We start from the raw sequence: 47,003 nt of genomic DNA, 5'->3' as shown, positions 1-47,003 counted from the left end.
GTACAAAAAACTAAGCCCCATATTAAAAGTGAAACGGGACTGCTACTTTTTGTTCCCACTATCAAATTGACAGTTTATTTAAGAATACCTTGCCGCATATTTATTAACTCCTTGTATAAAACTGAATCTAATTATATTCCTTAACCCTTTATTTGTCAAGCCCTTTTTAGCATTATTGACAAGAGTATCTTCCTGCATTTCTTTGATCTGGTTCTGCATATTGGTGAGTTCTTCCGTCATGGAATCAATCTTTTTCTCCAGTCCATCCACATAGCTGCATATCTCAAATACATCGTTTGCCTGCTCTTTCATGGCATTTTTCTTTAATAAGTCGAGAAGTTCTCTTATGACCTCCTCATTGGTAAGTGTTTTTCCTGCTTCCATATCCATTCTGTTTCCTCCATTCTGTAAATGGGGCAGCCTTGGCCGCCCCTGTACTCTGATTACTGATTATCGAAAGGGCGTCGCCTCTTTGTCCTTCTCTTTATCGGGATTGCCATGATGTTTCTCTGCACTCTCTCTTGCATTTTCGTTGCTCTTATCCTTTGCTTTCTCATATTCAGAGATAATCTCATTATAGAGTTTTTCCCTGAAATCCTTTGTGACCGGATAGCAGACATCCTGGTAGATTGGCTTGCCCTGCTCGTCCACCTGCTTTGTCTTATAAGAAGGCATTGATACAAAGATTTTCTCTTTGCCCTGCACGATATTGATGTTATTTACGATGAAACTGTTTTCAAAATAAATGCGTGCAAGTCCCTTGATGTTACTACCTTCCCTCTCATAAGGTGTTACAGTTACGGAAAACTCCGGCATTTCCTGTGTACGCTCCTGCTTCTGTGTCTCCTCTTTCTCCGGTTCCTTAATTCTTGCATAGGCATCAAGGATATTGGTATAGAGTTCCTCTCGAAACTCTGCTGTGATAGGATTGCACACATCCTTATAGATCACACCGTTGCTTTCATCACGCTCATTGGAGCGGTATCTTGGCATTGATACAAAAAGCTCTCCCTTATCCTTATTCTCAAGGATTGCAATATTGGTAATCTTAAATGAATCACCAAATACTACTGTTGCAAATCCTTTGATGTTGCTGCCCTCTTTTGCTCTTACTTCGTTTACTTTAATTGAATACTTCATATGCTATTCCTCGCTTTCTTTTTGTTCTTTGTTTTGCTCCGGTATGATAAGCTCACACCAAAGCTGTTCTATCTGTTCACAAGACAATCTGCCATTAAGCCAGTTGCCAAGTGTAACGACCATTCCATCCTGCTCGTAATAGAGCCACTCCTGTGTTTCAATGTTCCCCTCATACACGATAGTCACATCAAAATCAGGCATAAATAATCCTTCCTCTGCATCCCATACACAGGCTATTCCCTGTCTGAGTGTCAGATTCAGGCTTTCGACATACACAGACCAGCCGCTTACGACTATCTGAAAGTCATCATCAATCTCAGCAATATCATCCTCGATGTCAATTAGCTCTTCCATTTCTGCTACTGCCTCTTCTATCTCACCTAATCGGTATCTCTTATTCATCCATCACCGCCTCCTTATAAATGCACCTGACCACAAAACGCATGGTTCCTTTCTGGGAACAGGTAAAAAGAGTTAATTCTTTTTCTGTACCCTGTGTCTTGATGCTGTTATCATACGGATTTACTACCTCTGTCTCTATTACCTCATAGATATGCTTCAGCCCATTTTTGTCGGTTATCATTACTTCATCACCTATGGATATCTGACTTAGTGGTGTAAAAAATGTGCCATATCTGCTGCCATTATGACCGCACAATACACAGTTGCCACTTTCTCCGATTCCTGCAGTCTCTTCTATATGACCAATCCCTGCATTAAGCACTTTACTTGTGGTTCCTTCCATTACCGGATACCTGATATCTAAGCCCGGTATCTCAATGATGCCGATAACACCGCCTTCTTTAAGAATGGCTTCATCCTCTTTACTAATGGAGGTTTGCTCTTCCTCCACATCTGTTTCTTCATCGTAATCATCCTCCAATGTCTGCTCAAATTCACTTATGAGCTGTTCTGTCTGTTTTTCTCCGGTTGTCCGCCAGAAAAAAGGGACTGCCATAATGGCAATCCCTGCTGCAATCAGTAGTCCTGCGACCACTTTTCTTATGCTCATATTATTCACTCTCCTATCGTGTTCTGCCCTCTCTGTCGGCTGGATAAGCACCTTTATCCTCTGCTACAATTGCTGCAGATTCCATTCTGTCATCAGCTTCTCTTTCTTCCTCCGGTCCGCTCAGGTCTGCATCCACAGCCTTTGCGTTCTCAAGGTCAAGCTGGGCATTCAGTTTACACTGCCTAGCCAGCTTTTCTTCCAGTTCCTTGCTGTACGCAAATGGCTTGTCATACTCTGCCTTTGATGCTTCAAGGTCATTCTGGTACTGCTCAATCTTCTTTTCAAAGAAATCAATGTTCTCATGGAGTCCATTGAACAGGTTTTCCAGCTTCACCATGCTGCCGACAGGACTTGTGGAAAGCTCTGCTTTATACTCTGTCTTTCCACGAAGCACCATATAATTGATGCCAAGGAAGTTCTTTTCCACAAGCAGCTCAAATCCGTGGAATTTACCGATTACAGTTGTCTCTCCGGTCTTACATTTACTGATTGCTTCAAGCATCATCGTTCCGCCATCCACACGCTCTGTGTAAGTTACTTTGCCTATGGTAATGGCAAATTCCGGATTATCAATCAGCTCTTTATCCCTTGCCTTTACATCCTCTCTTACATTGGCAAGCTTTTCTGTTGCTGTCTTAATCAGCTTCGGATACTTAATCATAAAGTTATCCTGCAAGCCATATCTCTGATTGTCATAGGATGCCTTTAAGAGCTTTAATCTCTGGACATCATTGTCAATCTCCATCTTTTCCTTGATTAAAGGATTGCCTGTGGCAACCGCTTTAATCTCTGCATAGGAAAGTGTTGCCTCGTCGATATCCTCACAGCTTCGGCTTACAGCCTTGCTTGTCATGACCTGACTGATGAATCGCTGCTTATTTTCAACAAGCGACCAGTTGTATGCATCAAATGTCCCTTTGGTGACATATCTGTAGATTGCCACCTCTTCATTTTCATTACCCTGTCGTATGCCTCGTCCTTCCCTCTGTTCAATAGAAGAAGGCTTCCAAGGGCAATCCACATGATGCATTGCAACAAGGTGTGTCTGCACATTGACACCTGTTCCACACTTGTCCGTTGAACCGATAAGAACCTTCTTTTTACCTGTCCTCATCTCCTTAAAAAGTGCGTCCCTTTGTGCATCCGTCTTGGCATCATGAATAAAAGCTATCTCATCTGCCGGAATACCATACTGGATCAGTGTTTCTTTCAGATAATCGTAGATGGTAAAGTCCTTATCTGGTCCCGGTGTGCCGATGTCCGAAAAAATAAGCTGGCAGCCTATATGACCATCAGCATTTCCTTTCTCATATTCTTTCCATACATTCTCCGCTACCTTATTGAGTTTTCCATCCGGATTGTTCGGCGCATCCTTATCAATCAGTCTGGCATCCGTTCCAAGAAGTCTTGCCTCATGGGTAATCTTTAGAAAGTTATCCACGCTTGGATCAACTCCACCGCCTCTGATACGCTCTGCCCTCACAACAAAGTCTTCCATGACCTGCTTCACATACCAGTCAGGCTCCGACTCCACTATAATAGGCTTGCCGCCACGGAGAGCTGGCACATCAAGGTCAAGCATGTCTGCGGTCTGCACATCTGCTACCTCACGGAAGATATTCATAAGCTCCGGCAGATTCGTAAACTTATTAAATCTGCTCTTAAAACGAAATCCGCTTCCCTCTACAGTAAGCTCAAGTGCTGTTGTCACTTCACCAAAGTTTGCTGCCCAAGAATCAAAGTGATAAATCCCCATCTCTTCAAGTGCCGCTTTCTGTAAGTAAAGCTGCATGACATACATCTCACACATGGTATTGGATATTGGTGTACCTGTTGCAAACACAATACCCCTGCCATCATTTATCTCAGACAAATACTGGCATTTAAGCTGCATATCCGTTGACTTCTTAGCTCCGCTACTGCTGATACCTGACACATTATTCATCTTGGAAAAAATCGCAAGGTTCTTAAAATTATGTGCTTCGTCTACCATAATAGAATCTACACCCAGTTCCTCAAAGGTAATAAGGTCATCCTTCCTGCTCTCATCTGACAAGGATTTCAGCTGTTCCTCCAGTTTTTTCTTCTGGCTTTCCATCTGCTTTACAGTCCATCGCTCTCCGTTACGCTCCTTCATCTCATCAATCGCATAGCTGATTTCATCAATCTGCTCGTTAAGCATTCGCTCCTTTCTCTCTGCGGAGATTGGGATTTTCTCAAACTGTGAGTGTGACATGATGATACAGTCATAGTCACCAGTTGCAATCCTTGATACGAACTGCTTTCTGCGGCTTTTTTCAAAATCACGCTCCGTGGCAACTAAGATATTTGCTGACGGATAAAGCCTTAAAAACTCTGATGCCGTCTGACCGATAAGCGGCTTTGGTACAACCATGATTGTCTTATTGGCAAGTCCAAGTCTCTTCTGCTCCATGCAGGCAGCCATCATCTCAAATGACTTTCCGGCACCGACACAGTGTGCCAGCAGAGTATTTCCCCCAAGAAGAATTCTTGCCACCGCATTTTTCTGGTGTGGCTTTAACTCAATCGCCGGATTCATTCCCGGAAACTGTAAGTGACTTCCGTCATACTCACGCAGGCGGATGTTATTAAATGTCTCGTTGTAATACTCCACATATTTCTGTCTTCGCTCCGGCTCTGCAAACAGCCACTCCTTGAACTTCTCCTTGATCATGTTCTGCTTTTCCCTTGCAAGCATTGTCTCATTCTTATTGACTTCGTAATGATACCTGCCATCACCGTCATCAATCCTGTCCCTGACTGTTACTGTCTTTAGATTCAGCGTATCCTCAAAAATAGAATAAGCATCCATGCGGCTTGTACCATAGGTCTTAGTAGCCGCCACTGAATGCTTATCCATGCTTTTATTCTCGATGAACCATTCCATGCTCATCTTATTTAAGTGTACCTGAATGCCTGTATTGTAAAACTGGCTTCTGACTGCCCTTGCCCGTCTTGGTGTATTGAGAAGCTCATAGATAAACTGCTCATAATCAAGCGGCTCAATCCATGTCGTGCCAATCTTTACATCAATATCCGAGGCTTCAATCCACTCCGGCTGTACCTTTTCAAGTGCTGCCACATTGCCTGCAAATTTTTCTGCCTGCGGATTGCCTGTATCCGCTGCCATAGCCTTTGCTACACGAAGCTTGTCTCTCACATTGCCGGAAAGATACTCGTCTGCCGTCTCCCAGCCGATGTCGGGATTGTTCTCGTTGTAGCGGTCGGGATTTAGGAAAATCAATCCATCCAGCTCTTCCACAAGAACTGCCCTTCTAAGCTCTGCCAAAGCATCATCACTAAATGTTATCTCATCAGCTGTCTGCCCGGACTTTTCTGCAAGTTCTTCCTTTACATTAGTAATATCCGGCTCATAGATAGAGAGCATATAGGCAAGATTTACATATCCAAATTCATTGACGGATACATTCAATGCTTCCACAGCAGTCTCAACCCTGTCTATGACAGTCTTTGCCTTAATCGTCTGCTTATAAAACATATCCGCTTTTTTCACCTCCCCGTCTTCATTTACTTCTTCAAGACTGCAAAGAAGTGGGTAATCGCTGTCATCTCTGAAAGCTATTCTGTTTGCTTTTGAAGTAATGGCTCCATACTGCTTTACGAAGGCATCATATTTTACATTAAGAAGTCTCTGCTTATCAGAAAGCTCCTCCTCGCTGCAGCCATCCATCTGGATATCAATCAGATCTCTTGTTATCTGTCTGATTTCATCAAGGCTTCTGATTCGCTCCTCGGCAGTCTGTGATACTTCTTTTCTTACCATCTCGGAATTTTCCCTGTAATAGAGTTTTCCTTCAAAAAATGTGTAAGTGTAGTTTCTCACATCCGGATCAGCCGGGATAACTTCCTCCGTCTGCTCCGCCTCATCTGCCACTCTCTCAAAATCTGTCATCTGGGCTTTGATATTACCGATAGCTTTGTTTAATGCTTCATAAATATTGAAGTTCTCATCATCATTCACGCAGACTGTGTATCTGCTGTCCTGTCCGTAAATCCTTGTGTCATATTCCATAGATCCAAGCATCATTTCCGGATGCTCTGCAAAATAAGAGTTGACTGCAATGCCATTCTCAGTTACACCAAGGTGTACCCAGTCCGGCTCAATATCAATCTTTCTCTCCCTTTTCTGCAAAAACAGGATATCTGCTGTCACTTCGGTTCCTGCATTATCTTTAAATGCAGTATTCGGAAGTCTTATCGCTCCCACAAGCTCTGCTCTTTCAGCCAGATACTTTCGGATAGTAGGATTTGCCTTATCAAGTGTTCCCTTTGTGGTAATCACCGCAACCATGCCTCCCGGTCTTACCTGATCAAGTGCTTTTGCCAGAAAATAATCGTGGATACGGAAGTTATACTTGTTGTACTTCGGATCAAAAACCTTATAATCACCAAATGGCACATTTCCGACAACTACATCAAAGAAGTTATCCGGATATGTGGTATTCTCAAATCCTGTGATACTGATATTGGCATTCTGATAAAGCTGCTTTGCAATTCTTCCCGAAATGCTGTCAAGCTCCACCCCATACAGCTTACTTCTCTGCATAGGTGCCGGCATACTCCCAAAGAAGTTACCGATACCCATAGATGGTTCTAATACATTGCCGCCTCTGAAACCAAACTGGACAAGTGCCGAGTTCATGCACATGGCAATCTCCGGTGAAGTATAAAAGGCATTGTTTACTGTTGCCCTAGCTGCAGCATACTCTTCATCCGATAACATCTCTTTGAGTTCTTTGTACTCTTTGCTCCAGCCTGCGTTTTCCTCGTCAAATGCCTGTGACAGTCCGCCCCATCCGACAAACTTCGACAAGGTTTTCTGTTCCTCCGGTGTTGCAAGCCTGTTTTCTGATTCAATCTGCTTTAAAGTACGAATTGCATCCATATTCCACTGATATCTGGTCTTGGCACCGCCTTTTTCCATTTCCCAGAGATTGTAATGGAAGTTGTGCTTCGTCTGCCCGGCAACATTCTTCTCATTTTCAAGACTTTCTACTTGCTGTACTGGTTCCTGCTTTGGTGTAAAATCTACAGTTTCCTGTGATTCTGTATCAGCCTGAATATCATCCACAGATACTGATACCACATCATCTGAAACTACATGTCCATTCTCATCAATCTTGGTTTCCCATCCATTCGCTATTGCTCTTTCCCTGGTTTCAAGACGATTAGCTTTTACACTATCCTCGATGTCAAAGAATCTCTTATAGACCGGATTCATCTTATCCCTGTCAGCCTTCTGCTTTATCTCTTGATAATACTTTTTCTGGTCTTCTCCGCAGTAAAATGGCTGTTTTACCATATAGGATAAAATCTCATATAACTCACGCCAGTCGAGAGCACCTTCCTTACGCACACCATTCCTGTTCTTATAGCTGATCTTCACATATCCACTTCTGATTGAGTACTCCACAAGACCATACTTATTGTTGGAATATGCCTTTCTTTCTGCATTATCTGTCCCTAATGCAATATCCCTGATAAGGTCAAGTTTATTGGGCATAAATGCAAAATCAGACTGCACCACATCCATAAGGAATGCCCTAAACGGAGTGTAGCAGCTGCAATCTGTTACAAGAATCTCCGCCGCATCACGCAGGTCTTCATCAAGCTCTGCAATACGCTTGGCATAATCAATCGGTGTAATATACTGAAGCTCTGATGGATCTTTTTCAGTTGTTTCAGCTTCTATCTCTGCACCATATTCTGCCTGTGTTACCATGCGGTCTTCATCGGCAGTTTCCTGTGGTGTCATGCCTTTTGCACTTACATAATCTCTGTTAGAAGCATAGCTCTCCGGCTCATCCGGTATTGCATAATCATCAATCTCTGATTCTGCCTCCTCCGGTTCCACTTCCCGGTATTCGGCATCAATGACCTCATCATCCTCACGGAGTCCGTCCATCGCAAGCTCATCAATACGAGGTGTCTCAGGCTGGTATTCCCCTGTAAGAATAAGGACACCAAGCTCTTTTTCGATATCTTTCCACGAAACATATCCTTCAACCTCTCCATCCTCATCTCGCCACTGAAAACGCAGTCCATTCCCATGAAATGTGTCATATCCGTGCAGTCCCAGTCCGTCAACCGGCCAGCCTGCACCTCCCTGACCATATTCTGCTTTGATACGCTTTGCCCTGGTTCCTGCATCAATCTCAGTTTCAAAAATCTTGCATACCCTGCCCTTGCCACCGATAAAACCTGTACCTCTCATAAGCACCTGTTTGATATACTCACTTGGTACTGTTGCAGACTTTTTGGGATTCAGGTAATTGTATTTACCTGCTAATGCAGCTTTTCTGTCCTGCTCGAACTGACGCATAAACTGATTATTGTTTTCGTCCTCAGTATGAATAGTGCCAATGCTTGCCTGCCCATTCTGGTCGAAAAAAAAGGAAGCCTGTGTATATTCGGCTTCCTTACTAACACCCAATGAATTGATTTCATCAAGTTCCCTATTCAGTTCTGTATCATCTGATTCTAGTGGAATCGCATCACTATCTGATTCAGTACCACTTCCTCTGCCTGCATCTTCGCCTGCTCTCTTATCTTCCACATCTCCATTGTCGATGACGGATTCTGTGGCTTGTGCTTCGCCAGATACTGCATCTCCAGCTGGTCGTACAGCTGGTTCGCTTCCTCCTCTACCGCTGACATCTTCTCGTACATCTTCCCGAATCTCATCAGCGTCTTGTATCTTGCCGGCTCGTTCTCCTTTAGATAGTTCATCGCCATCCTTCCGTATTTGCCCAGCTTCGTGAGATCCTCCGTCTCGTCCGGCATCTCTATCTGCGGATAAAGCAGTCCGTCCACTTCCTTGTAAGTCATTTCTTCTAACATATCCAATTCTCCTTTCGCTCTCGATTGCCTTTAAGTTACGACTAAATTCTCTAAGAACACTACAGGAGACATCGCATACAATGGAACCAAGACGGTAAATGATCTCTTCGTCTTTGATATTTACGATCTGACTAAAATCCTGTTCTTGCACAGATAAGTCAAATCCGCATCTCGTCCCTACAGCATACATGACACTTGCATATACAAGCTGCTCCATGTCCATTTCCTGCTGTAAGCCATTGCGTTTCTTACTTTCTTCCTTTATCACACTACCTGATAGCTGCATAAGTTCGGTCATTCGGTCTCCGAACTCTTCTTTTATTATAAGCCAAACATCTGTTCCTGTAAACTGTTTTAATATATTTTTTAGAGACTCCCTGTCGCTGTTATCGTACTGCTCAATCTGACCTTCTGACACAAGAAAATCCACATAATCCTTAAGATTTTCTCCCTCAAGGTCCCATGTCAGCTTAACATTCTTCCCTCCGGTATCACTGATATCAAAGATATATCTCATACGGGGATTCAGTGCCCTTGACGGGAAAATGGCACAGCCTTTCGCACCACGCTTTACATATCTTCCCACCTTTTTCCAGGTATCATAATCTGCCATAAGTGTGCTTCTCTCCGGAGATCTCTGAGCTGTTACCATAACGATATTGTCAAATTCATAGCGGTACAACTGACCTGCAACCTTTAAAACATCTTTCCAGTTCTTATCTGTTCTGGTGATGTTACCAATTTCAGAATCGTATATCGCTTTGACCTTCATATCAACGCCCATACCTTTGTCCTCCTCTACTTAAACATCTCTGCAAACAATCCCTTAAAGAGCTTTAACTCATCCTTATCCAGCTCGATTGCAAATTCATTGTCGATTGCCTGTTTTTCGCATTTATCCTTTTCCTTTGCAATCTTACGCACCACACGAAGAAGCACATAGCACTCCTTGGACTTTGCAATGCTCTGTTTAAAGGTCAGCTCATCCTCATCGACTGACTTCTGTGTCTGATAGATAATCTCTTTTAACTTATCATTGATACCATCTACTTCCTCAAGGGAAATAATAACGGATGCCTTAGAAGCACCCGATCTGTCCCACTCCTTATGAAGTTCCTTTACTAAAAACTCCATGTTCTTAATTACTGTTGTTGAATCACTTTTCATCTTGCTCTTCCTCCGTTTTCTTTTAATGAAGAAGGGAGCTGACTTTCGCTGATAGGTGCAAAATCAACTCCCTTCATGTCCTCTGCTCCAAGGACTATCTGCTCTGCATAATACATATCCATTGCCTTATTGATGGCATCGTCAAGCGACTCTGCCTTTACTTTCTGTACTCGTGAAAGCACTTCTTTTATCTCAACATCAAATTCCTGTTCCATATGATATCGCCTCCTGTAAAAATCTCATCACCGGCTCTTTTCTTCCTTTACCTGTCTTTCCTTAAAGCCTTCATCGTACTTTCCATCTTCCAGCCTGTCGTAAAAACAGTCCTCTTCAATCGTTCCAAAATCCTCATACATCTGGTGAAGGAAGTCATTCTGCAGCTTCTTTGGTACATCATCATCCTTTGACATATCCTGATAAAAATAGAACTTCTGCTTTAGCTTTGCCCTGTAATCATAGATATCCTCTATCTTTTCCGGTGTGCCATACTCCCTCTTGTATGCCTTGAAATTTGTAGTTGAAAGTGTGGAACCTAGATAAATGCCATGCTCCCACGATACCCCGATTGTGGTATTGTCCTTTGTAGGCTTCTCATCCTTCGGATAACGCTTATACTCTGTCGCACCAAGGGCGATTGTAAGGGAACCTGACTTCATATCCATCACCACAAGATTCCTTGGTGATAATGCTTCAAGCACCATGTAATCATGGTCATTGAAGTTATGAAATGTCTGTCCCCTTTCAAATGAGCGGTTCTCCATTTCATAATGCAGGTTAAAATCATCCACCCAGCCCTTATCGGTCATTCCAATCTCCTTAAGCTTTGCAACACATTCAGAAGAACTGGCTTCTTTATCAAACCGGAATTCTTTGGAATCGTTATAAAATCCCTGAAGAAAATGTCCGAGCTGAATATCATCCAGACAGAATCTCGCAGATACAGTTACATTTGCTGCCCTGTAATACTCTGTGAAGTTATCTGCTTCACCAAGTGTCCTTCCAAGCTGCAACAAATTTTCTGCAAGCTCTGACATATCATCAATTGCTATAAAACTCTTATAATCATCCAGAGTCATCAGCATATTTGTCTCTGTTCCCCTGTCGTTTTCTGTTACCAGTATCATATCTTTTAAATCCATTCTTACCTCCAGTCTCAGAGAGGGACTATGCCCTCTCTGCAAATTTCCTGTTATGGTCTTCCTATCACAACAATCTTTCCTGTGCTTGCCACATCCCTGTAGACCACACCAAGACTTTCATTAAGTGCCTCTACCACCTTGCCATTTCCGACATATACTGCCACATGGCTGATGTTCTTATATCTTCCATTGCTTGTAAAACTGTAAAAGATAAGGTCTCCCGGCTGTAACTCATCAAAGGAGACAGTCTTTCCGGCTTCATCAAGTCCCTGTGCCTCCGCTGCCGCTGTGGTTGCACCGCCATAACTAATATCCACGCCTGCATCTTTCCATGAATAATAGGCTAAGGAACTGCAGTCATAATAGTTACCGCTGTCTCTTAAATCCTGACTATAAGGAAAACCAACTCTGTGTAGTGCATAGGAGCAGACTGTTTTCTGCCTGCTGTCTGTAATTTCGTTTAGGATGGCATTGATTTCATCCTCAGTCATGGAGCTTACTCCCGGACTGCCGCCTCCACCTCCACTTCCGCTTCCGGCATATCCAAGCTGTCCCATAAACTCAGGACTCATGATCTGCTCAAGCATTTCCACCTGATCAGAATTAAATCCATAGACCGAAATCATATCCCTGTACGATTTTAGTGTGACATTCACATACAGAACCGACTTCGTGACAGTAGTTACATTACCGTCTGCATCTGTTTCTTCCACATCTTTTGTTCCTGTGCTTGTGGTGTATGAACACATATCATTTACAACTGCCTGCAGCCAGCCTTTTGAAGTATCATTCATGACTGTTGCAGTATCTCCGACACCATGCTTGACCATATAGACAGCCATGATGTCATAGTAATTGCTTGGGTTTTCTTCCATACCTTCATAGTCCACATATACAAGCTCTCCAAGGTCATATCCGGTATGCTCATTCACTTTCGTATTCACATCCCGGTTAAATTCCTGCACATAAGCACTCGTTACTGTCTGCACGGTATCTCCTGATTCAAGTGGTGGCAGAAATAAAGCAAATGGAGAATTGTAAAGGATTGCTATCGCCGCAATAACCGGAACCGCAATCATGGCAACTACAAGAACAAGTAATAAAAGCACCAGTCCGACAATCGGTGCCGCTGCCTTTACCCAGGTAATCGCTTTTCGCACAATCAGATCCTTTACCAGCTTTGCCACGCTGTCTGTCTGATTCTCCTGTGCTTTCATCTTATCCAGAAAGAATTTTATCTTCCTGCTCCGGTTGGTCATCTTTTCATCCTTGACCTCTATGGACACACCTGCTGCATATCCAGCTGCTATGCCAATTGCAGTACCAACTCCCGGTGCAACCGCTGTTCCTGCCGCTGTAGCAGCTGTCTTTGAAGCAGTTTTCGCTGCAACCTTGGCAGTAGTCTTGGCTGTTTCTTTTGCCGTCTCTTTAGCTACGGTTTTGGCAGTATCTTTGGCAGCTTTCTTTGCTGTCTTTTTTGCCAGCTTCTTTCCTGCATCTACCTTCTTGATTCGCTTCTTTGCCTCGGCTGCCGCCTTTTTCCTGAAAAGTGCTGCACCCTTGGAAGCAGTTCCGGTAACAGGTCGGCTTGCTTCATATGCAAGATATGCTGCCTGCGATACCTCCTGACCACCTTCCACATGCTCCGTTACTGCCCCGGCTGCAAGTGCACCTGTTCTTCCTGCAATGTGAAGATTCGTGTTCTTGGTCTTGATGGAAGTGTTAGATTCTCTATAGTTTCGCTTAAATCTTGATAATCCTTTATTCTTCGACTCTGACTGATGAATGGTACTCTTGCGATATGACTTCTTTCTATCCGTATTAGTTACCTTTGCACCAGCTGTCTTAGGACCTCTCTCTACTGTATAGATGTTACTCCCCTTAATCTTGGCTCCCTTCGGTTCGTGGGCATGAATCTTGGCTTTCTCCTTGGTGTGAATGACCATCGGTTTGTCATCAACCTTTCTAATTTTCAATTTTCTCACCTCCTACTTTGAAAAATAAAATAAGCCGCTAGGGAGCAAAAATTACTCCTTAACGGCTATGTAAAATCATTCAATATTCAATTATTAAAAGCAACATGAAACTGAAATTTCGGGTACATCTACAAATTATAACTCTTTGATTTCTCCATTTTCAAAATAGTAAATATTCTCTCTTTTATATCCATATTTTGAACCTTGAACACTTATATGTGGCTCAAAAGTAAAATAATGAACCTCGCCAAGGCAAATTTGATTGCCCTTTTCTATATAGATTCTATCATTTTTCTGCCGAACAATTGAATGCCCCAAGTTTCCCATGAAATCAAGATTTATATACCCTTTTTCTTCTATGATACCATTTATATGATAATATAGCTCCTCGAAGGTAGTTTCCGGTGCAACAAATTTGCACATCTCCTCATGCAAATATTCTTCCATCAACAATCCTTTTTTCCATTCATCATTAGTCACATTATCAGTTTCGACAACCTTTCCATTTTCAATAATAATGGTTCTTGCATAATCGCCCCATGTATCCTCATTTTGTGGACTCAAGTCGATTGTAATAATGTCATTTTCTGCAATAACTCTTTCACTTGTAGTATATTCTTTCCCTGAAACGGATAATGTGGTTTCATCCCCAGCAAAAACAAAAGCCCCCACATCCCAATACCAAAAAGAATCAGCTCCCAATTCCATCATTTTTGTTTCACACAAATGTCTTACCTCAAGCAATGTCATGCCGGGCTGTATATTATCTTTAATGAACTCGATTGTCTTTTTCGCTATATTCTGTACCTCGGTATATTGCATAACACCCTCCACAAAATTCAAATTTTCTTTTCCCTAATAATTACAAATATTCCTTGGAAATTGCTTCCACACCATACATTTCCATAAATGCATCCAGGTCCGCTGCATCCCCAATCAACATATTCTCGTCAAAGTGTACGATAAGCATATCTTAAAATCCAGCCACATGTTCTCCGGTACAAATGATACATTTTAGAACTGCTTCCTTATTTATTTTTCATATCGAATCTTATATGCTTTCTTCTTAAAAATAGGGAATATCTAATTTATTATCATCAAGGTCGGACATTCATCCGACCTCTTGATTATACTATAGATTCTATAAAAATTCATCTGTTATCACTGCAGCATTGCTTCTTTTTTCTTCTGTTCCGCAATCTTCTCATGAATGTTGGTATTATACAGCCTGTACAAATCCGTATCCTTGCTGATCTGATTATCAAAGGGAATTACTACCGAACCACACTTAATAAGTCCCATTCCAGAGGCGGTATTAGTTACGAACCGAAGCTGTGCCTCTGATACCCCGATAACCTCCGCCATCTTTGAACTATCTGTATTTGCCTGCTTCAAGAGTGCCACAAACTCAGAGTTTGCAAGCATTGTGGTTGCTGTGTAATTCTGCAACAGATCGACAACATTCTGCGTGATACCGGTACAAAGACCTCCCTGCTTTCTTACCTTCTTCCAGAGCTGCTGCAAGTATTTTGCAGAATACTCGGAATTAAGCAGAACATGGAACTCATCAATATAGAGCCATGTTGCCTTGCCTCTCTTGCCATTCTCAACAATCCTGTTCTGAATGGATTCCATCATAACAAGCATTGTGATAGGACTAAGTTCTGTACCCAAGTCCCTGATGCCATATACTGTAAATCTGTTATCCACATCCACATTTGTCTGGTGATTGAAGATGTTAAGCGAACCATTTACGAAAAGCTCTAGTGACAGTGCAATGTCCTTTGCTTCCTCCTCCGGCTGCGCCATAAGGATATCGTAAAAATCACTCATCACCGGGATATACTTCTCTTTGCTTCTTGCAATGTCGATATACAGCTTTCTCACGCAGCGGTCAATGATTGACTTCTGTCTTGAATTTAAGCTGTCTCCGATACACTGCTCACAAAGACCAAGCATAAACTCGCCTTTTTCTCTTACCATTCCCTTGGAATCATTCGGATCAAGGCTCCATACATCCATCTCCAGCGGATTCACATAGTTATCCGTGTAAGTGGACATATTTACCACTGTTCCACCATAAGTCTCAGCAATATCAAAGTATTCGTTCATTGGATCTATGACGATTATCTCATCATCTCCCGACAAGAATACGCTGCCCATTTCCATCTTACAGAAGAAGGATTTACCGGAACCCGGCACTCCGAAAACGAAGCCATTTCCGTTTATCAGCTTCTTTCTGTTACCGATATTCACATTCTTGCTGATCTGATTGATACCATAATAGTTCCCTGTGCTGTCATTTAATTCCTGCACATTGAATGGCATAAGCACCGCAAGTGACTGGGTAAGAAGGGTACGCATTGTCTCCACCTGTCTTACACCAATCGGAAGCGCTGTGTTGAGTGCCTCCCTCTGCTTTAAGTAGTGTGTATCAATCGTACAGCTGTTACGCTTTCCGATAGTCTCCACTGTCTCACAGACGCTATCAAGCTCTTTTTTGCTCTCTGCCATAAGAATAATAGTAACTCCCACGAAGAAAAGGCACTGGTCATTCTCACGAACATCATCCATGATTTCCTCAATCTCCTTTTTCTCCGTTCTCTTGGCATATGAAATTTCCGTAGAAAAGTCGTTATTCTTATTACGGACTCTCTGCTGCTTAATGATATCCGACTCAATACCAAGGTATTTCTTCTGAAGCACCTTTGTAGTCAAATCCTTAGGAACAGGCACCACATCAATGCTCGTGATGGAATGAACCGGAAGGGAAGTAATCTCATTGATAAATCTGTCTGACAAACTGCTCGGATACTTTTTGATAAAAAGTGCCTTGCAGAATTTACTCTCATCCTCAAAATGGTCCGGGAAATATTTCACCATCCCATTGCACAGATCATTTCTAAAATCTGCTCCGACCTTCTTTGCCTTTTTGATATCAAAATCAAAGCTGCCCTCATCTCCAAGATGATAATAATCATAGAGCACTTTCAGTCTCTCATTGCCATTAAGCGGAACAATCTCTGCCCCAAGCTCAATGAAAGCCTTGTGTATCGTTGCCTCAAGGGTAGCAAACTGTGCCTTTGCCTCCTCGAAGTTCTTTCTCTCAATCGTGATTGTCAGGTATCTCTCCTGCTCAATCCCCTGTCTGCCCTCAATAATCTTCTCCTCAATGATGTCATTGTAGATTCTTCTATAATTATTGAAGCCATCGTTTTTCTCAGCAATCAGAACCTTGTCACGGAGTTCATCCATGTTTTTGTTCTTATTGTTGATCGTAATCTTATAATTACAGTCCAGCGAATTTAGGAACTTGCAATACCTCTCGAAAATACCGATCTGCTCATCCTCCGTTGCTGTCGTGTAATTGATGTCCTGAAAGCGGTAGCATTTGGAATACTTATTTTTGCTCACTTCAAAAATGCCGTTTTCAGCCACCGCCATAATCTCTATGGTTTCCTGAATGGATTTAGGTGTCTTATACAAAGGCTCACTCGCCTTCTTTAATAACTTAAATCCGTCTGTAAATAAACCCATGTCTCTAACCTCGCTTTCTTATAATGAAAGCCCGCCGGGAACTTCACCCTGCGGGCTGTGTTCCCGACCTTGCGGTCAGATACTATTCGTTTCTAATGCATTGCCTTATATGCTGCAATGCCTGCTGCTGCCGCCACAATGACTGCGACAAGTCCAAGCAGCATGTTTCTCGTCTTTTTCTTCATTGCTTCAAACTCCTCCTGCTTCTTTACAGCCGAATCAGCTGTTACAGTCTCCGGTTCAGCCTTTCTGCCTTTCTTCTTTACCTGTTCATTCTGTTCTGCTTCTAACTGCTTTATTGCAGGCTCTCCCTCTGTTGATACATAGGTAAGTGTCCTGTTCCCAAACATAAAATGCAGCTTCTTTCCCATATACTCGTAGAAATTCATCCCGTTAAAGGAATAGAATCCGCCAAGTGCAATCGGTGCCACACAGGGAATTGCCACATAAGCAGAACCCGTAAGACCGATATACTTGTAAAGAAGAAGGACGATACCGCCACCGACTACTACGCTTGCAATGGAAAATATAAGCTGCCTTGCAGTAAGTCCCATCGCAACCGATTCCTGATAGCGGTCAATATCCTTGTTTACTTCGATTACCATTGTCCCTGCCTCCTATCTTGATAAATCCTTTGTCTCCGGCTTTCTTGTCATTCCAATATTCGCCTCATACTTATCCATTCCATCCGGACACAGTTCTCTAAGCTTATCTACATTGAACAGATAAAGCGGATATTCGCAGAAACCACTCCTTTGCGTGAATCCTGTAAACTCTCCAATGTCATTGTCTGTAATAAACTTTTCAATATCCGGCATGTCATTCACATTCAGATATCCGCAGTAATTTGGTGCTGCAACCGACAAATTCACAGTCACATCCCCAAAATGCTCCTCATGTCCATCTTCATTACACATAAGACCAATAAACATTGCCCTGTTATTCATATACTGCTGGATATCAAATGTCACCTGCGTTTCTCCGGTTATGCTTGAATTATAAGTAACCTGTTTCTTTTCATTATCCATTTCTGCCTCCTTCTATAATCCAAATGCCTTGCTTGTAAGTGTCTGTGCTCCCTTCACACTTCCAACAGTCATTGCTATCGTAAATGTCATTTCACACAGATAGATAAGTGTCTGTGCCCAGTCAGCGTAACTTCCTGTAAATGCCGGAAGTCCTGCATTGATAAATGCATTACATACCACAATTGCAAGTGCCATCGTTACTGCCTCGAATACACACGAAAGAAAATATTTGCAGTAGGTAGCCATTGTATGACTGACCATTCTGTTTCCTGCCATTGTGGAGCATGCAATCGCACCAAGCGGCACAATAATCAGTATCTTTAAGAACCTGAAATACACTGTGTAAATGATAAAGAATCCACAGATAATAATGATGATTGCAAGCAAAGCTGTAAGTATCAGCATTACCAGACTCTCACCAAATCCGAGTCCCTTAATGATGTCTGCCTGTGTACTGTCAATGGCAAGCTGCGTCGTTGTCCCGGCAGATATAAGTCCCACCAGATTTCCTATGGAAGTAAAAAACGCTTTCATAATCGTGACATTATTTGCAACAAACCATTCTGCAAGTCCCAGTCGGATAAGCATACGAAATATAGACTCAAACCTCATCTCATCTTTTACATCTATGCTTTCCGAGCAGAAACCGATAACAAAGAACAGCACAACGAGGGAAGAGCCGACCGCTACAAAGACCGGCTCAATACCCTCAATAACTGCCCAAGGACCTCCGCCCTTGAAACTGACCGGTGACTGTCCAAGCATTGCAAAGACCAGGGATATCTGATTGTTCCAAAACCCAAACACCGCCTCAAGAAGTGCAAGGATCTTGTCTCCAAGCTTAAAAATATCCATACTTGTTATTCACCTCTTTCCTTTTACTAAAAGGGGAACTCTTTTTCCCCAATCTTAGAAGCCTAAGAATGTCAGTACTGTTGAAATACCAGCCATCATGACACCTGCTACAATTCCTTTCAGTGCAGAGTTCATAGTAGATGAATCCTGCTGCTGATAGGCTTGTGCGAACTCCATGACATTCTTTGCAAGAATGATGACACCAACAGCACCAATGACTGCAATGATAAGTGTCTTTAAGTTCTCAAGCGGCTGTGTTACTGCGGAAGTACCTGTACCTGCTGCAAAACAAGTAGTGCTCATAAGCATTACTCCCATAAGTGCTCCGGATAATGCCGGAACGAATCTCTTTTTAAAGTGAATGAATCTGCTCTTCATGCCTTTCTCCTCCATCTGATTGTTGTTTGTCGTAATAATCTGTTCTTTTCTCATGTTGTTTGTCTCCTTTTTGATAAAAAAATAAGCTAGCAGGGATAATCCCTAACTGGCTGTTAAAAGTTACTCTATATGATCAGGCAATGCCTGTTGTAATGATTAAATCGGGCTTTTCCCGATGTGTTTAGCTGTAACCACCTCCTTTCAAGGCGCAAAAAAAGCACCTTAACCTTTATTGGCTAAAGTGCTTGTATTAGTTTGATATTAAATTGTTGTGAGTCAGACAAACAGAAATTTAACTATTTGATTTATGTTCTTCATTATACCTATTAAGTATTAGATCTGCTCTTTTGTTTATTTTGTCCAACATGGTTTTCAAGCATTCTTCTACCTCTTCTTTTTCTAGTGGACATGGATAAGATAAAGATTGACCTTTAAAAAACGTAATTCCACTAATTCTGTTTTTTTTGACTTGGTAATACATACTCAAACAATATTTTTCTTGGTTTTTAATAAAAAAGCTATGCCAATCTTTAACGATTTTATTGTCTACTTTTTGTAAACTACCTAAGTGATAATACTCTAGGTCTTTTCCAGCATCAACACATAGTTGTATCTTATCAATCATCAACGGTAAGTAATCTCTTACATCACCTAATAGTCCTTTTACAGAATTAAACCTTTCTGGACAAGGCATAAAATTCGCTACAGTATGACACATATCTGCCAATTTTAAAATATCTGGATATTCTTTACATAAATCATTTACTTGACCTCTTTCCTCTGAGTTTTCTTTGAAGTATTTTTCTGGAAACGAATCATATCCCCAATCAGTATTATGATGTTTATAAATTTTTACATTCCCTGCTTTTGCTATACGATATTTGCCCGGATATTTTAATCTCATTGCATATGAAAAAGTTATCCAAAATGAATTAATTACATCATAACTTACATTTTGGTTCCACCCTAATTCTTCATATAATAACTTTGCACTTTTTCCATTTTCGACATCAACTTGTTCTGATATAAAATACTGGAATAATTTTTCGATTGCATTAATCTCTTTGAGATCTTTTTTTAATACATTTTTATTGATTTTCAAAAAATAATTCTCCTTCAATTCCTGATTTTCATCACAAGCTTTATAAATCTTTTCCAATATCCTCAAGCTCTTTCATAGCATCCTGATTTTTAGAAAGCTCATCCTTTGCTGTTGCATAATATGACTTCTGGAAAAGCAAATCCCATGAAAGATATTTTGCCATACAGTCAAACTGCTTATCAATCAACTCATACTGGATACTGTCAACTGGAGAACCGCCTACAACAATCGTGCCAACTTTTTTATTTTTTAACTGCATTCCCCGGCAATAACACTTATCAATAATAAGTTTCAATTGTGCTGACATTCCCCACCAATAAACCGGTGTTGCAAAAAGGATCATATCTGCGGCAGCAATTTTATCAATTGTAGGATTTGTATCATCCTTATCTACACATCCCTTAGAACATTGACAGGCACCACAGCCCTTGCATGGTGCAATATTAAGTTTGTCAGGTTCAATGATTTCAATTTCGTTTTTTTCAGATGCTCCTTTTACAAAAGCCTCAATCGCTGTAAGAGTGTTTCCTTTTCTTGCACTTCCATTTATAATGATTACTTTCATCTCGCAAAGCCTCCATTCTGCTTATCATATAAGCAAATAAGTTCTAAATAATAATTTTTCTCACATAGGCACATTATACCACGGTTTCTGTGCCTATGCGATAACATTTACTGCTTCTTTCGATATGAACTCATCTTCTCCACAGTAACCTCCGGATAGAAATACGTCAGAATCGTTGACTTTGGAACACCTGCAGCAAGAGCTTTCTTCACTTCCTCTTTCTGCTCTGGTGTATATGACCAGTGCAGCATTCGGTTTGTGATAGTATCCTCCCACTTAGGCTTTTCCCTCTCTGGATTCCTTACAGGCTTAGCACCAGCACTTCCATTAGAAGAGTTGGCACTTTCTGTAGTATCAGACTTCTGCGACTCATCGACATACTCAAGCTCATTTGCCTGTTCCCTGTCAATCTTTGCTTTCTGCTCTGCTTCATCCTGCATGGAGAATCTCCTGCTTAATTCCGCATCACCAAGCATCATAAACTGCTCATAGGTAAGAGAATCAATATACACATTCTCGCCCTTATCCTTCAGTTTTTCATAATACTTAACTGCCTTGTCTGAAAGAATCTCAAATGGCGGACCGATAAGATTATCTGCTCCTCTTATCTGATGAACATAAGGCTCTCCCTTGCCATCTACTGTCTGGTTAAACATCGGATGATTGAATGGTATGAACTTATTATCCATGATAGGATCAAAACCACGGATAAAAATAATGCACTTTTTGTTATCCAGTTTTCTGACTTCGTCCGGTGTAAACAGCTCTCTTCCTAATACATCATAGTTTCTTGAAGAGCTTCCCTGTCTGCCCTTTGTCTCTCCACTTGACTTCTTATCAATCGTACCTTTTCCAAGCAACTCTGACACGTATTTGTGTGTACTCTGCTCATTTCCACCAAGATAGATGAAAGTATCGCAGTTGCCGGGAATTGTCTCCCAGGTATCTTTAAAAAGTGCCTTTAGCTGGGCAAAGTTCTGAATAATGATAATACTTGAAATCTCACGACTTCGCATTGTCGATAACAGCGAACAGAAGTCATCTGGCAATGCGACATTTGCAAATTCATCTAACATAAATGTCACATGGATTGGCAGTCTGCCTCCGCAGTTAAAGTCTGCCTGATAGTACAATTCCTGAAATATCTGCGTGTATAACATACCGATAATGAAGTTATAGGATTTGTCACTATCAGGGATTACACAAAAGAGGGCTGTCTTTGTCTCCCCATCTCCATTCACTCCAATACCGATATCTGACAGATTAAGCTCATCTTTTGAGAGTAATCGTAAAACCTGCTTATTCTCAAGAAATGCAAGTCTTGAGTTGGCACTGATGATAATGGAACGGACTGTATCTCCTGCACCTCTCATACATTTGTTGTACTGCTTGACTGCCGGATGATTGGCTCCAAGTGGAGAACTTTCCTCTAAAAACTTCATACGCACATCCAGCTTTGATGCCTTCCCCTGCTCTGTAACCTCTGCCTCTCCAAGAAGTTTAAGTACTGTCTCAAAGTTTCTCTTTGCCGGCTGTACCTCCAGCCACACATAATAAAAGATAGCCTGTAAGAACAATCCTTCCGCTTTTTCCCAGAACGGATCACTTGGTGTCGCTCCCTTTGGTGTCGTATTGCTGATAAGGTTTGTAATCAGCTTGACCACATCTGTTTCCTCTCTGATATAGGAAAATGGATTGTAACAGTCTGATTTATCCATCTCTAACAGATTAATGACTTTCAGGTTATATCCGTTATTTTTTAACATCTGCCCGCAGCTTCTAAGGATTTCTCCCTTTGGATCGGTACAGATAAAGGAACAGTTATGCGGCATCTGCATCAGATTCGGCTTTACTTCATAAAATGTTTTTCCTGCTCCGGAACCACCACAGATAAGGATATTTCCATTGAGCTTGAGTCTCCTGAAATCCAGCGACATCTTCACATTCTGGCTGAGTATCCGGTTGAAATTTTCATCCTTATCTGCAAGTATCTTGTTGACCTGCTTCGGATTTTCAAATCTTGCCGTACCAAATTCTTTGCCAGGCATATAGTTTCTCTGACTGGTGTAATACATGACAATAGCCATCGCATAGATACCTAATGCAATGGCTACTGCTTTTACTGTATTAGAATTGTAATAATTGGCAAAAGGAACAGCACATACTTCATTGAATCTGTCCATAAATTCATTAAAGGCAATCCCTTCCGTCCACGCACCATTTATCAGATAACCAAGATACCCTGCTAACACTGCACCCACAAGAATGAATATCAGTGACGGCTTTTTCTTTGTTGTCTGCATAGGCTGCTACCTCGCTTTCTTTGTGGTAACAGTTTTCTTCTGCGCTGTCTTTTTCTGCTGCTTCTGCACTTTCTCGTAACGCTCCCTGACAGATGATTCCACCTTATCATAGTGAGTATAAAGCTCGGTTCCTTTCTGGGTTGTCACCACACGATTCTGCTCATCGTAGAGCTTATAATCCTTGGTTGAATCAAGGAAGGTAAGCATTGTCTTTCCACCATGAATCTCCATGATGTTTTCCTTACGGAGCCATACATATTTTGCCTCTTCTCCCCATGTGCCGGGAACTCTGGTCTTAACAGCATGGTCATTCTCTTCTATAATCAGCTTCTTGCTGATAGTCACATCTGACAGGTTCGCATTCTTTGATGCCGCAACCGCCCTCATTCTCTCAGCAAGGTCCTGATAACCTCTGACACGATTAATAAATGCATCCTTGTCCATCATTACTGTATGGGTGCCATCTTCATTCTTGCTGCCAAGCACACCGATTGTCTCAAGCTGTCTGATAACACTTTCAGCCTGCTCACCATTGATACTGAAATTCTCCTTGACCTGATCCACACTGATAGCTTTCTTTTCCATTGCAAACATTCCTACCTTTTCAATCAGTCCGTCAATAGCGGAATTAACCCTATCCCCTTCTATCGTGTGGCTTTTCTCGTTTCCCTGCTGTTTCTTCAAAAAATCCATCAGCTTGCCAAGTGATTTTTCATCTCCATTCTTCAGATAATCGTCAAATGTGGCAATCTTGCCAAACTTGAGCTTCTGTATCATCATATTCACACGTGGAACTGCCTCTGTATGAAAGATTACCTCACTCAGTCCGTCTTTCCTGTTGCAGTCCGGAAGTACTGAATAGAGTATTCCATACTTCTTTGCCATCTTTTCAACCTTTTTCATATCTTCGGTATTAAACTGTAACACCTGTAAATCACCGCCCTTTAAGAGCAGCTTTCTCATGGATGTCTTGCCAAGTGACTTCTCATAATCAAGCATCCCTTTTAAGAAATCTATTGCCTTCTGCATGGCAGCTATTCCTCCACTTCCTACCTTCATGGCAATCTCAATGCCATCATAAGCAACACGGATGATCTGCACCGCTTCCTGAATCTCTTCTGCCATTATCGCACCTCCGCTTTCTCTCTGACTGTTGTTTTAAGTGTTTCTGTCTCTGTAGTACGGATTTCCTCGGCTGATACATCAATACCATAAGCATTCAAAATATCTGCCAGATGATTAATTGCTTTTTCCTCCTCGATACGGTACATTTCAAGTGCCACAAGCAGGTTTTCCACCTGTTCCACCCATGCAGGCTTCATATCATATTTAGCCCTGTATGTGACCATAATCTCGTCCGACTCAGCCTTATCCGCCGAATGTGCCAATGCTTCAATAAGAGAAATCGTATCTTCCTTGCTGCCGCTTCTGAATGCGAACTGGACAACAAAGTTTTTCTCTTCCTCTGTAAACTGATGCTCCACACCATTCATCTCTGTTACTGCTTCATTTACTACTGCTAAATTCATAAGTACCTCCTAATCTGCCATACTGTTTTCAAGTACCGCTATCTCAATAATCTCTTTCATCTTTTCTGCTGAAATATTATTGGTAATAAGCTCTATAAGCTGTGTCTCCGTAAGTCCCTTTTCTATTGCACTCTTAATCTGGACAAGCTGTGCCGGAACAAGATCGCCCGATGCAACAAGCTTTACAATGTCTGCTCTCGACTTTTTCTTAAAAGAAAGTCTTGCAAAAAGGCTTGCCACTCCGCTGTTGCTGCTCTTTCTCACACTTCTCTCAATCGGAAGTCTCTGCACCACATTTCCGGTACCATCAACTACCGGAATCTGATAATAGACCGGAATCCCGTTTGCCACAGCCTGCATATTCTGCGGAACTGCAACTGTATCAACCATCTTTTTTTCTGCCTGTGGTACGGACTGGCTTTCCTGCGGCTCTGCCTTACTTTCTGCCTCTTTCTTATTCTCTGTGGCAACACTTATGATCTTATCTTCCAATGACTCTATTCTGTCTCCCATACGCTTCATCTCCTTATCCTTTTTCTCAATATCATCCCTGAGTCTTGCAATCGTACTGCTTGCCTTATTCAGTTCATTCTGCTGACTGTTGATAAGAGCATCCTTATCCTGGTTCTCCTTGACCAGACGCTCCCTGACTCCCTCATCATCTTTGGAAGTCTCTATTTCAGAAAGCTTCTTATTCAGGGCATCATACCTTTCATTCTGATGATTGATCTTTGCAACCACTTCATCCATCTGAGAAATGAGTGCTTTCACATACTCAGACTCTTCCGGAATCTGTTTCTTGACTTTATTCAGCTGTTCCAAAACTTCCTCATATAATCGTCGCATGGTAATAGGTTTTTCCCCTTTGTCCATAACCTCCTTAATTGTCTGAACAGGTACACCCTTTTCATAAAATTCAAGGGACACCTGCATCTGATGAACCGAATACTTGGTATTCTTGATAATATCAATCATATCTTTTGGAACATCCTTGTGCAGACATTCCGATAAAATCTTCATCTGTTCAATGTCGTATGACTTATTGAGATAAAGGCTGATCTCCTCCTCTTTCAGTCCATATTCATAATCACTTTTTACAAGAGCAATCGTATCTTCACTAAAATGCTTATTTCGGAGAAGCTGCAATTTTTTCTCGATTGCTATCGCACTAAGCGGTTCTCTGTTTTCTTCCATATATGCCTCCTAACTACTAAAAAAACAGCCTAACGTTCTGGCTGCTCTTTCCTGTCTCGTATTGTCTCTTTGTTGTACTGTGCATCTTTTCCATCTGATACGCTGTCTGGAATAAGACTCTTCCATATAGATTTACCAATATTCAACTCTTTGAATACTGCCCTTTCTTTTGCACATGCTTTGGAATACTCCTCTTTATAATGTTTACGCAGTGCTTCCACCTCTTCAAGGCTATATCCCTGTGATAAAAGCTTCTGTTTCAAAGTTTCCCATTGCAGATGCTCATCCGTAAAAAATTCATCTCCCTGGAGGAAAGACTTCTCAGCAGGTTCTAACTCTTTCATATCATCTGCTATATCAAAAAGTTCTCGACTTCTCTCCCTAGCCTTATAAATGCGGCTTTTCTCTGCTGAAACTTCTTTTCTTTTATCTGTCAATGAGCTGATTACACTGACAAGCTCCTCTGCTGAATGAATGTCATGATTGACAAGGAACAAATACTCCTCCTGCAGTTTATGCATCTTACGGATATCATCCTTATACTTCCATACCTGACTGTATGGCTTCTTTTTCAGCTTTCCTATCCGGTATAGCTTTGCATAGTATCTCTTTTGAAGCCCCGACATCTTTGCCCTTCGGTATCTTCTCACCTTACACTTACAAAGAACCGGTTGTACTTCTTTCTGCTGTTCCCGGTAAAATGAAATATCCTCTTTTTCTATCCTTTCCCGGATTGCCTCATCAGAATACATGTTACCTAATGTCTTACATCTGCGAAATCTCGTCATTCCTTGTGGCTTTACCGCCAGATACTTTCCCTGCTTGACCTCATATCCTTTGTCAGATAACAGCTCCAGAAACTGCTCATAATTTCCTGCCTGCAGTATGCAGGAATCCAGGTCTCTCTTAATCATATCTGCCCATACAAAACTGCCTTCACGATATTCGCTCCAGTCCTTATAGCTTTCATACTCTTTTTCCTTACTGCCATCATCAACATCAATGATTGAAAGACCATATTCCTGACACAACTTATTCGTGATTGGCTGGATATACTTTGCCCAGTCTCCTTTTTCATAGCGGTACTTTTTCCCATCCACAAAACTCACACTGTTAAATACAATGTGTGAATGAACATGTGCTGTATTATCATGCACCACATATACTGCCTCATATGATTTTCCAAGATACTCTTCCACGAATCTGCGGGTTATCTCAAATGCCATATCAGGATTCACTTCATCTTCCTTAAATGAGAGAATGATATGATATCCCTGCCTTTTATCAACTTTTCCAAACTTCCGTTTTGTAGCTTTCATCTGTTCAAAAGCAGAATCGACCTGACAGTTGATTGCACCAACGAGCCTTCCATCCTGTGTTTTCTCCGGATTCATCACATAATCAAGAGATCTCTTCAGATGTTTTCCGTGAAAATGCCCACCACAATCCTTCATATTAAGGATTTTACTGATTGCCAATCTTTACCACCGCCTCATCTACCTTCTGATTCAGTTTTCGCATATAAGCTATCAGCTGTGTCTTATCTTCCTTGGAATACAGCCTGGCATTATTGTTAAATACTATCTGATTGATATTTATTCCAATTCTGTTGACTTCATTAATGAGTTCCTTCAGAATCTTCCTTACTTCCGGATAATCATTTGGTTTCTGACTGATAAGAAGACGGATATACTCAGCCTCATTCATTCCATTATCACATGCCTTTTTTGCAAGCATCTTGGCTTCCTCTGGCATTAGTCTTAGTGTTTTCCTAATACAATGAACTTTATCTGCCATAGACTCACCTTCCTCTCTTACCCGTACTATAATCCTTAATTCCTTCTGCAACTGTCACCGCAGCTTTTTCCAAATCATCCCTGCTACTTAGATGACTAATGAATGATTCCACCAAAGCAGCTGCCATTTCATCAATCTCCTTTGCATAACAGGTCTTTTCAAACAACCTGTCCAGCCTCTTTTCATCTGCTTTCAAACTGTCATACTTATCCTGAAACTCACTGTAATCTTTAAAATCCTTTGGATCATTCCTGTGTGCATCAGCATCAAGTATCAGTTCATAGTTCCATTCACAAACAGTATCTATAACATCATCTATCGGGTATGGTTCAATTTCACCATTCTCCTCAGCTACATCCTGTCTGTACATCTTTCCATCAGAATCTATGCCAATAGCATAATCATGACCTTCCATATAGTTAAGCAATATTGCAGCATCTTCTATCGAAGGGTTAAGTAAGATATCAAATGTGTCTGCCCAGGCAATCAGTTCTTCTGGTTTTGAAAATAGCGTAACTTCTGCATCCATTGCTTCCTTGCACCTCCTTATCCGTGTTTAGTAAATATTCACCAAAGCTCCAGTCTCCAGTTAGTCCCCGGCGACTGCTAGATACGCATTAGAGACATCTCTGTCCTAATGCCATCTAGTTAGGGAGAAAATCTCCCTAAAACCCTCTGTTTATGAAAGTGGGGGCGCTTTTTGCCCCCACTTTGCTACTTTGGGGGCGCTTTCTGCCCCCACTTTGTTATTTTGGGGGCGCTTTTTGCCCCCACATTGACATTTTGGTGGCACTTTCTGCCCCCACTTTGCTGTTTTGGGGGCGCTTTCTGCCCCCACACATCAAAATCCAAGTTCTCATGCCCTGACCGGTTCATCTGCTCTCTGATTCATTTGATTAAGATTAAGCTTTGCCGCCACAAGCCACTCGTTGTAATCCTTATATCCGGCTGGAGGCGGACAGTCTTCTACCTCATATCCAAGCTCATAATACTTTCTCATAAGTTCAGCTGCTGCTTTTCTCCCCGGCTCATCTCTATCAAGGCAGAACCGGATGGAAGTAATCTGCGGATGTTCCCGAAGAAAAGTCTCAAGTGGTGCATCTGCAAGCATCCCAAGTGCCAGCTTATTTGATTCATAATCCGTGAAGATATCCACATAACTCATAAGGTCGATTGCAGCCTCAAATACTACAAGCTCTGTACTGTTAACATTTACTACATTAAATCCATAGTTTTTATCATTGCCTGTGACATCACACTTGAATGGCTTGCCCTGCTTATCAAACACGCCTCTCATACTTGCAAATCTTGTCACTCCATTTTTATCATTTCCCTTGAAAACAACATTGTGGTAATGCCTGCTCTCATAAATCAATCCATCTTTTAAAAACAGATCTATGACTGCTCTGCTGATTCCTCTCTCCTGATTCAGATATGAAATAAGATAGGAATTATCTCCTGCCGGTTCCGGTAGGACAAACGGCTTTCTCTCCTCTGCCTGCTTCTGCGATACCTGATGAACAAGTGGCTGCTTTACAGGATTCTCGATTCTTCTGTATCCTGCAAAGTCCAAAAGCCAGAACACAGCCTCTTTTACACTCATTCCACAAAATACCCGTAAGAAATCTATCTGTGAGCCGCCATTGTTGCCTTTGTCAAACTGCCTTGACCATCTGTACCAATGGCTTCTGTTATAGATACGGATGGAATCCATCTCCTTTAAAGTGTGGTATTTGCCAATCCTCTTTACTGTATACCCAAGGCTTTCAGCAACTGCACACAGGTCAACACTCTTTGCTATGGCAAGCTCTTCATCCGTAAATCTTCCATCCATGCTTTCACCTTGCCTTTCCCTGCTCTGCTACAAGCGGTGACTTGATATCAAGTGTCCGGTAATCTGTGCTCAGGGTAATCTTAGGATTATCAATCATGCCTTTTTCCCTGAAACTGAAAAATTCACGATTGTCTCCACCGACTATGATATGGTCAATGAGCGGTATTCCCATCAGTTCACACAGCTTGTTCATGCGGTCTGTCATCATGGTATCAGCCTTACTTGGGAATACGTTCCCGGATGGGTGACAATGGATTAACATCATGCTTGCCGCATTGCTTAGGATGCTTGATTTAAACAGCTCTCTCGGATGTGCCATTGCCTCATTTAAAGAACCAACACTTGCAAAATGCACATTGATAGGTTTTAAATCTGACCTTAGATTGACCACACACACTACTTCCCTGTCAAACTGGCACATACAGTCTCCCATGACAGCAGCTATATCCGCAGGATTATTAAAGGTGTGCTCCGAATAAATCGGAGCATCCTTTACAAGTCTTACCGAAACCACATCAAGCTTGAAGTCATTCTTCTTTGGCATCAGACACCGCCTCCTCTCCAAACTCGACACGGATAACAAAGTCACCTTTCTGGCTGTTTATGAGAGCAATGAGTTCTTCCATTGTAAGTTCCTGCTCCATAACTGCCTCCTATCTGGACTTTTCCTTCGCATCATATACAAGGGGAGGTTCTGCAACGATACCATCAAGTCTCTTGTTTGGTGTATCAGTTGCAAGGGTGAGTTTTCTTAAATCCTTATCATAGTGATATACCTGATTAGAAAGTCTCTCGTCCAAAGACACCTCCTGCATATTTACCTCGACTACCATTTGTGCTAGCATCTCAGGGCTTCCCATATCTGAAGATACTGCAATAACCTCATGCACGCTCGAAGGGAGAATATAAAGGTCACTCTCTAAACTCTCTGCCAGCTCATGAAGCTCATTCTCATAAAGCATGGATGCTGCACCATTGATACCCTTTTCATTGGAAATCACCCACATCGTCTGCTCCGGTGGAATCTCAGCTATCATCATCTCTGCGATCTCCTGTGGCATCCCATCCCTTGCGAACATTTCTTTCATAATGTCATTCATGCTTCGTACTACAGGTGGGAAGAGTCTTCTTGTGTTTTCCGCTGCACACTTAAAGAGCTGTTCCTCGCTCATACCAAGTCTTTTCGCAAATTCATTTGTAATTTTTGAACTCTGCACCGCATCCTTATCTGCACTGATTATTACCTTATACACAATAGAAAGATCCTGAAACTCCCTGTGAGGCACCTGTTCCAAAAATGTCTTATTCTGCTCTGTATTGATGAGCTGGAATACAATCTTCTCGTTAGCATCCCTCATAATGCTGTCCACATCAACAACCGGAGCCTGCTCATATGCCCTTTCCATGAAGTCACATGCAGCCATAAGTGTTTCCTCAAGATCGCCACAGTCCTGATACTTCTTATACATGTCATTGATATAAATCGTAGGCGAAATATTCCTACCTTCCTCTCTTAAGATGATGCCATCAAGAGTCACATTCACCTTTTCCACTGGCTCTGCCACAAGCTCCATTCCTTTGAACTTCTCTGGCATATAATCCATAAACTTTTCTTTTACTACTTCCTTAAAAATCTCGTAATTCATCATATTACGGTTCCTCCTTAATCTAAAAAAGCTGGGAACATAAGTTACTGGCTTACATTCCCCGCAAGGTTAATTGTTACTGTTTATTCTTTTTCTTTCTTCCACGAAGTCCTACTCCAACACCTGTAATAAGTGCAAGTGCACCGATTCCAAGATAAAGAAGCGGATTTGCATTGTCGCCTGTCTGTGGAAGCTTAGGCTCTGTCGGTACATTGGCAAGCTTAAGAGTTGCTACAACAACATCCGGTGCATTGTCATCATATCGAAGAGTTACATCGTGAGCTGTTTCATCAAGGATATATCCGTCAGCTGCTTTTGTCTCAACTACTGTATAATGGATATCTTCCTTAAATGAACCATCCTCATTGTAAGTACAGATAGGAAGCTCCTTGCTCTCTGCATGACCATTCTTGTCAGTAGTGAGTGTATCAAGCACCTTTCCGTCCTTATCCCTTACTTCAAATACAACACCCTCGATTGGCTTTCCGGTTACTTTGTCAGTTTTCTCAATGACAATCTTACCGACTGCCTGTTCATCTTTCATGGATACCTTCTGGATTTCTGCTGTCTCCTTTACTTCAAAGGTTACATCACTTGCCACCTTATATCCATATGGTGCAGATTCCTCTCTGAGTGTGTACTTTCCGACAGGAAGTCTCTCAATCATATGAGTCTTTCCTGCCTCTGATGTCCAGCTCTCAACAAGCTTTCCATCCGAATCAATCACTGAAAGCTTTGCTCCCGGTAACTCTTTCTCACCTGTGATATCTGTCTTTGAAATTTCTACCTTAATAGGTGCATTTTCAAATGCTGCCTCAAACTCGATAACCTTTACCTTATCTCCCTGATATGAAGCATCCACATCAAATGTCTTATCTGACTTCACATAGCCCTTTGGTGCCTCAAGTTCTTTGACATAATACTGTCCAAGCGGAAGGTCAGAGGTAAATGCAGCCTTTCCATCCTTGCCTGTTACTGTTCTCTCAATCTGTGTATCAGCTTTTACGATTACCTTGCCATCTTTGTTCACGATATCTTCTTTCGCAAATAAACCGAATACTGCTCCTTCAAGTGCTTCCTTAGTCTCTAAATCCGTCTTGGTTACAGTAATCTGCACTTTCTGACGCTCATTTGTCACATCCATTCCTGCAAATACAACCTTTGTATTCTGGTCGATATAGGAAAGGTCTGCCTCAATCGGTGTATCATCTAATACAAATCCATCAATGGTTTTTGTCTCAACAAGATAATACTTGCCAAGTGGAAGGTCATCAATTCTTGCGATACCCTTATCATTTGTCACGATGGTTGCCACCTTGTCTCCTGCCCTGTGATATACAGTGTCAAGTCCGTCAGCACTTACGATATCCTCTTTTGCATATACATCAAAAGTTACTCCTGCAAGGCTGTCCTTGAAGAAATTGAAGATAAAGTCATACCAGTAACCCTTCATAAGAGTAGTGTCTGTTACAAATTCGCCGTCCTTATTGATAACGATGGAACCTGTAGGAACTTCATCCTTCATCTCTACATGCTGCACTTTGCCAGTGTCCTCTACTGTAAACTTAATATCTGTTGCTTTAAGATATCCGTAAGGAGCAAATTCCTCACGAAGTGTATAAGTCTCGCCTACGACAAGTCTCTTGATCACATGTGCTTCCTTAGCATCAGATGTCCATGTGTCTACCACATTTCCATCCTTATCAAGTACAGTAAGTGTTGCACCTGTAAGCTCTGCACCGCTTGTGATATCTGTCTTTGTAAACTCAAAGGTTGTAGGTGTGTTTTTATACTCGCTGTTATATACAGCAGTCTTAACATCCTGTCCCTGATATTTTGTATCAAAGTTTACTGCTTCCTCATTTGTCACATATCCGGCAGGCTTTACAAGCTCTCTTGCAACATATTTTGCAAATGGATAATCCTTAACAAAAGCAATCTTTCCATTCTCATCAGATGTTGTCTTCTCAAGAAGTGTGCCTTTCTCGATAATTACCTTGCCATCTACATTCTTGATATCCTCGTCTGCATAAAGACCAAATACTGCACCTACAATCGGTGTATTATCTTCTGAATCAAGCTTAGTCACTGACATATCAAGCTTCTGTCTGTCATCTGAGAAAGTAAGGCTTTCCTTGATAACAGGTGTCTTATCATCCATATATGTGAATGTCACTTTCTGCTCATTCGGATTTAATACATATCCGTATGGAGCTTCCACTTCCACAACCCTGTACTGTCCAAGAGGAAGATTCTTAGCTGTTGCCTTTCCATCCTTGCCAGTTGTAAGAGTTGTCACAAGGTCTCCCTTGCTGTAATACTTAATGCGGTTTCCGTCTGCATCCTTCTGGTTGTCTGCTGTGTAAATATCCTCGGCAGCATAAACTTTGAATTTTGCTCCGGCAAGTGAGCCTTCCTTATAAACAAACTCTTTCTCATATGAGCTTGCCAGGAGTCCACCCTTAAATCCGTCAAGTACCTCTCCCTTCTTTTCTACAGTCAGCTCTCCGACTGCAGGGGCATCGGAATATTCCACAGTAATGATTGCATCATTTGTATCACCATCTGTCTCAAATGCTGTGTCAGTATCAACAGAGATGTTGACATACTTATCATTTACAACATATCCAAATGGTGCAGACACTTCCTCAATGCGGTAGTTACCGATTTTCAGTGCCTCCGGTAAGATTAAATCTCCGTCCTCATCAGTAAAGAATGAAGTATGCTCTACCTTTGACGGATAAGTTGTGTACTGCTTTACATATTCGTTCTTATCAAGGTTGAAAATCTTAAACTCTGCATTTGGTACAAGTACTGTCTGCTTTGTATCAGAATCCTTCTTGATTACACGAAGCTTTGCTGTAAACTCTCTGTCCAAGAAAACTCTCCATGTCTGAGGCTCTGTTGGATGATTCTCCTTTATCTTTACCTCAAATGGCTTGATTGTTTTCATATTATGCGGAGTCTTTGACTCAACTACCACATAGGTTCCATAAGGAATTGCAATAGAAACTGCATGTCCCTTGTCATCGGATGTGATTGTTGTTGCTCCGTTTTCCCCGATTACTACCGGAGCTGCCTTGTCAAAGTCATAACTTCCATCTGCCTTTACAGGTAAAGATGATTTCAAATAAGCTGTGAACTCTGCACCTGCCAATAAGCCTGCTTCAGTATCATCGCCATTGTCAGATACCTTGATAAGCTGGAATGGCTGCTTGATGACCTGCTCTGCTGAGGTTGTGCTTCTTGATACCTCTGCTACAAGGTCTCCCTCATAGTCGCATACTACATCGTGCTCCTCTTCGTCTAAGAGATACCCCTCTGATGGAGTGATTTCTTTCACATAATAGTTTCCAAGGTAAAGGTTATTGACCTCTGCTTCGCCATTCTTATCTGTTGTAAGTGTTGCTACAAGGTCTCCTGCTTTGAATACGACTCCTGTTGCTCCGTCCGGATGCACGATATCGTTTCTCGCATAAAGACCATAAACTGCACCTTCAAGGCTTGCATCTCCCTGGGCTGCTGCCTTGCCTGATTCCTTGTCTACCTTGTAGATATGAATCTTTGCTGTGGTTCTGTCATTTACAAATGTGTGACTGAATGATGCCTTTGCCTGTGTTTCAGGTAATACATTGAAATTGAAGCTGTAAACATCTTTACTGTTTCTGATATACGCATATGGTGCCTGTGTCTCTGAGACATAATATCCGTTAGAGATTGGCAGATCCACGCTATAGCTTGCCTTTCCGTCCTCACCTGTAGATACTGTCTCAAGAGCTGTACCCTTTGTCACAATAACCTGTCCGGCATAGTTTTTGATGTCATTTCCGGCATAAAGTGTGTACTTGCCACCATCAAGAGGATTCTCTGTGTCAGAGTCCTTCTTTACGACAGATACATCCGCTTTCTGTCTTGTATTCTCAATCGTAGTTGATTCATACTGTACTGTCACAGTCTGATCCTTATACTCAACTGCTACTGTCTGAGGTGTGGTATTGATTGTATACCCGTCAATGCTCTTAATCTCAGTTACCACATAAGTTCCAAGATGAAGGTCAGATAATACCACCTGTCCGTCAGTTCCTGTTGTAAGGCTTTCTGCCACAACATCGCCAGCACTATACACCTTTGTACCATCTGCCTTATAGATATCTGCTCCAGCAGTTACCTTAAAAGTTGCTCCAGAAAGCTTCTTTTTCTCATAAGTGAAATTGCTTCCATTCCATGAGCTAAGCACCTCACCCTCTTTATAGATTGTGATTGCTCCAAGCTGCTCTTTATCTGTTGCAGAGATTCCCGTTGTCTGTCCTGCTTTTACAGTAAGTGTATGAACTTTACCGGAAAGGACATATCCCTTTGGTGCGGTAATCTCTTTTACATAATAAGTGCCTGCAACAAGTGCAGCTGACTTTGCATATCCGTTTCCATCTGTTGTCATGGTCTGTACTCTGTTTGTGCATCCGCTGTCAGAATAGATTCCATAGACTGCACCGGAAAGCTTCACTCCGCTTGACTCGTCTGTCTTTGTAAGCTCACCATATCCGATGTTCTCTGTCTTGACCTTGATATAGGCTTTGATAGGATCTGCTGTCGGTCTTTCAGAAATAAACTCCTGATATCCGCTCTTTCCTGTAAGCCAGAATACACAGCTTGATGTTGTCTCAACCTTGCCAGCATTGGATGTGAATGTTCCTGTTGTAGCTGTAGTATTCACGCTCGTTGAAGAGATTGTAATACTGTTGCCATTCTTATCAACAGAATATCCGCTGATGCCAAAATCAAAATCCGATAAAACACCATTGCTGTCAGATAGTGTTGTTTCAAATCTCTGACTTCCCTCATTCCACTTTAATTCATAAGTTGGTGCCTCACTAATTCTGCGTGATGCAAAACTTGGAAGTGTTGCATTGTAGGAGCTGCTGATATTGTCCCTGAGTCTCTCATAATAGCTGTATGAAGAATCAGGACTTGGTGCTGTGTTACAGAGCTTTCTTGCTGCCGAATCACCACTTCCGGTTCCAAAGATATCTGCTACAATAACCCATACCATTGCCTGAGTTGCGATATACTCATCGCACTGACTGTTGCTTGGTGCCGCCTTTTGTGTACTGTTAAACCCATAATAAAGGCAGTAACTTAAAAGTTTTCTCTGCTGTGCTGACATTGATGTGCTCGCATCATCGTAGCTGTTCATAAGCTGACCGCCATCTGCTCTTAATCCGAAATTCATACAATATGCAGAATTTCCGTCAAGAATTGAATACAGAATCTTGCCATGATTATATCCGGGCTTCAGCTCACTTACTTCTCCGGAATTTTTGACTGACGCATTCCAGAACGCAATATTTGCCTGCGGACTGGCTGCAAATGCTGTTGTTCCATTCGTAAAGAGTGTTCCAACCAGTGTGAGCATAGCCATAAATCCTGCCATAAAACGCTTTAGTTTCTGTTTCATATGCTCTTTCCTCCTTAATTTACGCATAAAAAAAGAAAGACATAAGTTTATGGCTTACATCTTTCTTCCTTCTGCTTCTATTCGTTTTTATTTATCTGTGACATCGAAACTCGTAATAGTCTGTGCCGCCTGTCGTGTAAACTCCATCATAACTGATGTAGAATACCGGATCTGTTTCCAAAAGTAACATACTTGCAATATATTCTGCAATTGCATCCTCAGATGATAACCGCTGTCCATCAATGGTACTTGCTTTGTTGAGGTCTGTCTCTACAAACACACTATAATAAGAGCCTTCCATACCATCGTAAGGATAATACTCATTGTACTCTTCCTGCGTGATACTACCGTCATTCAAATGATTCTGTAAATTCTGCTGTGTGGTAATCATCCCTCCTGCCTGACACTTTGCTGTTGCAAGTGACACAACATTCTGTGGACTGTATGCCACGGATGCAGGCTGTGGATTGCTCACATTGTCTTTCGGTCTGTCTGTAGTCTGACCACCATTACCTGCATTACTCTGATTTCCTCCAGCTTCCTTATTACCACTTGCAGGAGCTTTCTGTTCCGGCTCGTCATTCTGCTCCGGCTTTTCTTCCTGCTTTGAAGCAGTTTCATTATCAGCTGACCGGTTATCTTCCTTATCAGTCTTCTCTTCTGAATCTTTAGCCTCGGCAATATCTTTCTCTGTCTCTTCAATTTCAACTTCGGTTGCGACCTCTGTGACAGCTTCCGTTGCCATTTCTGCTTCTTCAGTTGGCTTTACACTTTCCGTCTGTTTCTCTGTCTTATTATCAGCCTTTTCCTTACCACCATTACAGGCAGCCATTGAAAAGACCAGTACTGCGGATAATAAGATAATCCTTATCTTCTTCATAGTAATCACCCATCCCTTCTCCGCAAGAGGGACGGGCTTTGTGTTCCGTGCCATCCACCCTTGCGGTGAACTATTTATCTGTAATGCACGGGACACATAGGACTGTCCCGTATTCTGTGCATCTTAAACTCCTTTCATTATACCAGCTCTCTTATTTTAAAGAAATACTGCATAAGTCTTCTGTTTTTCTTATAATTTAAGAATAAACCCTTTACCTGCATACGCTCACCTCCTCTCAGAATGTGCCCATTCTTACGAATGAAAGAAATATCCTTGCCACCATAGCGAATAGAAGAAGAATTATTCTGGCAAGTCCTAAGACCAGCTTCAACGCTCCAAGAATTATCCTTAATATCCACTTGAGTATCTCTAAAATTACTGTTCCTACGGCTCCCATAACTCTTCTCATAATAATCAGTCTCCTTTCGACATCCATCCCATTGCAAGTCCTGCAACATCTGCATCGTCCATAACATCTTCTGTAGGTTCTTGTGCTTCACTATTGGCTACCTGCATTATTACCGGCTGACCAACATTCATTCCGGATATCACTCCGCCTAACAGCCTTATGACCTCTTTCCTAGCCTCATTGGTTGCTGCTTCAATGACTTCTTCCTTAATGTCATCAATATCTTCTGACCGGATATATTCAGCCCTCTCTTTTTCCTTCTTCTTGATAACAAAAGTTTCTTTTCCATAATTATCAATGTAGAACTGAATCGCATCTATAATGAACTGGTTCTTAGATTTGAAAATCTTCGGATCAAGGTTCTGAATCACATCATTGATTTTCACATGCTGAGGATTGCTCATGTTGAGGCGGACAGAAGTTTTTACTTCATATTCAAGTCTTCTTCCCATCATCTGCCTCCTTATGATAATCGCTTAGTGCTTTTAAGTCCCATTGTGGCAAGCTGCTCATATCCTCTTGCATTTGCCTTTACATCAAGGTTATAGGAAATGTTCTTAGCATCATGACTACCAAAATTCTTCATCACAACTGCCCCGCCACCGACAAATACAATCGGTGTAGTCTTTAAGTTATACCCAAACTCACGGATTGAGTTATATACCTTATCAACAAAATCCTCTATCTCTGCCTTGATAATGGCAAAGTATTCATCATCAATATCTGACCTGCCATATCGCATGATGTTCTGTATCTCTGACTCGTCTACCTCTCCGTTAAGTTGTCTTACACACTGCTCATTGATAGAACGCATACAGGTAATAAGACCTTTTGGTATCGTCACACACTCTGATTCATCCGGTGACTTGTTGATTACCGGCATAATGTCGATTGTCCAGCTACCGATATCTACTATCAGCGTTTTCTTTGCCATTGTAGGAATCTTGTCCACTACTGCTGCATAACACTGAGGGAATACTGCCACATCATCAATTTCAATATAATACGGCTCATTCTCATATTTGAAGCTTACACGCTTATTCTTTGTCAGGTACTTGATAAAATCATTCTTCTCTGCTCCAAACCTTGTAAGTGGTAGTCCTACGGCAAGGAATACCTTTGCCTCTGCAAGACCTCTTCTTTTAAGTTCCTTAGCTACTGCCGCAAGTGTGAGAAGATAAAAGCTGCCATCTTCGACCTTCGTGTCCTTTACCTCCTGTCTCACAGTTCCAACCTTATAGAACTTTCCTTCATACTCGAGTACATCACCGAAAAGTGCTGGAGTTGTTGTAATCTCCTTAACACCTGTGACAAATACCTGAGAGATTGTTTTCATCATTGACCAGCCATGATCAATGCCGATTACTTCTAACTTGTTATTCATGTTCCTGTCTCTCCTTCCCTTCCGTAATAATTGCTTCCATATCCTGCTCATCTGTACCTTTTCTCCCTTCCTCTTCCATAAGCTGCTCAATAAACCTCTCTGATCTGGACGACATTGCAACTAATGAATATAGAAAAACCAGGATGATACTTATTCCGACCAACACAACAATCCAGCATAGCTTCATGTAAATACGCCTCCTTCTGTAGATTCTTCTAAGGGGCACTTACAATTTGCCTGACATTTTCGTGCCAGTCTTTGGAAATAAACACATTTCAAACATTCGTGGTCTGCCATAAATAGTGCTTTCTCATTTTTGGCTACAATCTTTCGGTAACGCTTTTTCAAATAAGAAACATCATATAAATCCTGCTTGATTTCATTCATGGCATTTTGCTTCATTATCGCTGTATTCAGTGAATTAATGTAGCTGACGAACTTTTCCTCAGTGCTTATATCCACACCTTTAAAAGTTAATTCCATTCACTACTTACCTGCTTTCTACACGGCTCATGCCATGTAGGTGTGCTTTTTTCCCATTTGCCTGCACACATAGGAATTACAGATAAGCCGCATCTGCGTTTACGACGCATTAAGTTAAATTAAATAATGCTATCCTCTCTACCGCCTTTTTGAGAGCCAGGAAGTTCCCTTTGAACACCTTCATAGTTTATTATCCTTCCGCAACAGTATTGACTACCCTTACTCGCTCCACTTTCATTTCTCAATCCTTCAGCACTCTTCGCAAGTATATTTGATTTCCATCAGGTATCTGAACCGGAATTATCACTATATCTGTAATTGTTATTCAATTGTATGAGCTGCTTTGCAACTCGCAGGATTATGATATAGCAAAATTTTGAATCCTTGAACTTCGCCAAAAGAAGTATTTTCAACATATCTATTCTTTTTATGTTAGTCCTCATTTGTGGTCTGTTCGTATTTTCATTATATAGTCCACATTTGTGGTTGTCAATATATTTTCAAAATAATGTACCACTTTTGTGAACTCTGTGTTAAAATATTCATATCAATTTGTTTGAGGTGATTATTAATGGATAATAGACATTCAATTGGAAGTAAAATTCAAAAATATAGAAAATTAAAAGATATGACACAGGACGAATTATCAAAACAGTCCGGTATTTATTTATCTACCATAAAGAAATATGAAAGCGGTGAACGAAATCCAAAACCAGATCAGCTTCAAAAAATAGCAGAAGCTCTTGGCATTAGCGTAACTGTATTTCTTGATTACGATATTAATACTGTTAGTGATGTTCTTTCTTTAGTTATGAAGCTTAACGAACAATCTCCATTGAAAATATCTGCTGATAAGGATAAAGATGGCAACTACATCCCCAGCAGCATACACATGACATTTGAAGATTCACAAATAAATGAAGCTATTTGTTCTTATCTAAATTGTAAACAACAGATAGATTTAATTGCCTATGAGGATAATGATAAAGCTGTGATTGAACAGCAAAAAGAATTTTATGATGATAAGATTAACAGATTGCTCTTATTTAACGAATGTATTAAAAAAATCCGCTAAATTGCGGATTTTCTTTGCTAGGACTCTATTATAATACTTCACTTTACATATCCTGAGTAGTTTATCCCCTACTCAAATAGCTTTGGTAAATCGTTGGTAAAAATCTACTGTAACATCCCCAAAACACTGTAAAATCAAGTATTTTTAATCAAGGTTAGTATATTGCCGTGGCAGATGAAAAGTATTTTTATCATTGTTTTATTTCTCCTTGAATTGCCCCGGAATACCCTGTTTTGCAAGGTTTTCCGGGGTTATTGTGATATGCTCTAAAATTACAGATTGTGGCAAATCAGAGCAAGTTGTTACTACCTGTTAGTAGTAAAATTAGTAGTAAAAGAGATTTTCTTACTACTAAGAATCAATCAAATATCTTCTTTATTCACAACCAATTGATCAATCAAATTTTCTTTCAATTCTATTTCATGAATCTCAGGAAAAGAATAACAATAAATAGAAGCAATAATTATTTGATTTTCACTAAAATCACGCTTTAAAATATTCATCATCAAATCAATATTCTCTTGATCAACTTCTTTTCCTCTTGGAGAATCAAGAATAATTGGTAATTTTATTTGTAGATGTTTTTCAAGTTCCACAATATACGCCATCTTAAATGCAAACACCGTTTTATGAAGCACAGCTCCTGTCAGTTCTTTTAAATTCGATGTAAATAAATATTTTTTAGTGATGCTTTCTGCATCTCCAATGCCTAATTCTTTCGCATATTTAACTATTGTTTGGTAAAGTGACAAAACAACTGCATTATCACTTCTTGATATTTTAGCAATCTCATCCCGAACACTTTTTAATTCTTTTTCGATTTTTTCAATTTCCTTTTTTATCACAATTTGATTCATTGGAATAGACACAATTCTTTTATCAAATGCGGCAGCAACCGAATCCGATTCAAAAAAAGAAAGTTGATCATTTTCCTTTTCTTGTTCACGTTGTATTTTTTCTATTTTAGAAACCACATCAGCCAATTCACATGACAACATTTTTTTCTTTGCTACCAATAAATCAATTGCATCATTTAAACCAACAATATTATCTTTAGTCACAGTTATGCACTGTCCCTCATCAGTTCTTACCAGTAATTTCATATCTGCAACAAATTCTTGAAATTTTTTATTTCCAGATATACTCTGATTAACTCTGCTAATTTCCCTCCTAATCGAAGACTGTTTCATTCTTAACTGTTCAAGTTCAATGTCAGTTTTTTCTTGATATGTATCATCAATCAAGCTATCTTCATTTATACTGTCCCTGTATTGTGCTATACTGAACATTTGTTTATATTTAGATAAGTCTGCTACAAGCTTTTTTTCTTTTAAAATTAACCCAGAACAATCTTTACCCGAAATTCCTCTAACAAGTTCATCTATATTAAAATGTATGCTTCCAATAACTACTCCTCTATTTAACAGCGTCCACCCTTTCTCCTGATCAAAATAAAAAGTTCCTAACAAATTGTTTAAAATTTCTTCATTTTCCGTATTAAATATTTTTGAATGAAGCTCCCTTATTTGTTCTGGTAATACATATATTTTTTCCTCATTATCACAAATAAATGATATAGTCGAATTACTTTCTCTGGTTAAATATACACACTTCCTATTATCAAGAACCAATTGTACTTTTACAAAACATTTCTCAAATTTTATTTTTTTTGTACTTGGTATCGAATACCCTAATGCATATAATATAAATCTTACTAAAGTAGTTTTTCCACAACTATTTTTTTCGCTATAAATCAAATTTGCATTAGTTTCAAATGAAATATTTCGTTCAAATAGACCATCTCGAATATAAATTGATTTTATTAACACAATTTCACTCCTTTCTTGATTCGATCTATTGTAAAGCGTCTTTTTATAATATTATGTATGACAATTTTTGCAAGTGCCTCCTGTATCTCTTCTTCCACACCATCAACGGCAAATTCTGAAATATAGTCTTTCCACTGAATTTCTATAAACTCATTTAATTTTTCACTTTGCTTTTTTTCTGTCTTAAAATTGTTATAATCACTTAAAACTTTTATAAAAAACTCGCACTGCTCACAGTGTGAATTAATTACCTCAGAATACCTATTTACCACTTCTTCATACACGCCAGAATCAAACTGCTCCAGAAACGAATCTTCACATTGTTCAATTTCTGTTATTTGTACAAGAATGGGCCATATAATATCTTTTTTTGTCAATTTTATAGCCGAATCTTTTTTCCCGCCATTATCAAACACTTGCCAATGCCATGTTTCTAACATCTTCCTTCCAATTCCAGAAATGCTTATATTCAAATTCCCCATAAAATCGTTTATGCATTCCATAATGACTTTATATCTTTCATTTTCGTCATCTGTTTCAAAAGGTAAAACTTGTATTTTTAATTTATCAGTATCAAGAGGTTTCTCCATTTTTGATAAATATCTGTCGACTATCTCCTTAGCCGATGGCGGTAATGTATTATAATTCCTATGTGCATGCCCGTAAAAAATATTTCTAGACTTATCATCATTGAAGGGATTGGGGGAATTAGTAATTACAATTAATTCCTTTGCATCAACCTTTTCTCCAGCCTCTGATAATGATGTGAGTGCTTTTTTTAAATTTTTTCTCACATTAACAAAATCGGAACTCGCTTTTTCGACTGCTTTTGCTTGAGCCAATATCATCTTTCCAGAGGAAAGCTCTAATTCTATATCCTCATAATTACCTTCGAGACAAATTTTTTCCACATCTTCTATATTTTCCAAAAAAAGAACTATTGCAGCATTAACCTGAAAATCGAATCCAAAAACAACCGCATCTGCTCTACGACTCCTTTCCACCCTTCTTCACCTCCATTTCACATTCTATTTTATATTATATCGTCATTTTCACTTCTTTTCCACAGAAAAAACGCCCCAGTCTAAGCCGGAGCGCCACCTATCTTCTCTATTAAATTACCTTAAACATCTTCTGCGACATCGGTTTCTCTTTCTTCTGCTCAACCTCCACCTGTGCCTTCCTAAACTCTTCCATCCGCTTCAATTCTTCCTCAGCATCATCAAATCCGATATGCGTGTACACATTCATCGTGACTGATATATCCGAATGCCCCATGAGGTACTGCAGTGTCTTTGGATTCATTCCCGATTTTGCCATATTCGAGCAATAGGTGTGTCGGCATACATGAGGCGTGATGTTTGGCATCTGCACCCTATAGATATCATTGTATCTCCCAACCATATGATTGAATCGGTGCTGCCAGTGCATTGCCACAAGTGGCATTCCATTATCATCGTAAAATAGGAATCCGCTATATCCGTCTATGGATTTCTCCATTTTCGGAGCATTCCTGTCCTCGATGATTGCCTGAAACATCTGTGCCACATCCTCTGTAATCGGCAATATCCTTGTTCCAGCATCTGTCTTTGTGGTTTCGATGATATATCGCATATCCGATGTTCTCTGCAACTGGTGGTCGATATTTACAGTTCTGTTCTCAAGATCAATGTTCTTCAGCGTCAGTCCACAAAATTCCGAAATTTGCATTCCTGTATGAAATAGTATGTACACCACGTCATAATATTTACAGTACACCACATCGTCATGTACAAACTTTAGGAACTTTCGCATCTAGTCTTTTGTGATTGCCTCTCTTGTCACTGCGTCATTTACCAATACTCCGGCAAGCTGAAATCCAAATGGATTCTTTACCAGAATGTCATCATCCACCGCCATCTGAAAAGCTGGTCGCAACACCAATGTCATTAAGATAAACAGATATTAGTATCATCCTATTTCTATCTTTTAAATCATGGCGTAGGAATAGGATGATTTTTATTGTATTCCGAAATTTTTGGCAAACACGGGAGTTTGACAGTTGAATATTTAAAAAAGTTATCGCAGGTCGCATAAAACCTGCATTTTTTATGTCAATTTTTTGCTTTAGTATGTACTTGTTTGTAATAGTGTGGTATAATTAAAAGAAAAGGGGTTTGTGTTATGTATATTGCAGTTACAGGTAGTAAAAATAATAAAGACGTTTACATTTATCAATCATTCCGTAAAAAGGACGGAAAATCATCATCTCGTATCTATAAGAAGCTTGGAAAATACAACATCTTGTTGGAACAGTTCAATGGTGATAATGAAAAACTTATGGCTTGGGCGAAAAGCGAAGCTGCCAAAGAAACAGCTCTCTACAATGAGCGTACGGGGAAAGTAACGGTTGAATTCTCCCAAGCTGCCTGCATTCCTATGAACGAGGCACGTTCTTTTCATGCCGGTTATCTATTTCTTCAACAATTATGTGCGGAGTTACACATTGATAACATCTGCCGGGTGATTAAAGGGCGCCATAAATTCAAGTATGACTTCCATGCCATTCTTACTGATCTCGTTTACGCAAGGGTTCTCTCTCCTTCAAGCAAGCTCAGCAGTTATAACTTTTGCAAAACGCTTCTCGAACCACCAAAGTATGAGATTCAGGATGTTTACAGAGCTTTATCTGTAATCGCGGAAGAGTCGGATTTTATCCAAAGTGAACTGTACAAAAATTCAAACTTCATCCATCCAAGAAATCAAAAGATACTTTACTATGACTGTACGAATTATTACTTTGAGATTGAGGAAGAAAGCGGTTTGAAGCACTATGGAAAAAGCAAAGAGCACCGCCCAAATCCGATTGTTGGTATGGGGCTGTTTATGGATGCTGATGGCATTCCACTTGCATTCGATGCTTTTCCAGGTAATCAAAACGAACAAACAACGCTTAAGCCTCTGGAGAAGAAAATCATAAAAGATTTTAACTGTAGTGAATTTATTTTCTGTTCAGATGCCGGTCTTGGAAGTGCAAATAACCGAGCATTTAACAGCATCGGAAATCGGGCTTACGTCAACACGCATTCCCTTAAAAAGATGAGGCAGGAAGACCGTGATATTGCCTTAAATCCAACACAGTTCAGAAAAGTTGGTTCGACAGATTTTATAGATATCAGAACTTTGGACGAAACCGATGAAGAAGTTTTTAACTCCATTTACTACAAGGAAGTTCCTGTTGTTACCGGAGATTTGGATGAGACACTAATCGTTACATACTCACCGAAATATAAAGCTTATCAGCAAAGAATACGGTCACGTCAAATCGAGCGTGCAGAAATGATTATTAACTCTCCTTGCCAAAAACGAAAGGGCAAAAATCAAAATGATCCAATGCGTTTTGTGAAAAATACTGCCGTAACAAACGATGGTGAGATTGCAGAAAAGAAAGTATATGAGATTGATGAGGAACAGATAGCCAAGGAAGAACTTTTCGATGGTTTCTATGCGGTTATGACAAATCTGGAGGGAAATCTCGAGGAAATCATAAAGATTAACAAGCAGCGCTGGGAAATTGAAGAAAACTTCAGAATCATGAAAACAGAATTCGAAGCCAGACCTGTTTATGTCAGAAGAGATGACCGGATCAAGGCACATTTCATGACCTGTTATATCAGCCTTCTTCTCTACCGTCTGTTAGAAAAGAAAATAGGAAACAGCTATACAACAGAGCAGATCATAGAGACTCTGCGATCTATGAAAATGACACTGTTAAATACCGCTAATGGCTACGTTCCATCCTACACCCGAACTGAAATAACAGACTCTTTACACAAAACTTTTGGTTTTCGGACAGACTATGAATTTATCAAAAAATCTACGATGCGAAGCATCATCAAGCAGACAAAAGAAATAAATTTACCATAGTATAAAAAATATAGCACAATAGCACATATCGCTGCGAAACGAAAAACGGCTGCAAGCCTTGATTTTACTGGCTTCACAACCGTTTTTTTGCTTTCCAACTGTCAAAGATGGGATATTAGTATCATCCTATTTCTATCTTTTAAATCATGGCGTAGGAATAGGATGATTTTTATTGTATTCCGAAATTTTTGGCAAACACAAATAGACAGATGTTTTCATCTGTCAAAAAAAATAGTATATTATATTTGATGTTAGGCTACTCTGTAGAGAAAACTTACTGCTTTCTTGTGGTCAACTTTGCGAGGGTCGTGACGCCCAGGACGAACAGGTAAAATTTCCTTACGTATCAATGCTTCAACATCTGGCGGAGATTTCTCCACCATTTTACTTATGAAATATCTGCATATATGTATGGCAAATGTATAGTTAACTTGATATACATGTTTTTGTGTACATTTATTTATAACGACATGCGCTGTAATTATTTCACAGAAATTG

The 47,003-nt window shown here is 40.6% G+C and carries 37 protein-coding genes and 3 pseudogenes; 2 read left to right on the top strand and 38 right to left on the bottom strand.

The features are described from left to right. Positions 1-153: 153 nt before the first annotated feature. From KQI83_RS06580 to KQI83_RS06415, 34 genes and pseudogenes are all read right to left on the bottom strand, one after another. Positions 154-390 (bottom strand): annotated as a pseudogene (locus tag KQI83_RS06580) (DUF6674 family protein); the annotation flags it as partial. 60 nt (positions 391-450) lie between these two features. After that, entirely contained in the window at positions 451-1,140 is a 690-nt protein-coding gene (locus KQI83_RS06575) for a SpoVG family protein (protein WP_117477954.1), read from the bottom strand. Between the two features lie 3 nt (positions 1,141-1,143). Continuing rightward, positions 1,144-1,542, bottom strand: coding sequence for a hypothetical protein (locus KQI83_RS06570; protein ID WP_117477953.1), 399 nt, complete (start codon positions 1,540-1,542; stop codon positions 1,144-1,146). Then, a complete protein-coding gene (locus KQI83_RS06565) occupies positions 1,535-2,152 on the bottom strand; it encodes a class D sortase (protein WP_117477952.1) in 618 nt (205 codons plus the stop codon). Before KQI83_RS06565 ends, KQI83_RS06570 begins: the two co-directional genes overlap by 8 nt. A gap of 13 nt (positions 2,153-2,165) precedes the next feature. Beyond that, positions 2,166-9,818, bottom strand: coding sequence for a helicase-related protein (locus tag KQI83_RS17295; RefSeq protein WP_117606314.1), 7,653 nt, complete (start codon positions 9,816-9,818; stop codon positions 2,166-2,168). A 14-nt stretch (positions 9,819-9,832) separates the two neighbouring features. Further along, the gene (locus KQI83_RS06555) at positions 9,833-10,201 is read right to left on the bottom strand and encodes a hypothetical protein (RefSeq protein WP_106492169.1); all 369 of its coding nucleotides are present in this window, start codon (positions 10,199-10,201) and stop codon (positions 9,833-9,835) included. Next, positions 10,198-10,416, bottom strand: a complete 219-nt coding sequence (locus tag KQI83_RS06550; protein WP_015567852.1) for a DpnD/PcfM family protein — start codon at positions 10,414-10,416, stop codon at positions 10,198-10,200. The genes KQI83_RS06555 and KQI83_RS06550 overlap by 4 nt, the downstream gene beginning before the upstream one ends. A gap of 27 nt (positions 10,417-10,443) precedes the next feature. After that, complete coding sequence (locus KQI83_RS06545) at positions 10,444-11,340, bottom strand: hypothetical protein (protein ID WP_117568848.1); 897 nt, start codon at positions 11,338-11,340, stop codon at positions 10,444-10,446. Between the two features lie 50 nt (positions 11,341-11,390). Further along, positions 11,391-13,286 carry a C40 family peptidase gene (locus KQI83_RS06540; RefSeq protein ID WP_117528223.1) on the bottom strand — a complete coding sequence of 632 codons (1,896 nt, stop codon included), beginning with the start codon at positions 13,284-13,286 and terminating at the stop codon, positions 11,391-11,393. A 165-nt stretch (positions 13,287-13,451) separates the two neighbouring features. Next, positions 13,452-14,138, bottom strand: a complete 687-nt coding sequence (locus KQI83_RS06535) for a M24 family metallopeptidase (protein ID WP_055062581.1) — start codon at positions 14,136-14,138, stop codon at positions 13,452-13,454. A gap of 339 nt (positions 14,139-14,477) precedes the next feature. Continuing rightward, positions 14,478-16,853, bottom strand: coding sequence for a VirB4-like conjugal transfer ATPase, CD1110 family (locus tag KQI83_RS06530; protein WP_077326136.1), 2,376 nt, complete (start codon positions 16,851-16,853; stop codon positions 14,478-14,480). Between the two features lie 92 nt (positions 16,854-16,945). Further along, positions 16,946-17,458, bottom strand: a complete 513-nt coding sequence (locus KQI83_RS06525) for a PrgI family protein (RefSeq protein WP_055062573.1) — start codon at positions 17,456-17,458, stop codon at positions 16,946-16,948. 12 nt (positions 17,459-17,470) lie between these two features. Continuing rightward, positions 17,471-17,881 carry a DUF4313 domain-containing protein gene (locus KQI83_RS06520; protein ID WP_055062572.1) on the bottom strand — a complete coding sequence of 137 codons (411 nt, stop codon included), beginning with the start codon at positions 17,879-17,881 and terminating at the stop codon, positions 17,471-17,473. Between the two features lie 12 nt (positions 17,882-17,893). After that, a complete protein-coding gene (locus tag KQI83_RS06515; protein WP_004611540.1) occupies positions 17,894-18,736 on the bottom strand; it encodes a hypothetical protein in 843 nt (280 codons plus the stop codon). Between the two features lie 54 nt (positions 18,737-18,790). After that, a complete protein-coding gene (locus tag KQI83_RS06510; protein ID WP_005340540.1) occupies positions 18,791-19,168 on the bottom strand; it encodes a hypothetical protein in 378 nt (125 codons plus the stop codon). A 238-nt stretch (positions 19,169-19,406) separates the two neighbouring features. Beyond that, positions 19,407-20,216, bottom strand: coding sequence for a hypothetical protein (locus tag KQI83_RS06505; RefSeq protein ID WP_147352957.1), 810 nt, complete (start codon positions 20,214-20,216; stop codon positions 19,407-19,409). 40 nt (positions 20,217-20,256) lie between these two features. Next, positions 20,257-20,781, bottom strand: a complete 525-nt coding sequence (locus KQI83_RS06500) for a flavodoxin family protein (protein WP_014081098.1) — start codon at positions 20,779-20,781, stop codon at positions 20,257-20,259. A 107-nt stretch (positions 20,782-20,888) separates the two neighbouring features. After that, positions 20,889-23,084, bottom strand: coding sequence for a VirD4-like conjugal transfer protein, CD1115 family (locus KQI83_RS06495; protein ID WP_118565020.1), 2,196 nt, complete (start codon positions 23,082-23,084; stop codon positions 20,889-20,891). 6 nt (positions 23,085-23,090) lie between these two features. Continuing rightward, positions 23,091-24,209, bottom strand: a complete 1,119-nt coding sequence (locus KQI83_RS06490) for a PcfB family protein (protein WP_118565019.1) — start codon at positions 24,207-24,209, stop codon at positions 23,091-23,093. After that, positions 24,209-24,613 carry a hypothetical protein gene (locus tag KQI83_RS06485; RefSeq protein ID WP_117715718.1) on the bottom strand — a complete coding sequence of 135 codons (405 nt, stop codon included), beginning with the start codon at positions 24,611-24,613 and terminating at the stop codon, positions 24,209-24,211. The genes KQI83_RS06490 and KQI83_RS06485 overlap by 1 nt, the downstream gene beginning before the upstream one ends. A 9-nt stretch (positions 24,614-24,622) precedes the next feature. After that, positions 24,623-25,807, bottom strand: coding sequence for a hypothetical protein (locus tag KQI83_RS06480; RefSeq protein ID WP_118392688.1), 1,185 nt, complete (start codon positions 25,805-25,807; stop codon positions 24,623-24,625). 29 nt (positions 25,808-25,836) lie between these two features. Further along, a complete protein-coding gene (locus KQI83_RS06475) occupies positions 25,837-27,261 on the bottom strand; it encodes a relaxase/mobilization nuclease domain-containing protein (RefSeq protein WP_118585398.1) in 1,425 nt (474 codons plus the stop codon). A 10-nt stretch (positions 27,262-27,271) separates the two neighbouring features. Further along, positions 27,272-27,604, bottom strand: a complete 333-nt coding sequence (locus tag KQI83_RS06470; protein ID WP_118585371.1) for a plasmid mobilization protein — start codon at positions 27,602-27,604, stop codon at positions 27,272-27,274. A gap of 4 nt (positions 27,605-27,608) precedes the next feature. After that, complete coding sequence (locus tag KQI83_RS06465; protein ID WP_117715737.1) at positions 27,609-28,133, bottom strand: multidrug transporter; 525 nt, start codon at positions 28,131-28,133, stop codon at positions 27,609-27,611. A gap of 327 nt (positions 28,134-28,460) precedes the next feature. Continuing rightward, the gene (locus KQI83_RS06460; protein ID WP_118585374.1) at positions 28,461-29,438 is read right to left on the bottom strand and encodes a DUF3991 and TOPRIM domain-containing protein; all 978 of its coding nucleotides are present in this window, start codon (positions 29,436-29,438) and stop codon (positions 28,461-28,463) included. A gap of 4 nt (positions 29,439-29,442) precedes the next feature. Beyond that, positions 29,443-29,982 (bottom strand): JAB domain-containing protein, encoded by a 540-nt coding sequence (locus tag KQI83_RS06455; protein ID WP_004611525.1) that lies wholly within the window; start codon positions 29,980-29,982, stop codon positions 29,443-29,445. 109 nt (positions 29,983-30,091) lie between these two features. Beyond that, positions 30,092-31,087: a DUF5688 family protein gene (locus KQI83_RS06450; RefSeq protein ID WP_118585377.1), complete on the bottom strand. Its 996-nt coding sequence runs from the start codon at positions 31,085-31,087 to the stop codon at positions 30,092-30,094. A 73-nt stretch (positions 31,088-31,160) separates the two neighbouring features. After that, positions 31,161-36,539: a SpaA isopeptide-forming pilin-related protein gene (locus tag KQI83_RS06445; RefSeq protein WP_216555737.1), complete on the bottom strand. Its 5,379-nt coding sequence runs from the start codon at positions 36,537-36,539 to the stop codon at positions 31,161-31,163. Positions 36,540-36,630: 91 nt separating this feature from the next. Further along, positions 36,631-37,473 carry a hypothetical protein gene (locus tag KQI83_RS06440; RefSeq protein WP_117582543.1) on the bottom strand — a complete coding sequence of 281 codons (843 nt, stop codon included), beginning with the start codon at positions 37,471-37,473 and terminating at the stop codon, positions 36,631-36,633. A gap of 181 nt (positions 37,474-37,654) precedes the next feature. Continuing rightward, on the bottom strand, positions 37,655-37,828 hold the full coding sequence (locus KQI83_RS06435; protein ID WP_015516967.1) for a hypothetical protein: 174 nt from the start codon (positions 37,826-37,828) through the stop codon (positions 37,655-37,657). 5 nt (positions 37,829-37,833) lie between these two features. Further along, the gene (locus KQI83_RS06430) at positions 37,834-38,280 is read right to left on the bottom strand and encodes a hypothetical protein (protein ID WP_199412716.1); all 447 of its coding nucleotides are present in this window, start codon (positions 38,278-38,280) and stop codon (positions 37,834-37,836) included. A gap of 11 nt (positions 38,281-38,291) precedes the next feature. Then, positions 38,292-39,212: a ParM/StbA family protein gene (locus tag KQI83_RS06425; RefSeq protein ID WP_117582551.1), complete on the bottom strand. Its 921-nt coding sequence runs from the start codon at positions 39,210-39,212 to the stop codon at positions 38,292-38,294. After that, positions 39,205-39,399: a hypothetical protein gene (locus KQI83_RS06420; RefSeq protein ID WP_118392503.1), complete on the bottom strand. Its 195-nt coding sequence runs from the start codon at positions 39,397-39,399 to the stop codon at positions 39,205-39,207. Before KQI83_RS06420 ends, KQI83_RS06425 begins: the two co-directional genes overlap by 8 nt. After that, positions 39,396-39,695 carry a hypothetical protein gene (locus KQI83_RS06415; RefSeq protein WP_118392504.1) on the bottom strand — a complete coding sequence of 100 codons (300 nt, stop codon included), beginning with the start codon at positions 39,693-39,695 and terminating at the stop codon, positions 39,396-39,398. Before KQI83_RS06415 ends, KQI83_RS06420 begins: the two co-directional genes overlap by 4 nt. A gap of 571 nt (positions 39,696-40,266) precedes the next feature. Between KQI83_RS06415 and KQI83_RS06410 the strand changes: the two genes are divergently transcribed. Then, on the top strand, positions 40,267-40,770 hold the full coding sequence (locus KQI83_RS06410; protein ID WP_118392505.1) for a helix-turn-helix domain-containing protein: 504 nt from the start codon (positions 40,267-40,269) through the stop codon (positions 40,768-40,770). A gap of 362 nt (positions 40,771-41,132) precedes the next feature. Here the strand turns inward: KQI83_RS06410 and KQI83_RS06405 are convergent, their stop codons facing one another. The 3 genes and pseudogenes from KQI83_RS06405 to KQI83_RS06395 form a co-directional block, all read right to left on the bottom strand. After that, positions 41,133-42,599 carry an ATP-binding protein gene (locus tag KQI83_RS06405; protein WP_216555735.1) on the bottom strand — a complete coding sequence of 489 codons (1,467 nt, stop codon included), beginning with the start codon at positions 42,597-42,599 and terminating at the stop codon, positions 41,133-41,135. After that, positions 42,593-43,603 carry a hypothetical protein gene (locus tag KQI83_RS06400; RefSeq protein WP_216555728.1) on the bottom strand — a complete coding sequence of 337 codons (1,011 nt, stop codon included), beginning with the start codon at positions 43,601-43,603 and terminating at the stop codon, positions 42,593-42,595. The genes KQI83_RS06405 and KQI83_RS06400 overlap by 7 nt, the downstream gene beginning before the upstream one ends. A 109-nt stretch (positions 43,604-43,712) precedes the next feature. Then, positions 43,713-44,519 (bottom strand): annotated as a pseudogene (locus KQI83_RS06395) (site-specific integrase); the annotation flags it as partial. A gap of 243 nt (positions 44,520-44,762) precedes the next feature. Here KQI83_RS06395 and KQI83_RS06390 point away from each other — a divergent pair. After that, entirely contained in the window at positions 44,763-46,505 is a 1,743-nt protein-coding gene (locus KQI83_RS06390) for an IS1634 family transposase (protein ID WP_216555722.1), read from the top strand. 251 nt (positions 46,506-46,756) lie between these two features. Here the strand turns inward: KQI83_RS06390 and KQI83_RS06385 are convergent. Further along, positions 46,757-47,003: pseudogene (locus KQI83_RS06385) on the bottom strand (IS4 family transposase); the annotation flags it as partial.

It is taken from the genome of Roseburia sp. MSJ-14 (genome assembly GCF_018918225.1).
Lineage (GTDB): Bacteria > Bacillota > Clostridia > Lachnospirales > Lachnospiraceae > Petralouisia.
The sequence above is the reverse complement of the archived record's forward strand: the minus strand, read 5'-3'. Positions and strand labels throughout refer to the sequence as shown.

Excerpts from the sequence above, each read along its gene's own strand:
- KQI83_RS06575 (WP_117477954.1), bottom strand. The coding sequence starts at position 1,140 with ATGAAGTATTCAATTAAAGTAAACGAAGTAAGAGCAAAAGAGGGCAGC.
- KQI83_RS06570 (WP_117477953.1), bottom strand. The coding sequence starts at position 1,542 with ATGAATAAGAGATACCGATTAGGTGAGATAGAAGAGGCAGTAGCAGAA.
- KQI83_RS06565 (WP_117477952.1), bottom strand. The coding sequence starts at position 2,152 with ATGAGCATAAGAAAAGTGGTCGCAGGACTACTGATTGCAGCAGGGATT.
- KQI83_RS17295 (WP_117606314.1), bottom strand. The coding sequence starts at position 9,818 with ATGGGCGTTGATATGAAGGTCAAAGCGATATACGATTCTGAAATTGGT.
- KQI83_RS06555 (WP_106492169.1), bottom strand. The coding sequence starts at position 10,201 with ATGAAAAGTGATTCAACAACAGTAATTAAGAACATGGAGTTTTTAGTA.
- KQI83_RS06550 (WP_015567852.1), bottom strand. The coding sequence starts at position 10,416 with ATGGAACAGGAATTTGATGTTGAGATAAAAGAAGTGCTTTCACGAGTA.
- KQI83_RS06545 (WP_117568848.1), bottom strand. The coding sequence starts at position 11,340 with ATGGATTTAAAAGATATGATACTGGTAACAGAAAACGACAGGGGAACA.
- KQI83_RS06540 (WP_117528223.1), bottom strand. The coding sequence starts at position 13,286 with ATGGTCATTCACACCAAGGAGAAAGCCAAGATTCATGCCCACGAACCG.
- KQI83_RS06535 (WP_055062581.1), bottom strand. The coding sequence starts at position 14,138 with ATGCAATATACCGAGGTACAGAATATAGCGAAAAAGACAATCGAGTTC.
- KQI83_RS06530 (WP_077326136.1), bottom strand. The coding sequence starts at position 16,853 with ATGGGTTTATTTACAGACGGATTTAAGTTATTAAAGAAGGCGAGTGAG.
- KQI83_RS06525 (WP_055062573.1), bottom strand. The coding sequence starts at position 17,458 with ATGGTAATCGAAGTAAACAAGGATATTGACCGCTATCAGGAATCGGTT.
- KQI83_RS06520 (WP_055062572.1), bottom strand. The coding sequence starts at position 17,881 with ATGGATAATGAAAAGAAACAGGTTACTTATAATTCAAGCATAACCGGA.
- KQI83_RS06515 (WP_004611540.1), bottom strand. The coding sequence starts at position 18,736 with ATGGATATTTTTAAGCTTGGAGACAAGATCCTTGCACTTCTTGAGGCG.
- KQI83_RS06510 (WP_005340540.1), bottom strand. The coding sequence starts at position 19,168 with ATGAGAAAAGAACAGATTATTACGACAAACAACAATCAGATGGAGGAG.
- KQI83_RS06500 (WP_014081098.1), bottom strand. The coding sequence starts at position 20,781 with ATGAAAGTAATCATTATAAATGGAAGTGCAAGAAAAGGAAACACTCTT.
- KQI83_RS06495 (WP_118565020.1), bottom strand. The coding sequence starts at position 23,084 with ATGCAGACAACAAAGAAAAAGCCGTCACTGATATTCATTCTTGTGGGT.
- KQI83_RS06490 (WP_118565019.1), bottom strand. The coding sequence starts at position 24,209 with ATGGCAGAAGAGATTCAGGAAGCGGTGCAGATCATCCGTGTTGCTTAT.
- KQI83_RS06485 (WP_117715718.1), bottom strand. The coding sequence starts at position 24,613 with ATGAATTTAGCAGTAGTAAATGAAGCAGTAACAGAGATGAATGGTGTG.
- KQI83_RS06480 (WP_118392688.1), bottom strand. The coding sequence starts at position 25,807 with ATGGAAGAAAACAGAGAACCGCTTAGTGCGATAGCAATCGAGAAAAAA.
- KQI83_RS06475 (WP_118585398.1), bottom strand. The coding sequence starts at position 27,261 with ATGAAGGATTGTGGTGGGCATTTTCACGGAAAACATCTGAAGAGATCT.
- KQI83_RS06470 (WP_118585371.1), bottom strand. The coding sequence starts at position 27,604 with ATGGCAGATAAAGTTCATTGTATTAGGAAAACACTAAGACTAATGCCA.
- KQI83_RS06465 (WP_117715737.1), bottom strand. The coding sequence starts at position 28,133 with ATGGATGCAGAAGTTACGCTATTTTCAAAACCAGAAGAACTGATTGCC.
- KQI83_RS06460 (WP_118585374.1), bottom strand. The coding sequence starts at position 29,438 with ATGGATGGAAGATTTACGGATGAAGAGCTTGCCATAGCAAAGAGTGTT.
- KQI83_RS06455 (WP_004611525.1), bottom strand. The coding sequence starts at position 29,982 with ATGCCAAAGAAGAATGACTTCAAGCTTGATGTGGTTTCGGTAAGACTT.
- KQI83_RS06450 (WP_118585377.1), bottom strand. The coding sequence starts at position 31,087 with ATGATGAATTACGAGATTTTTAAGGAAGTAGTAAAAGAAAAGTTTATG.
- KQI83_RS06445 (WP_216555737.1), bottom strand. The coding sequence starts at position 36,539 with ATGAAACAGAAACTAAAGCGTTTTATGGCAGGATTTATGGCTATGCTC.
- KQI83_RS06440 (WP_117582543.1), bottom strand. The coding sequence starts at position 37,473 with ATGGCACGGAACACAAAGCCCGTCCCTCTTGCGGAGAAGGGATGGGTG.
- KQI83_RS06435 (WP_015516967.1), bottom strand. The coding sequence starts at position 37,828 with ATGAGAAGAGTTATGGGAGCCGTAGGAACAGTAATTTTAGAGATACTC.
- KQI83_RS06430 (WP_199412716.1), bottom strand. The coding sequence starts at position 38,280 with ATGGGAAGAAGACTTGAATATGAAGTAAAAACTTCTGTCCGCCTCAAC.
- KQI83_RS06425 (WP_117582551.1), bottom strand. The coding sequence starts at position 39,212 with ATGAATAACAAGTTAGAAGTAATCGGCATTGATCATGGCTGGTCAATG.
- KQI83_RS06420 (WP_118392503.1), bottom strand. The coding sequence starts at position 39,399 with ATGAAGCTATGCTGGATTGTTGTGTTGGTCGGAATAAGTATCATCCTG.
- KQI83_RS06415 (WP_118392504.1), bottom strand. The coding sequence starts at position 39,695 with ATGGAATTAACTTTTAAAGGTGTGGATATAAGCACTGAGGAAAAGTTC.
- KQI83_RS06410 (WP_118392505.1), top strand. The coding sequence starts at position 40,267 with ATGGATAATAGACATTCAATTGGAAGTAAAATTCAAAAATATAGAAAA.
- KQI83_RS06390 (WP_216555722.1), top strand. The coding sequence starts at position 44,763 with ATGTATATTGCAGTTACAGGTAGTAAAAATAATAAAGACGTTTACATT.